Source organism: Agromyces sp. NPDC058484, from assembly GCF_042720415.1.
Taxonomy (GTDB): domain Bacteria; phylum Actinomycetota; class Actinomycetes; order Actinomycetales; family Microbacteriaceae; genus Agromyces.
The window spans coordinates 359016-413810 of sequence record NZ_JBHXMP010000001.1 but is presented as its reverse complement, the minus strand read 5'-3'; the positions used below and the strand labels follow the sequence as shown (position 1 = coordinate 413810).

Here is a 54795-nt window from a genome sequence, read left to right as displayed (position 1 = left end):
CATCTCGCTCGCGCTCGAGAAGCTGCGCCCCAGCGACGACGGCGGCGGGCGGGTCGCGGCCCTGGTCAACCCGAGCGCGCTGTGGGGTGGCGGGGCCAGTGGGGCCGTCAGGCAGAGGATCGTCGAGGCTGGCTTGCTCGAGTCAGTCACCCGGTTGCCCGATGGTCTGGCACCGAACACGTCTATCCCGCTGTACCTCGTTACCTTCACGAACAGGCCAACGGACGCGCGACGCGGCAAGGCGATGATCGCCGACTTACAGACCGAGTTCACGACCGAGCACAGGCACCGTTCAATGCCGATCGCCGCCTTCCGGGAGCTCGAGTCGGGGCTGAGGACCGGGAAGCCCGGGCCGCGCAACAGGAACATCGCCGTGCGCCAGTTCACCCAATGGGATGCTCATCTCTCACGGTTGTCCAGTGAGAGACACCGTCTGTCATGGCGTCTGACGACCTACAACGACACGCGGATCGATGCACCGCTCCTCGAATCCCGCTACGGTCTGGACTCCGGCGTGACGGTCGATGATGAGCCGCGCGCGGTCGTCAATCTGGATCCCAGCCGCTTCTTCGGGGACGACTCGCGCGACCTGGTCAACGGCATCGAGGCGCATGGCTGGCATGTGCGGCGTCTGAGCAGTCTCCTTGCAAGAGAGCCTGAATCGCTCAAGGACTCGATCGACCAGGAGCCAGCTGGGCATCTGTACGTCCCGACGACTCGAGAGGGCAAGGTGGCCGCAGAGACCTCTGCCACGGGCTCCGGCGGTCGGGTCCTCTCGATCCGGGTGGACGACGAGGCGGTCGACCCGAGCTTCTTGACCGCCTGGCTCAACTCGGAGCAGGGCGTCTCCAGTCGCCGGCGGGCCATCGAGGCCAGCAGCACGGGGACGTTCCTCAATGCGCTGAGATCGGACCCCCGGTCCTTGATGCGCTGGGCGGATGAGCTCATCGTTCCCGTGCCGGATCGCGGCACGCAGCTCGCGCTCGCGTCGGCCGACGAGCGCCTCGCTTCCTTCGAAGCGGATCTGAGCGCTCAGCGGGAGAGCGTCTGGGCATCTCCCGAGAGTGCCGAGGAAGTGGTGAACCGGATTGCCGGCGCATTCGACGACTCGCTCAGCGCGTGGCCGGATCAGCTCCCGTTTCCCGTCGCTTCGGCGCTGTGGACTGCGGAGACTGCGTCGACGCCTGGGGAGCAGCAACGCGCCTACATCCACGCCTGGGAGGCGATCGTGACTTTCCACGCGACGGTCCTGCTCTCAGCGAACCGGACCGACGCCGGGAGCAGCAGTGAAGTCGAAGAGGCGATCCGCGAGGTTCTGCAGGAGCAGCACCTCGGTATCGAGCGCGCCTCGTTCGGCACATGGGTGGTCATCATCGAGAGGGTGTCGAAAGAATTGCGCCGAGCGCTCGAGCAAGGCGACGCCGACGAGGTCGCTCGCGTCCGCCGAGCGTTCGGCGACCTGTCCCAGACTGGGATAGAGCGACTGGTCTCGAAGGACCTCGTCAAGAAGGTCAACGAGGTGAACCGCAAACGGAATCGGTGGCTCGGCCACACCGGATACACCTCCGACGAGAAGTGGAGAGCGCAGGTGGTCTCCCTCGTGTCAGACCTCAGCGAACTGCGGCAGATCCTCGGGAATGTCTGGGCGCAGTTGCTCCTCGTGCGGGCTGGAAGCTCGAAGCTTCGGCACGACGGACGCATTCAGACGGCTGAGGTCGCGGTCGGGACCCGATCCCCGTTCAAGACCAGGGACTTCCGCATCGGCGACGAAATGATCGACGGCGACTTGTACCTGGTGAGGGATAGATCACAGTCGCCGTTGCGGCTGGGTCAGTTCGTGCAGCTTCGCGCGGCTCCGCGGGACGCGCAGTACACGACCTACTTCTACAACCGGACGGAAGGTGCCAGTGTCCGCATGGTCAGCTATCAGCACGGTCCGGAGAGCGAGATCCAGGACGACGCCGAGGGCTTCCGCTCGGCGTTCGGGGGACTGGCACTCGGATGACACTGACCCTCGATGCGATCCTCCGCAGCACGGGGATCGACCCCGCGGACGCCCAGGCCATCCGCCACGCCTTCGTGCGCGAGCACGAGGACACCGGCCTGCCCGGAATCCACGCAGACTCCACCGACGACGAGATCCTCGCCTACACGAGCCAGCAATCGGCGAAGCCGCGAATCTTCCCGGTCGATCCGCCTCGGCTATGGGTCGTGTTCATCCGCGAGGGAGGAGATCGCGCTCGGCTGTGGTCGGTGCTGGAGAACCGCGGCGAAGTCTCCAACGACGGCGCTCTGAGAACTTTCGACCTGGTCGCCTCCGAGCACCTGGCCGACCTCAGGAACCGGCTCGTCATCGGTTGGAGGTCCCCCCGCACCTGGCGGCTCAACGGCCTGACAGCGGCCCAGTATCCGGTCATGGAGATCGCGGACGCTAAGCCGGTGCCCTTTCCGGGCTTCGACCAGTTGGTCCTGGATCACGGACAACTCCAGGCCGTGATGCGCGAGCACCGTTACACTTCGTGGCGCACTGCGCTCTCGTCGGTGATGGGCGTGTACCTCATCACGGATACCCGCGACGGACGTCAGTATGTCGGCAAGGCCGACGGAGTGGAGAGTATCCGGCAGCGCTGGAGCGCGTACGCGATGAACGGTCACGGGGGCAACGTGGAGCTGCGCAACGTTGACCCGACCGGCTTCCGCTTCTCGATCCTGAGGGTGTTTGACCCGGCGACCCCAACCCGGGTGATCGACGAAGCTGAGAGCCACTTCAAGTTCGCGCTCGACTCCCGCAAGCATGGTCTGAACCGCAACTGAGTCGCGTCGAACCACCCGCCGACTTGGCCGCCGTCATTGTTGCCGACGTCGACTACGGTTCGGGTCCGTTCGGACCCCAGCCGGCACCGCCAGCGCGGGCCGTGCGTACCGCGGAGGCCCAGGCGTCGGCGTCGACGAGGAGGAACTGCGCGGTCAGATCTCCCGCTTGCCGTGGCATGCTGGGAGCCTTGTCGTCCGCGTGGCTCTGCTCGCGGAGGGTGTGCTTCCTGATTGCGTTGAGCCTGCTGGCGTACGGCTCCGTGGGGAGCGCCGTCCGGTAGTGGTCGTCGCGGGCGAGCGCAGCGGTGGTGCTGGCGATTCGCTGCTCCCGGATCCTCTTTGCCTCCTGGACGTCCATCGGCCACCACTGGATGCGCTCGAGCTCGGCGATGAGCTCAGCACTGTCGGAGTACTCGCGCGGTTCGTCTGGGTCCTGCGCGATCGCGCGTCCGTACTCAAGGAGCCAGCCCGTTCTGGTACTGGTGATGCGTGTCGGCGACGTCCACGGCGTTTGCCTCGGCCCGTACAGGTGCGGCCGGCTTTGCATCGTGTCGTGGCTCCAGTCGGGCAGGCCCCCGTAGCCGACGGGGGCGGTCGGCGGCCAGAACCACTCAAGCGGTTCGCCATCGGGCACGTTCGGGTCAGCGACAGACCAGCCACGTTCCCACAGCTGCGTTGTGACGTCTGCGTTCTCCCACCTGATCGCGTTGACGAGGAAGCGGAGGTGATCGTCATCAGCGCGGCTCATCGCAGATCGCTGAAGGGATCCACGACGCTCTGCGCGCCATGTTCGGGGCATACCCACATGATCCGCACACCGAGGCCGTCAACGGCGCTGGGCTCCGGCTCGCAGTCGCCACCGCACGTCGAGCACGTCCGGTATGCCTCGTCACGAGGCACCCGGATATCCAGGCCGTCCGGTCCGTCGATGTGCTCGAAGTCCATATCGTGAGCCTACGACTGGTCGTCTCATCGGGGCAGAAGTTCTCCACAGGTACGAACGGAGCAGCCTCGGTGCTGACCGGGACAGCGTGCCGGCGCGCCAGTTCCTGAGAGCTCGGCCGGCGTGCGCATGCGGGGGAGTGGCGCACACGTTCGGGCACCTCGCTTCATCGGCGAACCGTCCGCATCGTCCACGATCCATCGCCCCGTCACAATCAAGGAGCTGCGCGCTCGTCTCGGGCTCCGGGGCCAGCCTTGTTGTCGTTGTGGCCGACTGTCGGGAGCAGCTGGGCAGTTGGGAGCGCGATGCCCGCCTGACGCAGAGCTAGACGGGCAGCGGCGAGAGCCCCGGCGTGGATGGCCTCCTGCGGGATCGGTCGGAGCGCAACCGCGGCCATGGCGGCGGCGCGGATGCCGCACGTGCACTCCGCCGTTGCAGCGGTCGCGGCTTCTGGCGCGCTGTGGGCAGGACAGTTTCGCCTCGTATCTGAGCGCATTCCATCACGCTACTGGAAGCGATCACTACCTGGAAGTCATCGCTACCCGCCATGACGCTGGATTGGTGGCAACTTCCCTCAAAGCGGCGCTGGGTGCGCAGGTGCGCGACCTCCGTCGTTCTCGGGGGATGACGCAGGAGAAGCTCGCCGAGGAGCTCGGGGTCAGCCCGCGGTACCTCGCCGGGATCGAGCGCGGCGAGCGTAACCTCACGCTCGACTCAGTCGATGTGCTCGCCGCCCAGCTGGGGGTGGCGGCCCTGGCGCTGTTGAGCCCCGAGCGATAGTCGCCCGCAGGTCGCTGGTCAGGGTGCGATCCTGGGGCGGCTCGGCCATGTGTCCGCGTCTCGAACGGGTGATCTGACGCCCACTTCCAACACTGTGGAATTCACACCGTTTTGACCGTCTGTGCTATGATTGCATAGGGAAACCTGTAACGAAAACATCCCTCCTTCACCGGGCGCGGGCAAGACCATGCTCGCCGCACGGCTCGCGGGGATCCTGCCCGATCTCGACGCGGATGCCGCGCTCGAGGCGGCCTCGATCCGGTCGTTGTCCGGCCTCTCTGTCGGTGGCGAGCTCTCCGAGCGCCCGCCCTTCGAAGCGCCCCACCACACCGCGTCCGCTGCGGCGATGGTGGGCGGCGGCACCCGGGTCATCCGCCCGGGCGCTGCGGTGCGTGCGACGCACGGCGTGCTCTTCCTCGACGAGGCGCCGGAGTTCCCATCATCGGTGCTCGACGTGCTTCGGCAGCCGCTCGAGTCCGGAACGATCGCGATCCACCGTGCGAACGCGGTCGCATCCTTCCCCGCCCGATTCCAGCTCGTGATCGCAGCGAATCCCTGTCCGTGCGGCAATGCCGGCGTCAAGGACTCGAACTGCACGTGCACGCCGATGATGCGTCGGCGATACCTCGGGCGCATCTCGGGCCCGCTCCTCGACCGCATCGATCTGCAGGTCCCGGTGTCGCGGATCACCGCCGCCGCCCTCCGTGTCGCCGACGAGCGGCCGGGCCTCTCGAGCGCCGAGGCTCGGAAGCGCGTCGTCGACGCACGCGCGGTCGCGCGGGAGCGGCTGCGCGGCACGCCGTGGCGCACGAATGCCGAGATGCCCGGCCCCTGGCTCCGTGGAGCGGGTCGACTGCACCCGGGCGGCCGCGCCACGGCGGCATTCGACTTCGCCCTCGAACGCGGGGGAATCACGATGCGCGGCTACGACCGCGTGCTGAAGACCGCGTGGACACGTGAATCACATAGGTGGAGGGTTATGACCGCCATCTCAGTATTCGGGCGGCGGCTGTGATCTCGGGGGTGACGAGACCACGGGCGCGCAGTTCGGAGATCTGGTTTAGGTCGTGCTTGCTCAACGCCTCCAAGATCACCCTCGCGGCAGGGGCCATGCGCCGGAGGTTACGAGCCACCACCTCGGACACGAGGTCGGGGCGCAGTTCAGATAGTTCCGCGGCCACCAGCAGGAGCGAGCCCTCCCGGTCTGAGAAAAGGCGTTCCACCATCTCCTCCTGCTTCGACGTGGGAACCGGCAGCTCACGAATGATGCGTACCGTGGCGGCCACGTCGTCGGGGCCAGGGCGAGCACCGAGGCCCATCACGAGCCCACCCCGCCGGACTCGGCCTCTTCAGACTGGTCCTCGTCCACGACGTGTTCAACCCCCAACCGGTCCGCTCGCACCGCCGCCAACTCGTAGGCCAGCGCCTCGACTAGCTCCTCGGTGACAACGGTGCGGAGCAGGCCCATGAACAGCGTGATGGTTTCCGGCCCCTCCGGATAATCGATCGATCCCGGGCCACCATCCCCGAGCAGCGGGGTCGTTGATGAGGGCCAGTTCCCCCAGTCACCCATCGTCCACCGACGCAGCAGCTTGGGTGTTCCGTGAGCGTCGGGGTACTTAGTGTCCAGCCGTGCCTTGAGCCACGCCCACGTCGCTACCAGCCGTCGCTCGTACTCGACCCAGCCGTTCGGTCGCTCGTGCTCGTCGTAGTTGTCCATTGCGGACCTCCTTCTCTCCAATTCCGCACAGGGCGGGTGCCTGTGCGTTTGGAGAGTGGAGGCTGCATGAGAGCGAGCTTAGGCGGCTTAGCAGCAGCAACGGAAGCCCCCAGAGATCCGGACGTTTTCCGGAGGGGCACTGGGGTTGATTTGTCCCATAGCCGTGCACAAGTACCGGAGTTGTTCTGAAATTCTTTCTGCTAACAGGTGTGGAACGATGATCTGCCTGATCAGAGCAATATCTCGTCGCGGTCTTCACGCGATTCCCACAGCTCTCCACAAAATCTCTGCACATGCCCGTCCGCGTTTCTCCGGGAATGTCCCCAGAGTTATCCACAGGCAGGGTTGCACGCCGCCGTGGTCGCCCCCAAGCTTGTGATGCCGTCAACAACGGCGAAGCGGCCCAAGGAGGTAGGAGTCCTCGGGCCGCTTCATCAGTCACTCACGCTAGGAGAAACCTTGACCAACCATACCGATCCCGGCGACGCGGTCGTCAAGACCTTCCTCGGCCTTCTGAAGAAGGACCATGAAGCCCTCGACCGTCTCGATGCCTACTACGTTCACTTGGCGTTCGACCGGGGGTTGATGGTGCACGAGATTGCAGCACAGACCGGACTCGACATCGTGCAGGTACAGAGGATTCTCGCTACGCCGCCGAGCATCTAGGCTGCTACGGATGGCGACGGACGATGGCAGCGGGGACGGCGGGCTCGAGGAAGTGGGCGTGCCCAACTGCCCCAATGACCTGTCGCCGATGGAAGCCGTCGAACGGCACGGCGCGGTGTTCTGGCGTTGCCCGGAGTGCGGACTTACCCGCTTGTAAGAAACCCGGCACGCCCTGTACGCCGTTCTCCCGCGTTCTCCCGGCTCTTCAGGTACCCACGTCCCGGGTGGGGTGCCGAGAGCGTTAGCGGGGCGTCTACGGGTGAGCGCTCGTCCGGGCAGTAGATGAGCCGGGGTGCCCGCTCCGGTGAGAAGCGAGCGCCCCGGCTCAGGTACTGGATGCTACTTGTCGCCCGCGAGGTCAAGGTAGCGGTTGCGGAGCCCCATCGTGGACATCCCCAGCGCGTCGGCGAGCTTCTGCCACGAGACACCGGCCTGACGGGCGGTCGCGATAATCCGGCGCTCCTGCTCGGCAAGCTCGGCCTTCTTCGCGACGACCTTGGCCAGTTCGGTGCGGGCCGTTGCCTGCGCCTTCTCCGTCGCCTTCTGTGCTGCCACCTGCTCGGGCGTCGGTGCCGGGGCTTCCTTCTTGGCGGGAGCCTTCTTCGCCGGGGGCTTCTTGGCGGCGGTCTTGGTGGTGGTGGTCATGATCGTTTCCCTTCGGCTGCGCCGACCGGGTGGTTCCCCGGGGCGTCGTGACCACCGATATTCCCTTCAACGACGACGATTCGACAACGACCATCTCGGCCCACGAAACTCCCCGAGCCCGCCGATGTCAGATGCTCCAACCACAATGAGGAGCATGACAAACATCCCTGACGCAGGTCGGCAGTCCGCTCACGTTCTCCTCGACGCCGTGGTGGCGTGGGACCCCGAGGGCGACGGGGACGCAAACGTCGCCGCCATGAACCTCGCTCTACAGCGCATCAACGCGGTAGATGGTGCGGTCACCGGTGACTACGACGAAGAGCGTGAGCACCTCGCACTCGACGCGTCGAACCTCCTCGGGGGCATGATCGTGAGCACCAACTGGCTGGTACACCGCCTTGCCGAGGCTCATCGCAGTTCTCCCGAGCTTGTAGTCTCCGACCTCCGTCGCTTCCTCGACGATTAGAACCGCGAAGTCTGGGCTCGGGCAACTTGTAGCAGCCCTTGTAGCACCCGGGGTGGTCAAAGTGTCCGGGGGGGTAAAACCACTACCCAAGGGAGTGGTGGTAGGGATGGGAACGTCACGATCCGAGCCCCTATTCGGGTTAAGTACCGGCTTTCGGACGCGCGTGGTTGGATCATGAGATGTCAGAATGGATCCCCCTGTTGCAGACACTCGCCTGGGTAGGGCTCATCGTGGTCATCCTCGTCCTCGGCCGACGCAACTGGGGTGGGATCATGCGGTCCATCGAGCGGCGCATAAGTCAAGGCGACGAGATGCGCTTGAAGGTCTTCGGCATTTCCGGCCTACTGAGACGCGCGGCGACGGGCCTGCCCCGCCTTGAGTCCGCCGACGATGTGGAACCGCAGGCACTGACGATCTCGGAGTCGAAGGACCTTACGGACATTCGCGAGAGGCTCGGAAAGGACCAACGAGGCGTGCATCTGGTCCATGTGGTCGCCCCATCCGACAAGCCAGGACAGCGCTACGACATCTACGCCTATCTGTACGGGTGGGGCCGTGGCAGGTTCGGAAATCCGGAGGACCTTAGCGATGTCGTCCGTGCCGAGTTCTTTCTGGGACCGGAGTTCAACCCGAGTGGCGTCGCCGTCGAGAACGACGGGAGCGGGCGCATGGGCTTTTCTACATCAGCACACGCGCCCGCCATCTGCCTCTGCAAGGTCACGTTCAACGATGGGCACGAGGCCCTGCTCTCGCGGTACCTGGACTTCGCGTCCGCCGATCTGGCTCTGGAAGCTATCGCACCGACGAGCTGAAGCTCGATACGCCTTGCGGGCGTTGCGAATGCCGATCCCTGAGCGGAACGCTTGGGCGTGAATCCCCTAAGCGTTGTTCACTAACCTACGAGCCATGACGTCCCCGTCAACAACCCGAGGACGGGTGTGAGCGACGAAGCGCACCCGCCCCCGGGGGTCTATCCGCTGCGCAGCCAGTCGCGGGAGATGGTGCCGAGTCCGGCTCGCGGTGCCCCGTTGCCACGGCTGGAGTTGCAGTGCTTATGCGACGGCTTCAGGTTCGCCGGGTCGTTCAAGTGCTCGGGGTGCGTGCTCGCCGGGTAGAAATGGTCCGCCTCGAAGGAGTACGCGGTACCCGGGAGCGCGTCGTAATCGATGGGTTGACCGCAGAGCCAGCACCGCGCGTCCTCGGCCTCGCACTGTTCCCGGAACTCGGCGCGCACCCGCTTGTAGACGTCCGTGCTCCGTGCCCATCTAGCCCGCATCTGGCACCTCCGTGGACGCCTGTACGAGGGCACCCATTTCCCCGACCATCTCGCCGACCGTGGTCTCGAAGCTGAAGTAGCTGGCGATTCGCCGCCCGTCCGCCAGCTCGCACTCCACGCGGATGGTGGGCACGTTGCCGGGGGCGTAGCCGAAGTTCAGGCGCGCGTTCCGGAACAGGGCGTCGAGGTCGCTCCACAGCAGCGGCTGGACCATCAGCGCATCCTCGCGAGACGGAGCCGTAGCTCCAGCTCGGCGGTCCGAATCTCCCGGATGTCGCGGGCGGTCTTCACGGACTCCACGAACGTCGTGGGGTTCGCGCCGACCGGGACGAAGCTGAACTCGTGCACGTTGACCGCGCGGAGCTCGTTCGCCTTCGTGCCGTCGGCAAGCGTCACCGGCCCCTCTTCCTGCGTGGTGAACGCGAAGGAGAGTTGGGTGACCCGCTTGGACAGGACGAGCCGGTGCACCTGCTCGGCTACCGGGTTGTCGAGGTCGAACGTCCCGGACACCCACCAGCCCGTCTTATCGGTGCCGTAGTCGTCGGCCCCGGCAACGAACATCGCGGGATCATCCATCCGGTGGCCGAACAGGCCGGGGATGGTGTTCCCGGACTCCCGCCAGCGTTGCAGGGTGGCGTCGAACGCATGCCGGTGCACCACATCGCCGTAGGAGTCGGGCTGGCGGGTGAACGTCGAGGGGTAGGCGCGGAAGGTGCCCGCCCTGTCCGCCTTGATCGAGCCGGGCGGGGCGAGCTTCCGGCGCATGGTCTGGGTGGTGGGCATCAGGGCACCACAGAGGCCTTCACGATAGCTCCGGGTCTGAATGCATCGAGGTGGAATCGTCCCTCGCAGCGGGCGCGGACCTGGTTCTTGGTGAACAGTCCGTCGTCGGACCACTCGACGGCGATCCGGCCATCGCTGGCGAGTTCCACTGCACCGGCACCGAGCGCCCACGCGGTGTTCGCCGGGACGTTGGCGCTCGTGATAATCGGGACCCCCCACGCCTGCCGACGACCCGCGTCCACAGGCGTGCCGTCCACACCCCAGTCGAACGCGCCGGACGTGTTGCGCGTGGTCTGCGCGGTCTCGAAATCACCGGCGTTCACGACGAACACCGATGGCTGCGCGGACACGTTTTCGAGCTTCGTGATGGCCTGCCTGAGCGCGGCCACGAGGCTGGTGCCGGTCGCGGTCTGGGTGCCGCTCTGGAGATTTAATCCCGTGAACTCTTCAGCGTTGGCACCGCCCGGGTTGCCGAGGATGATCAGCCGCTCAAGCTCATGCTGGAGCCCGTCGAGGAGTTCGGTCTCCACGAACCGGCGCAGGTTCACCGCGTCCTCGAGGAGGTACTTGTCGATGGGCTCGGAGGTGTGCGCCACCACCCGTAGCCGGGCGTCCGTGCTGGTGACCGTGTACGTGGACTGCGGCTTGGTGCCGCCCGCCGCGACCGCCGCCGCGAGGTTCGTCCGGGCCGTCTGCCGGAGATACCGGTACACGACGCCGCGCACCGTCACCGGAATCACGTCGAGCAACGAGATCGGGGCACGGTCGGACGGGGTGATGTCGGCGAGGATCGGGGTCTCGACCGTGATGCTCGACCCGGCCACGAGCGCCTTTTCCTGCAACGCCGTGAACGCTGGCGCGGCGGCCTGCTTGAGGCTGAGCCTGCCCTGCGTGATGGAGCCCGGTGCCGTGTCGATCGTCTCGGGCATGTTGTTCAGCTTGGAGAAGATGGCGTCCATCCGCTCCGAGCGGGCGATCGACTCATCGAGCGATTCGATGCCGTCGAGGAATCCCTTGACCTGCTGTTCTTCGTCGTCGGTGAGGGTGCGGTCGTTGTCCGCCTTCGCCGATGCGATGACGGCGTTGGCCTGATCAAGCAGCGCCTGACGCTGCTGGAGGAGAGTGCTCATGGTGGGCCTCCGAGGTGTGCGAATCACCCGGCACAGGGGCGCGCCGGTATGGGCTGCGCGTGATCCTCGTGCTAGCTCCTGCGCCTTGCCCCCGTCGGGGTCCTCGGCGGTGGCCGGAACGTGTCCGCTCACATCGCGGCTGCCGCTGCTCCCGCCTTAGCTCCTCGGCCGTGCCCCCGTCGGGGTCCTGGGCCTTGGCCTTGGCAGGCTGTCAGCGTGCTGCGTTGCTGCCACCCATCATACCGGAGAACACTCTCCGTTTTGAAGGGCTACGGCCTCGGCTTCCACCGGCGAACGTCCCAGTCGGCGGCGGCCTCCACCGGCACCAGCTTCCAGTCCTCAAGGTCGCCGAAGATGCCGCGAGCGGTCGGCACCCAGACCATGCCCTCGGGCGCGTCGTCGTCGTCGATGAACGTCATTCCTCGTCCTGCCGGTCGCGCTCCTCCTCCTCGGCCACCGCCACGGGGAGCGACGCCTCGATGTCGAGCAGGCGCAGCTTGATCGTCTCCTGCCATGGTGGGCCACCGGTCAGCGCCGCGAGCTGTGAGAACGCGGCCCCGAGTTCTCTGGATTGCCACGCGAGCAGATCGAGCACGTCGAATCCGCCGTCGAGGTAGCCGCGCAGAATGCGCTTGTACAGGCGTTCGTTGCCAAGGTCGGCGGCGAGGGCGAGCTGACCCCCGACGTGGCCGAGGAAGATGTCCGCGGGGTTCATGCCTGAGATGTCCATGGTTCGTTCCTTCCTGTTCGTCATCAGCGTTCTGTAGAAGTGACCCGGCTGGGTCGTGAGGTTCTACGCAAATGAGAGAAGGTGTTGGGTCCTTCGCACGCTGCGAAGGACTCCCGTTAACTTCCTGTTGTTCTTCCTGTTGTTCTTCCTGTTAACGTCGGCAATGCGCGGACGGGGGTGTCCGCAATGCGCGGACGGGGGTGTCCGCAATGCGCGGACGGGGAGGCGCGTATTGCGGACACCCCCTTGATGGTGTGAGTCACAGCGTCTCCACATCCGGCACCCATGTCTGCTGACCCTTCAGGATCACGGACATCATGGGGACCTCGCCGTTCGCGTCCTTGACTCGCTCGTCCCACCAGCGCCACGGGTGGGACTTGGGACCGAGCGGCAGGTATGAATGCGAGGTCATCCGTGAGCCGGACATAGGCTCGTAGGCCCGTTGCGTCCGGATCACGTCGCGGTCTTCGAGGTCACTCATGATGCGCTCAATGCTGCGCCGGTAGATGCCGAGTTCGCGGGACGTACGGCGCAGCGAAGCGAAGGCGTAGTGCGTGCTCTCGTTGGTCATGTCGGCCAGGTAGAGCAGCACCGCCGCCTCACCGGGCGTGTACAGCTGCCGACCCTCCGCGTCGAACTTCTCGGTGGCCTTCCACCACTTCACGGCCTCGATGCTCACGGGACCACCTCGGACGGACGCCGGAGGTAGTGCAGCGACACGATGGGACCGGGGACCGAGTCTGGCGATGACGGTGGGCGGAGAGTAGACTCCGATTCAAGATCGCCCGTCAGCATCTTGTGAGAGCCCCCGGTGGTGAGTCGGGGGCTTTCGTCTGCGGTCACGACGCTGCCCTGGTCTCGTCGGCAGACGCCTCACCCCGGGGAACCGCTTGCGCGGGCGGTCGCGGCGGATTGAACGCGGCCATGATGACGGCTCGCTGGTCATCGTCCAGCGGTGGTGCCTCGGCGACCAGCTCGGCGATGCGTACCCGCTGCTCCGGGGTAAGATGCGGCTCCTGTGCCAGCACCCGGGTGACGTGGTCTTCGAGGCGCGCGGCGCGGAGGTCGCGCATGGCCTCGACCATGATGGGCGAGTCGATGTCGTGCTCTCGGGAAAGTGCGGCGTAGCGGGCTCGGGCGGATTGCCAAGTAACCGGCATGATGCTCCTTGGGACAGGAAGTATCGCTCCCTGCGCAGGAGCCCTGACCCGACGGATGCGAAGGACGCGCGACGCCACCCGTCGGAGCGCGTCGCCAGCTACGTACCCACGATGCTACGGCTGGCTACCTGCTTTGGCTAGCTCCCGGAGCGGAACCTCACCCAACGCGGAGTCCACCAGTTGCCCGACCGTCTCGGTGAGTCGTTCGAGTCGCAACACCACGTCCTGCTTGCACCGCGGGCACACGAACCGGACACGCCCTGGGCCGTCCATGGAACGAGGGCAGTTCAACATGAACACCTGACGACCCCGGGGCCACGGGTGGCGCTCCACGACACCCTTGTCGGTGAACGGGGCGCGCTGAAGGGGGGTCGATGTTTCGACCTCGGGCAGGATGACCTCGACCTCAACCCGGATGCGCTCCAGTAGGGTTCGAGCGTGCGGCTGCTTGGCCTTCCCGTCGCAGAACACCAGGACATGTGCTGCCGCGGTCACGATCCCACCCCAGCCCTAAGCCCCAGCCCCAGCGCGTCGCTTCCACTTGATATCGACCGTGTCCTCCCGGAACGTCCGGACTCCGCGGCCCGGGGGCAGCACCTTCACGGTCATCAGAGCGTCCACCACGGTGCGTCGGGTCTCCACCGTCATCTCCTGCTCCCACACCTTGCCGGGGTCGTCGCTGAGCACGAGGGCGGCGAGCACGTCGGTTTGACCCGCTCTCGCGAGTTCCGCCTCGACCACGGCAAGCTGACCCTTCACCCGGTCCTGAGCATCCTTGTACTCAAGCCCCGTCAAGAGGTCGTCGGCGTAGTCCCGCGTCTGCTGGCCCAGCCGCTTCCGGAGGATGCCCGCATCCATCTGGAGCCCCGCCACGTCCTCGCTGGATCGCAGCAGCAGGTCGTACGCATCGTCACGTGCGACACGGGCGAGCACGACAGAGCGCACGAAGTTCTCCACCGGCTCGGCCATGCGGCTGACGTGACCGCTTGACCCGCTGCACCGGTACGCGCGCACCCCGGGCCGTGCGCTGCCACCCGCGTGCACGGTGGCCTCGCACACGCCACAGAGGGCAAGGCCCGACAGCATCGACCGACCAGTGACCGCAGGGCTGCTGCGTCGGTCCGGGTTCTCGAGGATGGCGACGGCGGCGCGCCATGTCGGCTCATCCACTACCGCATCCCACGCTGCTGGCCCGGTCTCCTCACCCAGATAGGAGGCGATGCCCGCGTAGCGCCCGTTCCTCAGCACGGCGCGCACAGCTCCCGGCGTCCATGGCGATGGTTGCCCCCCGTGTCCGCTGCGAGCTTGCCGGGGCTGGCCGGTGATGAAGCCGCGAGCGTTCCACTCCCGGGCGATACCAGCGAGCGACGCGCCTTGCAGCAGGCTGTCAAAGCCCCACCGGACCGCGTCGGCCTCGTCCGGCCGCACGGTCATCCCGTCGGCGTCGTAACCGAATGGACGCCGACCACCGGTGCGGTACCCGCGCCGCGCTCGGTCCCGGTTCGCGGACTTCTGCCGCTCGGCCTTGTGCTCCACCTCCGACGCCGAGGCGGCAGCAAGGATACGCGCCACCATCCGACCCGACGAGGTGTTCAGATCGATCTCCGAAGCGGTGACCGCGAGGAACCGGAGCGGTCGGTCCTCGGCCAGCTCGATCAGCGGCTCAAGATCACGCGGGAGACGGTACAGCCGGTCGGTGTGCCACATCACGATCGTGTGTACCTTACCCGCCTCCACGTCAGCGAGCAGTCGTTGGAACTCCGGGCGCTTTTTGCGCCGGTTCGTGGCGCTTACATCGTTGTCCACGTATTCGTGGGTCACGGTGAGGCCCCGGGTGGCGGCCAGCTCCCGGCATTCGGCGAGCTGGCGGGTCACTCCGGCGGCCTTCCCGGTGGGGTCAAGGCTGATGCGAGCGTAGGTCACGGTGGTCATAGGTCACACGGTACGCCACATCTGTTATTTGCACATCCTGGTTACCGCGTGGACACTGGCGGACCTCGATGGCGCGACTGCGCCGGGCGCCGGGCATGTCGGGCGCGCGCTGCTGTTCCGAAAGGGGATCACGCAATGAGTGTCGTGGAACGATCCGCGAGGCAATCGTCGGCCGAGTTCGCCGCCGTCAGGCCCGGCCCACCCGACCTGGAAGCGTTCGCGCGGGCGGTGCTGGGTCTCGTCGCGGAGCCCGGAGACGGTGTGCTCGGACGAACGATCAGCGCCCTCCGTGCCGTCCGCACCGCTGAGCTTCTGCTCGAACGGGTCAGTGGCGAGATGCTCTCGGACGCGGTCGGCGAGGCGGGCGGCGCGCTCGACGCGCACGAGGCTCGCACCGGCCTGGAGCGCTGGCTGCCACGGCTCGACCATGCCACGTTCGTCCGGTCGATCTCGCAGGCCGCACGCGTGGGCGCGAGGTTCGTCGTGCCGGGCGACGCCGCTTGGCCCGGGCAACTCGATGAGCTCGACGTGCATGCTCCGATCGGACTCTGGGTGCGGGGCCGCCACGACGCACTGGCACAGAGCGCGCGGTCGATCGCGCTCGTCGGCGCGCGGGCCGCGACCGGATACGGGGAGCACGTGGCCATGGCGGCATCCGCCGGGCTCGTCGATCGGGGGTTCACGATCGTCTCGGGCGGGGCCTACGGCATCGACGGCATGGCGCACCGCGCTGCGCTCGCGAGCGACGGGATGACGGTGGCCTTCCTCGCCGGCGGTGTGGACAGGTTCTATCCACTCGGTCACGAGTCGCTGCTCACGCGGATCGCCGAGACCGGCGCCGTACTCTCCGAGCTGCCGTGCGGAGCGGCGCCGACCAAGTGGAGGTGTGTTGACCGGACTAGCGCACTATGTTGCTCTCCGAGAATGCGAAGCTCGTCGTCATGGGTCAATTGCCGGGTGAGGTCGTTCCGCTCGCCGATCCGCCGTTTTGGTCCGTTCTCGACGGCGGGCGGCGTCTTGTCCCAGAGATCGGCTCGTACCTTCTCGACTTCTGGGCCTCGGGCAATTCGCCTTTGAGCTCGAGGTCGTATGCATTCGGGTTGTTGAGGTGGTATCGCCACCTGGAGTTGTCCGGCGTCACGTGGGAGCGGGCTGACCGTGGCACGGTCCGGGACTTCGTACTGGCCTGCAAGCAGCCGTCGGCGTTGTGTGCTCGCGCTCTGAGCCCGCGGACGATCAACCACAACCTCGCGGTGGTGTCGTCGTTTTACGCGTTCCACATCGGCCAGCAACGCGGTCCATTGCTGAACCCGGTACCTCAACGAGGACAGGGCCGCGGCGGCCGCTTCGCTGCACACCACAACCCGGAACATCCGTTCACGAACGATCGGCGCGCAGATCTGCGGCAGCGGGTCCCAGTGACTGCTCCGAGGTCGTTGACGGAACAGCGGATCGCAGGGCTTTTCCGGGTGCTCAATCACCCACGAGATCGTGCACTGCTCGCGTTCTACCTGAGCAGTGCGGCACGACCGTCCGAGTTGCTCAACATGGGCGTCGACGATCTCGACCCCGGTCGGCAGCAGCTGGTCGTGGTCCGGAAAGGCACAAGCGCGCGGCAGGTGGTTCCAGCCTCCTCGGGATCGTTCCTCTGGATGCGGCTCTATCAGGACACGCTGCCGCCGGAGCTGCTGCAGTCTGGACAGCCGGCGTGGTGGACGCGGCGTCGCCCGTTTCGGCCGTTGAACTACGACGCAGCTCGCGCGATGCTCCGTCGGGCGGGTGAAGCGCTCGGCGCGCATATTCGGCTGCACGACCTCCGCCACACCGCCGCCGCTCAGATGGCGCAAGACTCGTCCCTGAGCCTCCCAGATATCCAGCGGATCCTTGGGCACGCGAACCTGTCGACCACGGAGATATACGTCCGGCAACACGACGCCGACGTCCTCACCCGGGTCGCCGAGCATCTCCGAGCGCGCGAGCAGCCGCAGCTTCCCCCTTCGAAGGAGAGCCTGCGATACGACCATGACGATCTGATCGAGTTGATGGGAGACGACCCTTGGTAAAGGACTTACCCGTCCTCGACGCCCTCGAGAACGCGCTCGTGGCGGACACGCGCTCTGCGGATGGGCCCGCTGTGTTCCGGGCACCTTCCCGCCCGGATATCACCGCTGGCGAGGTTCTCGAGGCAGCGAAGCGGCTGCGGCAGGAGGACAAGCACGGCGGCCGGAACTATCGGCCGCTGACAGAGCTGTTCCTCGGCCGTCTCCTGGATCTGCCCGGTGACAGCTGGCAGGAGCGTTGGGACGCGAGCGGCGCTGGAACCATGCTGGAGCCCGACGCTTGGACAGAGGCATTCCCCGGTCTCTCAGAGGCCGCCCGAGCCGCGGGCACCGGGCCGGGAATGGGGGTTACGGTCCTGCTGCACCTGGACGCGTTCCGACCTACCACGCAGTTCCTCGCACACAATAGCCGCATCCGCCTCGGCGGGTTCCTGCCATGGACCTCGACAGGGCTGGAGGAAGCCCATGCCCGTCATCACGCGGGAAAGACGAGTGTTCCCTCGGACGGTAGACGAGCGCTCCTCGTCGTCCAAGCTGCAACCGGGAAGCACCTCGAGGAGATCACCGCCGACGACTTGGTCCGCTTCACGAGGGTGGTCAACGACAAGCGTGGTCGAGCAAGCGCCGCGGTGGCATGGGCACTGCTGAAGGACCTCGGCATCGCGCCATCGGACGCTCCGAGCTTGCGGCAACTCGCTCACCCCGGGCGCCGCGACGTTGCCCAGATCGTCGAGTTCTACGGAATCGAGCCGGCCCCGGTTGCCGAAATGTTCATCCGCTACCTCCGAACCCGGGAAGCATCCCTGGACCACTCCAGCCTGCGCAGCCTGTCCTACGAGTTGCTGCGGAAATTCTGGCGCCCGATCCGCGAGCAGAACCCCAGCCAGGAGGACCTCCACATCAATCCGGAGCTCGGACGGCGCTGGAAACAGCACATCGCACACGAATTCGCCGACCGTCACCGCGCGATGTTCGCCGTCCGTGGGCTCTACCTGGACATCGCCGCCTGGGCGACCCACGACGCATACTGGGCCCGCTGGGCCGCACCGTCGTTCCTGACCACCAACGACACCGCCGGCGCCATGAAGCAGAAGAGACGAGTTCAGTCCGAGATCCACCAGCGCATTCGCCACCTCACCCCAGAGGTTCCCCGTCTGATCGGAAGCGTCGACCAGGATAAGGACCGACAGCAAGCATTGCTCGCTATCGCCGAAAGCACGCCGCCGGGCGACACCTTCGAGTTCGACGGAGTGTGCTATCACCGTCTGCCGCGGCCGTTGCCCGGGTATGCGATGAGCTCCATCCCGATCCGCAATGAGACCACCGGCGCGGTCATCGCCCAGGCTAGGGCGGAAGACACCGCGTTCTGGGCATGGGCCAGTATCCACGTCCTCCACGAGACCGGGATCCGCATGGAAGAACTGCTCGAGCTCACGGCGACGGCGCTGTTCACCTACCAACCGACGAATAACGAGCGGATGCTGTTGTTGCAGATCGTTCCCTCGAAGTCGGACCGCGAACGAGTGCTGCTGGTCTCACCCGAGCTCGCACACGTCCTCGCCACTATCCGGCAGCGTGTCCGCGGCGACGAGCACCAAGTCCCGCTCGCGGTCCGGTACGACGACGCCGAGAAGACGTTCAGCCCACCCCTGCCGTTCCTCTTCCAACGGCGGCTGCGAACCCACAACCGTGTGTTCTCCCACTCGACGATCCGCACCTTCCTCATCTACGCCCTCAAGATCTCCGGCGTCGGTGACGAGAAGACCAAGCTCACCGCCCACGACTTCCGCCGCATCTTCGCGACCGACGCGCTACGCACCGGGCTGCCCGTCCACATTCTCTCCAAGGTCATGGGTCACCTGAACATCGCGACCACCCAGGGATACGCCGCCGTTTTCGATGACGAGGTCGCGCGACACTTCCGCGAGTTCGTTGACCGCCGTCGAACTCTCCGGCCCGTCGAGGACTATCGGGAACCGACGTCGGCAGAGCTTGAGGAGTTCCAGGCGCACTTCGCGAAACGGAAGGTCGAATATGGCTCATGCTCACGCGGCTACGGCACACCTTGCGCCCACGAGCACGCCTGCATCCGCTGCCCGATGCTCCGCCCCGATCCCGAGCAGCGCCGCCGCCTCGAGGCCCTCCGCGGCAACCTCGTCGAGCGGCAGGCAGAGGCCCGCCGCATGGGGTGGATGGGCGAGCTCGAGGGCATCGAGATCAGTCTGCGTGCGGCCGATGAAAAGCTCAGCCAGATGAGCACCATCGTTCGACTCACGCTCGAGCGGCGCCGGGCCGACAAACCGGGGACCGGCGCGGGCTGACGCGGGCACTACGGCGTCGCTGAGCATCAGCTGCTCTACTGCCTCAACGAGTTCACGTTCCGGGTCGAGTGTTGCAGGGTCAGGTGACTCGGCTCTGGTCGTGGGCGAGTTTGGCGCGGATCCCGGAGTGCATTGATACGAAGGTTGGGACGTTCTTCCCGGTGAGGGTGGCGAGGTTGCTGACGAGGTGGTCGATGTCCTCCATCACATGCCTGGGTGAGGTGTTCTGCCTGGGGGTGACGCTGACGTGCATGACCGGACGCTTCTTGACGTTATTCGCGGTGACGCTGGCGAAGAGGATCTCGTCTCTGGTGCCGAGGGAGTGCTGGAGGGCGTCTGAGGCGAAGGCCTCCTGAACGGTGACGCGTCCGAGCGGGTTCTCTTGCCCGGTCGAGCGGAGCACGGTCCGCGATCGACGCCCGCCGATGCCGGTGAGTGCGACGATCAGGAGCACGATCAGCAGCAGGATAAGCGCGAGTACAGCGAGGCCGATCCAGCTCAAGGCACCGAGCCCGATCTTGGTCGTTTCCAGGGCTTGGTCGATCCAGTTTTCAGCTGCCTCCCCGGCGCCGGTCCAGTATTCCGCGGCGGCGGGCCAGACGATCAGGATGATGGCTGCGCCGCCGAGGGCGAGAAAAACGATGCCGACGAGCAGGAGGATGATCCGGTTCGCGGCCCGGTTGGTGTTGTTCATCGGTCCCACTCGCTCTCTTCGGATCGTTTGATGCGGACCCGGGTCTTGACTCGCGGGGCGAGTTGGTAGGAGTCCATCTCGGTGTCGGCGAGTTGTTGGACGCGGTCGCGTTGGAGCGGGACTCCGGGGCCTGGTGTCACGGTGACATCGACGGTGCGGTGCGCGACGCCGACGGTGATGTTCTCGCGGGGGATGCCGGTTTCTTCGGTGAGGTGTTGAGCGAGGGCTGCCGCGATGACGCCGTTGTCGATGACCACGGCCCGGCTCGGGTAGGTCATCTCGTGTTTCGGGAGCCGGCCCGGCGCCACAGCGAGCCCGATTAGCACGAGCCCGATCACCGCGAGGGCGATGCCGCCTACGACGACGAGCCAGCCCGGTTGCGCGGTCGGCAGTCCGACCAGCCAGGCGAACCCGGCCAAGGGCCCCAGCAGCAGCGCGGGCTGCGCGGCAAGGTACAGCACGATCTCCGCGCCGAGGTAGATCAGCACGATCAGCAGCACGACGACGGCGATGATCATCGCGATCGTTCGGGGGGAGTGTGTCTCACGGCGCACGACGCGGCGGAACGCGGGGGTGCTCATCTCACTCTCCTCTTCTCGGCGATCACCGCGCCGGTCACGGTGACGTTCACCCGCATCACATCCCGGCCGAGCAGGTGCGAGATGCGGTCGCGGAGCTGCTGCTGGATCGCAGCGACACGGTCCAGGACCGGCATACCCGACTGGATGGCCGCGGTGTCATCGAGGTCAGGGATCGGGAGCGGGCTGGCGATCCGCACAGCGATGCCGTGACCGAACTGGCCGACGTCGACGGACACGTCGCCGCGGTCCACTCCGATGACGGTGGCCGCGGCTTCCTGGGTCACTTTGACCAAGACGCGTTCTCGGATATCGATGCGGCCGGGGTGGAGGGGTTCATCGACGGCGGCCTGCACAGCCTCGCCGTCGATGAGTCCGGCCTGGGTGGCGACCATTACGAGGTACGCCGCCCACTGAATGCGGTCGCGAGACCGCGGACGTCGAGCTTGCCTGACACGATGCGCCCCAGCACGGCACCGATCCCCATGAACAGGGCCACCAGGAGGAACCCCCAGAACCCGAACAGGATGATCGAGACGGCAAGGATCGCACCGATCAGCGCACCGGAGACGGTCGGAGTCATGAGACGCGCGACTCCTCTTCGCTGTCGTCGCTGGGCAGGTGCACGTCGTTGACTTCGACGTTGACCTCGACGACCTCGAGCCCGACGAGCTTGCTGATCGCTCCGCTGACCGCGGCCCGCACGTTCGAGGCCACGTCCTGCACGGGCGCGGGGTACTCGACGACGATCGTGATGTCGGCGGCGGCCTGGGTCTCGCCGACTTCGACGTTCACACCCTGCGCGTAGTCGGTGGCGCTCACCGCTTCGCGGATCGCGCCCATCATCCGGGCGCCGCCTCCGCCGAGCGCGTACACGCCCGACACCTCACGTGCCGCGATGCCGGCGACCTTGGCGACCACGCCGTCAGCGATGGTCGTCGTCCCGGCCGTGGACGTGTCCGCGGGCGGGCGGGAACCGAACGAGCGGTCAACGCGCGACGTGCTCGCAGCCTTCGGCGGCGTCTGGCTCGGCGGCGTCTGAGACTGAGGCTGCGGCGTCTGGGTCGGCGGCGTCCCGGCCGGCGTGGCGGGCGTGGTGGTCATGTCTTCGGTGGCCATGGGGAGTCCTCTTATCCGTTCGCGAAGTGGAACGCAACCACCTAGCGGTTTCGCGTCCGAGCGATACGTTCGCTCTATAACTAAGAGGCGTCTCGGGGTGAATTCGTCACAAAGAAGTTCGACGGAGGACGTTTCGCGGGAGGTGATCATGTCGGTGATCCATGCAGCTGCCATCGATGCGCCACGTCTGCAGGTGGTCGCCGACGAGATCCTCGTCGAGCGTGCGATCGACGACGACACGGCCGCGTTCGCAGCGCTCGTGCACCGTCACGCCCCGTTGATGCGCGCCCACGCACGCCGGATGCTCGGCGACTCCAGTGACGCGGACGACGTGGTCCAGGACGCGTTCGTGATCGCCTGGCAACAACTGCCGAATCTGCGCGACCGGGCGATGGTGAAGTCCTGGCTGATGAAGATCACCAGCCGTTGCGCGCTCTCGCACCTCAAACGACGACCGCCCACCCTCCCGCTGCCCGTCGTCGAACCCGCACTTCCCGACACCATGCAGCCGGAGAACCTCGCGGTCCGCACCGCGCACCTGAGCGCGCTGTCCGTCGCTCTTGACAAGCTGCCCGAGGATCAACGAAACTGCTGGCTGCTCAGAGAGGTTGCGGAACTCAGTTACGCCGAGGTTGCGAAAGAGATGAATCTGACACCGGCATCCGTACGCGGAAAGCTCGCCCGCGCACGGGTCAGCCTCACCATCCAGCTGGAGGGATGGCGATGACCGAGATCACGCTCGAACGCCTGGACTGCGGGAAGACCGTCGACGAGCTCAGCGACTACCTCTCCCGCGACCGAATCCCGTACGACCCGGACATCGAGACCTGCCCGGAATGCCTCAACGCGCTCGACGCCCTCACCCGCGTCGCCCAACTTTCGCGCGACCTGATCCTTGAAGACGCCCGCACCCTACCCCCGCCTCCTGACACCTGGTTTGACGAGATCATGGCCAGCATCTCCCACGAGATGCGCTCCGGCCGAGACCTCCCGATTCAGCACCCCGACCCGCGCGTGCAGATCAGCGTCACCGAAGGAGCCGTCCGCGCGTTGCTGCGCACCATCGGCGACACGATCCCCGGAGTCATCGTCGGCAAGTGCGAACTCATAGGTGACGCCGAACAGCCCGGCGCCCCCATCGAAGTCCACCTCAGCGTCAGTGTCGCCTGGGGTCAGCACATCCCCGAACTGTCCGAACAACTCCATCAATCCGTGAGATCGGCACTGCGACAGCACACCGAGCTGAATGTCACCGCGACCCACATCGACATCACCGACGTCCACGGCTACGTCACCGCAAGCGCGCCAGCATGACCGAAATGGCCGCCGCTCCCGCCTTCGACAGCGACGAAGCGCTCACCGCAACTGTCCTCGCCGTGCCCGGCGTCGACGCGGTCTTCGCGCCAAGCCGCCTCCCCGCAGCTGTCCCCCTTGTCGCCGCCGCCCTCGTCGGACAAAACCCGCACCTCATCAACAGAGTGAGCTCCACCGAACAAGACGGCGTCACGGTCATCACCGCTCGGATCGCCACACAACAAGCGATCCCCACGCCAGAGACCGCCCGTAGCGTTGCGGACACGCTCCGCGCCCGGACTCACGGCACCAATTCGACGATCAGAATCCAAGTCTCACGCATCATCTGAAGGAGTGCCCGCCGCAAGGGTTAGAAGCAACCCAGAGCATCCCCACGTAAGCCACATCATCAGTGCTTGTAGACACCAACATTGGGAACACCACCAACCGTGATGCGCTCAAGGGCATCGTCGCCCGAGTGGGGTTCATGACGATCGGTCGACACGATTGCGAGTACCACGATCTCTTGATCGTCGGAGAGCAGGTAGAGGTCGAAGTCACCGACGCGCTGCCTCCATATGCCTTGTTCAAGGGTCGGGAGCTGTCCGATGCTCGAGCTGAGAAGACCATAGGAGAACGTGGAGTTCTCGAGCGGACGGAGATCATCGCGCGCTCGACGAGAGAGCACCCCAAGCCCAGGTACCTGCAAGCGTTCCGGCGATCGCCGGAAGTCAGCAAGCGCGGCCGCAGCGATCTCAGTTCGATCCATGCTCACCCGCTCTCGTTTCGCTTTCGTGTCAGCGTGGATCGATCGACTTGAACATCCGCGGTGTCGCGCCCTTCGCCCGTGGCGGACGCTGACTGCTTCCACTCCTGGGGACCCTACGCTCTTTGCCAACCGCGTTCTATGGGTCGGCGCAGTCGACACAGACGGCGTCGGTACCCGATTGGTCTGCCAGCCGGTGCAGGTCGATGAGGAGGAAGCAGCGGCTGCAGGTGAACTCAGATGGTTGGGGTGGCACGATTACCACGTCGGGGGTGGGCTCGGAGATCTCATCGAAGCCGCTGTCCCAGTCCTTGAGGTCGTCGCTTTCGATTTCGACCGAGTTGCCGACGGCCGACAGGATGGACAGTTCGGTCAGTGGTTGCTCCGCGTTGTCGGTGCGCGGCACGTCGTAGTCGGTGGTCATGATCTTCACTCCTGAGGGTGGATGAGATCCCTTCGTGAACAAGTCCTTATTCGTGAGGATCGGTCTGAACGAATGGGTGTGCAGGGACAATCGTCCAAGAACAGCAACTGACTTGGCAGCTGGCGGTCCCGACGTGATGACCGGCGCCGAGGGCAGGATGGTCTGCTGCCCTCGGCGCCGTCTTCCCAGAAGATGCGGCGTTATCCCCCGGCCAGCATCTTCGGGTCCACTCCGAGCTGCCGCAGCATCCCGGCGTCCTGGTCGGTGTCGACCTGGTCGGGGAGATCGGACTCGGCCTGCCTGGCCTTCTCGTCGTCTCCACGGTTCTTCAAGAAGTCGATGACCTGCTGCTTCTGAATCTGCACGTTTTTGCTCCTTCGCGTTGGGTGTTTCTTCTGATGCCAGACGAACCATTGCCGGCCCGCCTGATGCAGCCTGTTGGCTGCAGTCCTATTCGCCGAGGCCTTCCCGATCGACCTTGCGGTGGAATCGCATCCCGGCCATGCCGCCGAGGATCGCCCCGCCCAAGGCCACCACCGCGACAACGATGATGGAGATGACAGCCGCCATGGTCGCCTGGTCCTCGGGGAATGGCAGGGTCGGCATCGCGCCCGTGGGAAGTGAGAGGTTCTGCCCGGCGATGAGCCCGACCACGGTCAAGATGACCGCGATGACAACCGCCCAGATCCACACGGCGACGCCCTGTAGCACGCCGCTGAATCTGGCCATCCGCCCGGCGACGTAGCCGCCGCAGTAGTACGCGATGAACCAGATCACCAGCAGAATGATGACCCCCCAGATCCCGGCCGCTTGCAGGTTCTGCCCGGCATCGGCTGCCGCCTCGTCGACGCCGCCGGTCATCGCGCCGACCAGCGCAGCGATAGCGGCAGCGAGGGCGATCAGGAGCACCGTGGCACCGGTAGCGGTCAGCCACCCGAAGAACGCTGAACCGATCTTGATTCCGCCATAGCGTTCCTTCTCCCGCTCGACGACGCTTTCCCGGTCGTATCGGTCTCGCGAGTCGGTGTGTTCCGCGACGACCGGCTCGCTCTCGACCCGCTCTACCCGGGGTTCGTGCCGTCTCCCCGGATCACTGGGGCCAGTTGCTGAACTCATGTCGCCCTCCTTCTCCTCGGCGCTCTCAGGCCGGGTAGCCGCGGCCACGGTTTGGCGGGGGACCCGCGCGCGCAGGTCCCTACATGGGGCGTGAGCCCGAAGGGCGTGCCCGGTACTGCGGTTCCGGCGGGGCATCCAGCTTGTGCTGCGCCTTCTCCTTGGCCTCCTGAGCCTGTTCCTTGATGCTCGGAGCGTTCTTGGCTTCCTCCTTGATCTTCGGAGCCTCTTCCTCGGCCTTGCTGAGGTACTGCTCGACCCGGCCCTGCATGGGCTTGATCAGCGCACCGCCGACCCCGACGATCAGGATGCCGGCGATCGTGGCGAGTACCGCGATCAGGATCGGCATGGTGACCGTCACCGCGATCCGCATCTGGTTGAGGGCGGCGATGACACCCAGACCGATGATGAAGAAGCTGGCCAGGTTCGCGAGCGTCTTGCCGTAGGACAGGCCACCCAGGGAGTTCTTGATGAGTTCACGCACCGCCGCGGCGATGGCGAAGGTGATTACGAGGATGATGATCGCGACGAAGATCAACGGCAGGTAGGCGATGATCGCGGTCAGGATGTCGCTGATCGGGTTCGGGCCGAAGACGCCGAACGCCATCTGGAGCACGAACAGCATCAGGAAGTAGAAGACGATCTTGCCCACGATCGCGGACGCGTCGTACTTGCTCTTCGCGAGGGCCTTCTTGATGCCGCCGCGTTCGACCGCACGGTCGAAGCCGACCTTCTCCAACACCTTGTCGATGATCTTGGAGATCACCTTCGCGATGATCCACCCGATGAGGAGGATCACCAGGAACAGCAACAATTGCGGTAGGAACGTCGCCAGATTCTCAAGCGCCGTCGAAAGACCGTTCTGGATGGCTTCCATGTCGATTCTCCTAAGAACGTGGTGCGATGGATGAGACGCGGGCGCGCCTCAGGGCGGGTCGCGTCTGCCGGTGCGGCAGCGGACCCGTGTAGCCCGGCTCATCGAGCCAGGCGCACGAGGTCGTCGTGCTCGCTGCCGCGAGAGTCTCCTGCCACACAGAGCCAGAAGCCGCTCGCGGAGGAGAGGGTGAATACGCCTTCTTCATGTCTTCGCTCCACATCTGGTTGAACTCGAATGAGCTCCAGCGATGTGCGCTCCGAGGTCCGGGGAAACGACCACCTATCGATACGAACGGTACGGTGACCTGCACCCCCTGTCGCGGGGTTGCGCGACAGCGAAACGACGTGTAAAAGGTGGCCCGCTTGTTCAGTCAGCGAGTTGCACACTCATGCGGACTCGGCCCTACCTCACCCTGAACAGATGCCCAGATCCCGAGTTGGCGACCCGCGCGATCGCGGCTCACGAGGACCATCCGCCTCTTGCTCGAGCCGACGCCCACGCACGTCGCCCGGAGGTGACAGCTTCCGAGTCGCGGGGTCACGTGCATCCGGCCCGGCTGCTACTTCGCGGCGTCGTCACCGAACGGCATCCACATAAGCTGAGGCCCATGGACGATGCAGTCCAAGCGAACTGCGAGGTGCTCGCCGGCCGTATCGGGAATGAGCTCAAGCGGGATCTCGCACATCTCGCACCTCGGGGCCGCTTCATCGTCTTCGAAGCCCATGACAAGAGTCTGACGCATGCTCCAGTCCGGTAGAGGCCCCGGACGACAGATTCGAGAGAATTGCTGCTATGAGTGAGTATCCGCGGTTCGACTTCGACCAGGTGGACTTCATCACCGCTGACACCCACTTCGGTCACCAACGCATCATCGAGCTCGCCGATCGGCCGTTCGGGTCCGTCGACGAGATGAATGACGAGATGACCCGGCGTTGGAACGACATCGTCGGCCCCGATGACGTAGTGCTCCATCTGGGCGATGTCGCACTGGGGCCAATCGAGGAGTCGATGGCGATGACTCGGAAGCTCAACGGGCGTCGCTTCCTGATCCCAGGCAACCACGACCGGGTCTCGTCGGCGACCCAGACCAAGGCAGCGATCGAACGATTCAGGCCCCTGTACGAGGCGGCAGGCTGGGAGATCCTTCCAGAGATCGTGGAAGGCACACGCTCCGGGCACCGCCTTTTGGCATGCCACTACCCCTATTGGGGCGACTCACAGGAGGTGGAGCGTCACCGCGCCCACCGGCCCCGAAACGACGAAGAGCTCCCGCTGTTGCACGGCCATACCCACGCCCGCGATCACGGTCCAGGCGGGCTCGAATTCCATGTCGGCGTCGACGCGCACGGCTTCGCGCCGATACCGTTCGCGAGGATCGACGAGTGGATCACGACGATTCATCCCGGCCTCACACGCCTGAATACCGCCATCCGGGATGCTCGCGAGATCGTCACCTCTTACGAGAATGTGCCATGGCCTGAAATGGACGCACTGTATTACACCCAGGGATACAACGACCTTCGGGCCGTGCTCGGAGAGCTGCTCGACGCACTGGACGCACCAGAACCCGACTCCCACCACGACGAAGCGCTGCCGGACGGCGACTGACAATCAAACGAGACTGACGGATTCGGGGAGTCGGGTGCCTGGGCTGGGCGATCGAATCGAGCGTGAATGAGTCGGCGCCGGCCACCAAGCCCAGGCCACCAAGCTTGCAATAAGCCTTAGTTCGGAGAAGGTTCTTGCAACGCAATCGATTGATCGCCGCATCCGCCGACGCCACCGTCGTGCTCGAGGCCGGCGTTCGCTCCGGCTCGCTCAACACGGCCGGGCATGCCGCGGCGCTCGGCAGGCCGCTCGGCGCGGTGCCCGGGCCCGTCACGAGCCCCGCATCGGCCGGATGCCATCGCCTCCTTCGAGAATATGACGCCGTGTGCGTCGTCGACGCCGACCAGATGGCCGAACTGGCCGGCGGGGGCCGGGTCGCCGATGCCGGCGCGGGCCGGGTCGATTCCGGCGCGGCCGGCGTGGCCACTGCCGATTCCGGCGTCACCACGACCGAGCCCGCGCCCGACCTGCTGCGTGTGACCGACGCCCTGAGCACGCGGAGCCCGCGCGGCATCGACGACATCGTGCGGCGCACAGGGATGTCAGTGCATGAGGTCATGGGCGTGCTCGGCGTGCTCGAGGTGAACGACGCGGCAATGCGACACTCCGATGGGTGGGTTCGGCGTCGTTCGTCGTGACGCGCGCCGGGGTCGCCGGAGCGTCGGCAGCACGCCCTAGGCTGGCGTGGCGAGGAGGTATCGATGGAGGAGTTGCGGCTCGGCAGGTATCCGGCGGCGAAGCAGGTGATCGCCCAGGTCAGCGACACGCACCTGCTCGAGGGCGGCGCACCTCTCGGCGGCGTCGCCGACACGGTCTCGGCGCTCGACCGCACGATCGCGCAACTCACGCGGCTCGGCCAGCGCCTCGACGCGATCGTCGTGACCGGCGACGTCACCGATCTCGGAGAGCCCGATGCCTATCGGCTCGTACGCGAGGCATTCGAGCCGCTCGCCACGGCCACCGGTGCCGCCGTCGTGTGGGTCATGGGCAACCACGATGAGCGGGCGGCGTTCCGTACCGGACTCCTCGATGAGGCCGCACCCGCAGAAGGACCGGTGCATCACGTCGCCGAGATCCGCGGACTGCGCGTCGTCGCCCTCGACACGAGCGTGCCGGGCTACCACCACGGTGCGCTCGACGCGGCATCCCTCGCCTGGCTCGACGAGGTGCTCGCCGAACCGGCCGCCGAAGGCACGATCCTCGCGATGCACCATGCACCCATCGCGACCCCGCTCTCGCTCATGGATGTGCTCGAACTGCGAGGACAAGACGAACTCGCCGACGTCGTGCGCGCTCGGGACGTGCGGCTGATCCTCGGCGGCCATCTGCACTACGCCACGAACGGGATGTTCGCGGGCATCCCGGTGTCCGTCGCGGGCGCGACGGCGTACACGATGGATGTCTCCGCGCCCTCGGGCGAACTCGTCGGCATCGACGGCGGCCGATCGTTCACGCTCGTGCACGTCTACGACGACTCGATCGTCACCTCGGTCGTGCCCGTCGGGCCGTTCTCCACCGTGACGAGCTTCGGCGAGGAGTTCCTCGCGGAGCTCGCGAACCTGCCGCCCGAGGCGCGGCTCGAGCGGTTCTCGCGCAAGCAACCCCCCGCACCGTGATCCATCGATGTGCGGCGCGCGGGCGAACGGGAGGTCACGCGGGCATCCGCCCGGGCATGCTGGTGGCGTGAACCTCGATCAACTGGTCGACGACTACCTCGTGCACATTCGCACCGAGCGAGGGTACTCCGAGCACACCGTCGCCGCCTACCGCTCCGACCTCGTCGAACTCGTCGACTTCGCGAGCCGACGCGGCGTCGTCTCCGTCGCCGGGATCGAGCTCGTCCTCCTCCGGGACTGGCTGTGGGAGACGACCGAACGGGGGCTCGCCCGGTCGAGCATTGCACGGCGCGCGGCATCCGCTCGCGGCTGGACCGCCTGGCTCCGCCGTCGCGGACTCCTCGCAGCCGACCCCGGCGCCAGGCTCAAGGCACCGCGCGCACTGCGCACCCTGCCCCGGGTCATCACCGAGACGGCGCTCGCCGACGCACTCGCGGCGCTCGCCGATCGCGCGGTGGGCGGCGACCCGGTCGCGGTTCGCGACGCCGCCATCGCCGAGCTGCTCTACGCCTCGGCGCTGCGCGTGTCGGAGCTCGTGGGCCTCGACCTGCCAGACGTCGACCGCCGGCGTCGCACCGTGCGGGTCATCGGCAAGGGCGCGAAGGAACGCGTCGTCCCCTACGGAGCGCCCGCCGCCCGTGCCCTCGACCGCTATCTGGATGTCGCCCGGCCCGCGATCCTCGCGGCGGCCACACCGAACGGAACTCCGACGGCAGACGTCGGCACCGCCGTGTTCCTCGGCGTTCGCGGTGCACGCCTCGGCGTCCGTAGCGTGCATCGCCAGATCGCGGCGCTGCTCTCGTCGATCCCCGGGGCAGGACCGAGCGGCCCGCACGCGCTGCGCCACAGCGCGGCCACGCACCTCCTCGACGGCGGCGCCGACCTGCGCGCCGTTCAGGAGTTCCTCGGGCATGCGAGCCTCGGCACCACGCAGATCTACACCCACGTGTCGGCGGAGCGACTCAAACAGAGCTACCGCACCGCGCACCCGCGCGCCTGACATCGCGCGCGGCCGCCGGGGCCGCGACGACCGGCCCGATCAGGCGACGCCTACCGCAGGGGCAGGAGCACCGCCCGCGGCAGGCCGCCGAGGAACAGGAACGGCGACACGTACTCGCCGTCGATCCGCACGCCGAAGTGCACGCATCCGGCCGCGCAATGGCCGCCGGATGCCACGTCGGCGATCGTGCCGCCTGCGGAGACCGGTGTGCCCTTCGCCACGAGCGCCTCGACCGGCTCGATCGCACTCACCACGCCGCCGCCGTGGTCGATCGCCACGACGCCGCGACCGGCCACCTGCCCCGCGAAGCTGACGACCCCTGCAGCCGGCGCGACGACGCCCGCGCCTGGCTCCACCACGAGATCGATGCCCCGATGACCGGCGGCGTACGGCGACGGGGGCGCGCGGAACGGCGCGACGACACGGATGGGCGGCGCCACCGGCCACCGCCACTGCTCGATGCGCAGCGGGCCTCCGGGACCCTCCGAGACAGGCGCGGCCCCGACCACCTGCGCGGCGGCGGGTGCGATCGTCACGAATGCGGCGCTCGTCGACAGCAGCACAGCGGATGCCGCGAGCAGACGGAATGCCCGAACGCGGTGGCCTCGGGGACACGGCCGGCGGGCAGCGCCGGCGGGTGGGCGGACGGTCATGGTCCGATGCTCGGCGACCGCGAGGCATCCGATGCGGAATGCCGGCAAGAGGGGGAGAGGCGGCCCCGGTTTCCGGTTGGGGAGGACCAGTGCCGATGGTAGAGTATCGAGAGCGCCTCGGTCCGCCGGGGCGACTACGCGTGCCATTTCGGCCGACGACTCCACTCAGTCCTGCTCCTCGGAGCGGGCGGAGCCGTGCCGGGCACCAGGGCTCCCGGCCGCCGGTCGGAGCGACAACTGAGAACAAAGGAGTACGGCTCATGGCCGTCGTCACCATCCGCCAGCTGCTCGACAGCGGCGTGCACTTCGGGCACCAGACCCGCCGTTGGAACCCGAAGATGAAGCGCTTCATCTTCACCGAGCGTTCCGGCATCTACATCATCGACCTGCAGCAGTCGCTCGCCTACATCGACAAGGCGTACGACTTCGTCAAGGAGACGGTTGCCCACGGCGGCACGATCCTCTTCGTCGGCACGAAGAAGCAGGCCCAGGAGTCGATCGCCGAGCAGGCGACCCGCGTCGGCCAGCCCTTCGTCAACCAGCGTTGGCTCGGCGGACTCCTCACCAACTTCACCACGGTCTCCAAGCGCCTCGCGCGCATGAAGGAGCTCGAGGAGCTCGACTTCGAGGGCACCACGAGCGGCTTCACCAAGAAGGAGCTCCTCATCAAGAAGCGCGAGCTCGACAAGCTGCACAAGTCGCTCGGCGGCATCCGCAACCTGTCGAAGACGCCGTCGGCCCTCTGGGTGGTCGACACCAAGAAGGAGCACCTCGCGATCGACGAGGCGAAGAAGCTCGGCATCCCCGTCATCGGCATCCTCGACACCAACTGCGACCCCGACGAGGTGCAGTACCCGATCCCGGGCAACGACGACGCGATCCGCTCGGTGAGCCTGCTCACCCGCATCATCGCGGACGCCGCCGCCGAGGGCCTCATCGAGCGTCACCAGAAGCCCGAGGCCGAGGGCAACGTCTCGGCCGTCGAGCCGCTCGCCGAGTGGGAGCAGGAACTCCTCCAGGCGCAGACCCCCGAGCAGTCCTCGCCCGAGACCGCGAAGGTCGACGAGGCCACCGCCGAGGCCGAAGAGGTCGCCGAGGGCGTCGAGGCCGTTTCGGCGGACGCCACCGCCGAGGCCGCGACCGAGTCCGAGGCCGACGCCCAGGCCGCTGCCGCCGCCGAGCCCGCCGACACCAAGTAAGACCACTCCACCACCAGACCACGAGTCCAGGAGACTTCAGATATGGCCAACTTCACCCTCGAAGACGTCAAGACCCTGCGCGAACGCCTCGGCACCGGCATGGTCGACACGAAGAACGCGCTGGTCGAGGCAGACGGTGACATCGACAAGGCGGTGGAGATCCTCCGCCTGAAGGGTGCGAAGGGCAACGCCAAGCGCGCCGATCGTTCCACGGCCGAGGGCCTCGTCGCCGCCGTCGACAACGCCGACGGCACCGCCACGCTCATCGAGCTCGCGTGCGAGACCGACTTCGTCGCGAAGGGCGACAAGTTCGTCGCTCTCGCCGACCGCGTGCTCGCCGCCGCCGCCGCGGCTCGTGCCGACTCGGTCGAAGCGGCCCTCGCCGCCCCGGCCGACCCTTCGACGGGCTCAGGGCAGGCGACGGTCGCCGACGTGATCAACGAGGAGGCGGCGATCCTCGGCGAGAAGGTCGAACTCCGTCGCATCCGCCTCGTCAAGGGCGGGGAGTTCTCGATCTACCTGCACAAGACGTCGAAGGACCTCCCGCCGCAGGTCGGCGTCGTGCTCGGCTACGCGGGCGATGACGCTGAGACGGCGCGCAGCGTCGCCCAGCACATCTCGTTCGCGAACCCCGAGTTCCTCGCCCGCGAGGACGTCCCGGCCGAATCGGTCGAGAAGGAGCGCACGATCGTCGAGCAGATCACCCGCGAGGAGGGCAAGCCCGAAGCCGCCCTCCCGAAGATCATCGAGGGACGCCTCGGCGCGTACTTCAAGCAGGTCGCACTGCTCGAGCAGCCGTACGCGAAGGACGACAAGGTCTCGGTCGGCAAGGTCGTCGCCGACGCGGGCCTCACGGTGAGCGACTTCGCTCGTTTCAAGGTCGGCGCGTAGGTGCCGCATGGGAGTCCGGATCGCATGAGCGATCCGGACTCCTTTGCTGTGTCCGGCGACATCACGACCCCGAGCGAGTCGATGGGGCAGGATGCCGCGAACCGGCACTGCGCCGGAGTCCGCGAACCAGTAGTTTTGACACCCAGAGGGAAGGAGCGGTCCGGATGACGGAACGCAAGCGCAGGGTCATGCTGAAGCTGTCGGGCGAGGCCTTCGGAGGCGGTGCGCTCGGGGTCAATCCCGATGTCGTGAGCGCGCTCGCCAAGGAGATCGCGGATGCCGCGGCCACGGTCGAGATCGCCATCGTCGTCGGCGGCGGCAACTTCTTCCGAGGGGCCGAACTGTCGCAGCGCGGCATGGACCGTGGGCGCGCCGACTACATGGGCATGCTCGGCACGGTGATGAACTCCCTCGCACTGCAGGACTTCCTCGAGCAGGCCGGCGCCGAGACCCGGGTCCAGTCGGCGATCGAGATGACGCAGGTCGCGGAGCCGTACATCCCCCGCCGCGCAGAGCGCCACCTCGAGAAGGGGCGCGTCGTCATCTTCGGTGCTGGTGCCGGGCTCCCGTACTTCTCGACCGACACGGTCGCGGCGCAGCGTGCGCTCGAGATCGACGCCGATGTGGTGCTCGTGGCGAAGAACGGCGTCGACGGCGTCTACTCCGACGATCCCCGCACCAACCCCGAGGCGCACAAGATCGACCGCATCAGCTACCTCGAGGCGCTCCAGCGAGGGCTCAAGGTGGTCGACTCCACGGCGTTCAGCCTCTGCATGGACAACGGGATGCCGATGCAGGTCTTCGGCATGGAGCCGGGCGGCAACGTCACGGCAGCGATCCTGGGGTCCGACCTCGGCACGGTCGTGAGCAACGGCGTGCCGGCACCCACTCGATAGACTGTCCCGAGGATCGAACCAGAAGGAGCCCCCGTGATCGCGGATGTACTTTCCGATGCCACCGCACGCATGCACAAGGCCGTCGACGTCGCGAAAGACGACTTCGCGACCGTGCGCACGGGGCGGGCGAACCCCCAGCTCTTCCAGAAGATCATGGTGAGCTACTACGGCACGCCGACGCCGCTCGCCCAGCTCGCGTCGTTGCAGAACCCCGAGGCGCGCACCCTCGTCGTCACGCCCTACGACAAGGGGGCGTTGAAAGACATCGAGCACGCCATCCGCGACACGCCGAACCTCGGAGCGAATCCCACCAACGACGGCAACATCATCCGCGTCACCCTTCCCGAGCTCACCGAGGAGCGTCGCAAGGAGTTCGTGAAGATCGTTCGCTCGAAGGCGGAGGACGCCAAGGTGTCGGTACGCAACATCCGTCGCAAGGCGAAGGACGACCTCGACGCGCTGAAGGGCGAGGTCGGCGACGACGAGGTCTCGCGCGCCGAGAAGGAGCTCGAGCAGATCACCAAGTCCAACGTCGACTCGATCGACGATGCGCTGAAGCGCAAGGAAGCGGAACTCCTCGAGGTCTGAGGGAGCAGGATGTCGGGCGTCCCAGGGGAGGACCAGTCGGACGCCGGGCGGCAGGACCGGACCTCGCGCGATGAGTTCCGCTCGCAGGTGCAGGCGCGGAAGGCCGACCTCGAGCGTCAGTTCGAGGCATCGAAGGCGCAGTTCGACCAGGCGCAGGAGAAGATCAAGGCCCGCACCGGCCGCAACCTGATCCTCGCGATCATCATCGGCCTTGCCTTCGGCGGCGCACTGCTGCTGAGCCTCCTCGTCATCAAAGAGCTGTTCATGCTGTTCGCCGTCGTGCTCGCAGGATTCGCCGCGTACGAGCTGACGCAGGCGCTGCGGAAGGGCGACTACGACGTCCCGTGGATCCCCACCCTGGCGGTCGCCGTGATCGCGGTGCCGATCGCCTACTACGGCGGAGCCGGCGGCCAGCTCATCGCAGTGCTCGGCGGCATCCTGCTCGTGAGCGCCTGGCGACTCGTCGAACAGGCCGTGCCGGCGCGGCGGAGCAGCGGCACGCGCCTCGTTCGCGACCTCGCAGCCGGCGCCTTCGTGCAGGGCTACGTGACCTTCCTCGCCACGTTCACGGTCGTGCTGACGGCGGCGGAGGGCGGACAGTGGTGGACGCTGGCGTTCATCGTGATCGCGGTCGCGGCCGACGTGGGCGCGTACGCGTTCGGGCTCATGTTCGGAAAGCACAAGATGGCGCCGGTCATCAGCCCGAAGAAGACATGGGAGGGGTTCGCAGGCGGGGCGGCCGCGAGTCTCGTCGCCGGCGTACTGCTCGCGACGCTCATGCTCGGCAACACGTGGTGGTTCGGCCTGATCTTCGGCACGGCGATCTTCCTCACGGCGACCCTCGGCGACCTCGTCGAGTCCCTCGTCAAGCGCGACCTCGGCATCAAGGACATGAGCTCGTGGCTCCCCGGCCACGGCGGATTCCTGGATCGGCTCGACTCGATCCTGCCGTCCGCGGCGGTCGCATTCCTCGCCTTCCAGATCTTCGGCTGAACAGATCTTCGGGCGAGCGTCGGCGATAATGGTCCGGTGGACTCCACCTTTCCCCGCGCACGCAAGCCTCAACCGGGATACAACACCGCCCAGGTCGAGGAGTTCCTGCAGTTGGCACGTCGCGCCTACGACGGCACGGCGCGGCCGGGCGACCCGCCGCTGACGTCCGAGCGTATTCGGCTGACCGCGTTCGCGATGCAGAAAGGCGGCTATTCGACAGCACACGTCGATTCCGCGCTCGAACGCCTCGAAGACGCGTTCGCTGCCGAGGAACGCCAGGTCGCCGCGAGGCTGCACGGGAGCGAGGCCTGGCTCAGCGAGGCGCGCACGACCGCCCAGGTGATCTCCAACCGGCTCGCGCGTCCTGAGGGTCATCGCTTCGACCGCGTGAGCCCGCTCGCCCTCGGCTACCGGGTGGGCGAAGTCGACCGTTTCGCCGAGAAGCTCACGCGATACTTCCGCGACGGCTGGCCGATCTCGATCGACGACGTGCGCACCGTCGTGTTCACCACGCAGCGCGGGGGGTACCGGGAATCGCAGGTCGATCTCGTGCTCGACGCCGTCGTCGACGTCATGCTCGCCGTCCGGTGAGGTCCGGTACGTCCGGGTCGCGGCGGCTCCGATACACTCGACGAATCGTGGGCAGACATACTGGATCGGGCGAGGCGGTCGCTGCGCGCACCTCGTCGGCGCGCACGAGCCGGCCGGGCGGATTCAAGCAAGCAGCGACCGTGGTCTTCGCGTTCGTCGCCTCGGTCGGCTTCATCGCGGTGAACCTCGTCGATCCATTCACCGGTGCGACGGCGTCTTCCGGTTTCTCGCCCGAGGGCGGTCGATTCGGCGGCGCGGAGGTGCAGGCCTTCGACGTCGCCGGCGAGTACACGATCGGCGTCTCGAAGGAGGGCTACGTCGTCGAGGAGAAGCCCGAGATCGAGCTCGCGCCGGCGTCGACCGGAAGCGGCTGGGCACCTCCGGCGATCACGCCCGACCCGGGATCGGCGCAGGCGTACGCCGCCGACGCCGTTGCGGCGCGGGGCTGGGGCTCGACCGAGTTCGACTGCCTCGTCGCGCTGTGGAGCAAGGAGTCGGGCTGGCGGGTGAACGCCTACAACGCCTCGAGCGGCGCCTACGGCATTCCGCAGGCCCTGCCGGGCTCGAAGATGGCGACCGCCGGAGCCGACTGGGAGACGAACCCGGCGACGCAGATCGAATGGGGCCTCGGGTACGTCCAGGGCCGTTACGACACGCCCTGCGGGGCGTGGGCGCACTCCCAGGACGTCGGCTGGTACTGAGCCGGCGGACGCGCCGCCGCAGCTCCGCACCGGTCTTCGGCGGGCGATCCGGATGCTGCGGCGAACGTAGACTGGGAACCATGGCCCGCTCGAACCGATCACGGAGCGGGGCGGCGCGAGCCCGTGAGCCGCATCCCGAACTCGACGTCGACCGCATGATGAGCGGATGGCGCCGCACCGAGGCCCGCGGCGGCCGCGAATGGAACGTCCAGCCGGTTTCCGAGGCGCAGGCCGTGAAGTCCTACGTGTGCCCGGGTTGCGGCCTGGACCTGTCGCCGGGCGTCGCGCACCTCGTGATCTGGCGCGCCGACGGCGTGCTGGGAGATGCCGCCGACCTCGCCTCGCGACGCCATTGGCATATCCACTGCTGGAAGATCGGCACCCCGTGAACCACGACGACGCGAACCCGCTCGAGATCCGCGCCGGCATCGAGCTCCCGGCGATCCGCGAAGAGATCGAGCTGCACACCGCCGACGGGCTCACGCTCGTCGGCGAGCTCGCGACTCCCGTCGGGCGGCCCCCCGTCGCGACGCTCGTGACGCTGCATCCGCTGCCGACCGCCGGCGGCTTCATGGACTCGCACATCCTCCGCAAGGCGGCCGCTCGGCTTCCCGCACTCGCCGATCTGGCCGTGCTGCGGTTCAACACCCGGGGCACCACATCTCCGCGCGGCACCAGCGAGGGCTCGTTCGGCGAAGGCGTCGCAGAGCGAGCGGATGTCGCGGCGGCGATGGCATTCGTCGAGCAGCGCGGTCTTCCGAATCCGTGGCTCGTCGGCTGGTCGTTCGGCACCGAGCTCGCGTTGAAGTACGGGCTCGAGCACGGCATCGCCGGCGCTGTGCTGCTCTCGCCGCCACTGCACCGCACGAGCGACGAGGAGCTCGAACGATGGAACGCGTCGCGCGCGCCCATCGTCGCCCTGATCCCCGAACATGACGACTATCTGAAGCCCGCGGCCGCCGCCGAGCGGTTCGCGGTTCTGCCTCGGCTCCGCCGGGTCGACGTGTCCGGCGGCAAGCACCTCTGGGTCGGCGAGTCCCAGACCCGCCGCGTGCTCGAGGAGATCGTCGCGGCGGTCAATCCCTCGGCGTTGCCGCTGCCCACCACGTGGCCCGCGGCATCCGTCTGAGGCTCAGAGCTCGTTCTGCCGCGGTATGACGACCTGCTTGATGATGAGCAGGATGGACGCCGCCACCGGGATCGCGATCAGCGCCCCGAGGATGCCGAGGAGCGACCCGCCTGCCAGGGCGGCGATGACGACGACCGCGCCCGGCACCTTCACCGCCCTGGTCATGATGCGAGGGCTCAGGAGGTATGCCTCGACCTGCATGTAGATGAGGTAGTAGATCGCGGCGACCAGGGCCGTGAGCGGCGAGCCGAGGCCGGGGATGAGGCACACGAGCACGATGATGATCGAGCCGGTGAGGGTGCCGACCAGCGGGACGAGCGAGAACAGGAACGCGAGGAACGCGAGCACCGCCGGGAACGGCGCCTGGATGATCGACAGGAAGATGAAGCTGGCCACGCCGTTGCACGCGGCGAGGCCCGCCTGGCCGAGTACGTAACGGCCGACGGACTGCGTGATCTGCTCGGTGAGGTCGGCGAACCGGGCCCGCTTCGAGGCCGGCACCAACTGGTACGTCGCACGCTTCATGGCGTTCAGCGACGCCGCGAAGTACAGCGTCAGGATGAACACGATGAGGACGGCGAAGACGCCCGTTCCGATCGCGATGGCGACCTGCAGGACACCGCCGGCGAGTTCGCTCAATCGGTCGGGATTCGTGAAGAAGTCGGTCAGACTGGTTTGGATCTGCTGGCTGATCTCCTGGACCTTGAACTGCGGGAACTGTTCCTCGAGGGATTCGAGCCACTCCTGCGAACTCACTCGGGCGACGATGACGGGGATCTGCTCGACGAACTGGCTCACCTGCTCGACGATGATCGGCACGACGGCGAGCACGAGTGCGGCCACGAGCAGGCCGACCGCCGTCATGACGATGATGATCGCCGCCCACCGCGGCAATCCCCGGCGCTCGAGCCAGCTGATCGCCGGATCGAGGCCGAGGGCGAGGAAGAGGGCCGCCCCGATGTAGGTGATGATCGTCGAGATCGTCGCGATGGAGGCGAGGATGAGCAGGCCCACGCCGACCCCGAGCGTTCCCACCAGTCCGATGCGGAACGCGTTCTGGATCTTCATGGGCAGGCGCGCTCGGCCTAGCCGCGGCTCTGGGCTGCCACCTGCTCGGCCTGCGTGAGCACGCCGCGCAGGCTCTCGAAGTACCCCGCGACGGCGTCGCGTTCGATCTTGATCTGCGACAGGCGGTCTTCGGCGTCGGCGACGAGTGCGCGGGTGCGCTCCTCGGCGTCGGCGATGAGCTTGCGTGCCTGGTCGTGCGCGGCGGCGATGCGCTCGCGCGCCTCTTCGTCGGCCTTGTCGCGGACATCGGCGATCTCGCTGCGGATCTGTGTCTCGAGGCGGTCGGCCTCGGCACGACTCTCGGAGGTGCGGGCGACCGCGTCGGCGAGCTCGGTGTTGGCGTCGTCGAGGAGCTTCTGGGTCTGCGCGACCGCATCCTGATGCGTGGTGAGCAGCTCCTGCTCGGCCTCGTCGCGCTTCGTGGTGAGTTCGGCCTCGAGGTCGAGGCGGGCCTTCTCGATCTCCCGTCGCATGCGGTTGACCTCATGCGTGGTCTTCTTGCGCATCGCGGTGAGCTGGTTGTCGAGGTCGATGCGTGCCTGCTCGGATTCGGCATCGAAGTCGGCCCGAGCCTGCTCCTGCTCGAGGGCGAGGTCGGCGCGCATCTGGTCGAGGTCGGCGGCGTGCTTGGCGCGGATGCGCTCGAGCTCGTGCTGGAGCTTCAGCCGAGCGGTCTCGGTCTCGCGGTCGCGATCGACCTTCGCCTGCTCCTTCTGCCGGCTCAGCTCGGCACGGCCGGCCGCGAGTTCGCGGTCGAGGTCGGTGCGCTCCTGCTCCAGCTCGTTGACGAGTGCGGCACGGCGCTCGGCGATCTCGGCGTCGATCGCGGCGCGCGCCTCTGCGGACTGGCGCTCGATGTCGAGCCTCGACTGCTCGGACTCCGCGGCGAGGTCGATGCGGGCCTGTTCGGTCTCCTTGGCGAGTTCGGCACGTGCTCGGTCGAGCTCGATCGCGACCTCGGCACGGGTCTGCTCGGTCTCCTCGGTGAGGCCGGCGGCGGTGGCGCGTGCCTCGGTCGCCTCGGAGTTCGCGGCCACGAGGATCTCGGAGGCCTTTCGCTCGGCGGCGGCGACTGCCGCCGTGGATTCCCGCTTCGCGGTCGAGCGCAGCTCGGCCGCCTCGGTGGCGACCGCGCCGCGGATGGCGGCCGCGTCGCGGGCGGCCTCCTGGCGGAGCTGCTCACTCGCCTCGTGAGCGCGGGAGACCATGTCGTCGGCCTCACCGCGGGCGTTCTCGAGCACCCGGTTCGCCTGGGCGCGGACTTCGGTGAGCGTGCGCTCGGCGAGTTCGTGCGCATCGGACCGCATGAGGTGCGCCTCGTCCTCAGCGGCACGGCGGAGCTTCTCGGCGTCGATGTCGGCCTGGGCGATGAGGCGCGTCGACTGCTCCTCGGCGACGCGAAGCGTGTTCTCGAGCTTCGTCCCGAGCCCGGAGAAGGTCGGGCTGCCGACCTCCTCGAGTTCCGCAGTCAGTTCCCCGATGCGGGCATGGAGACGCTTCGTCTCCTTCGCCTGCTCGGCGAGCTGGGTGTTCGCATTGATGATGTCGCGACGGAGCCCGTTGATGCTCCTGTCGACCTCGTCCTTGTCGTATCCGCGGAACACCTGCGTGAACTCGGTCTCTTCGACGGGCAATTCTTCCTCCGGGCTCGGTTCCGCTTCGTGGGGGCTCGTGCGGGATGTGTCGATTGTACGGGCACGCGGCATCCGTCGGGCGCAGCGTCTCATAGGCTGTGGTGAGGAGACTCCCAGACACCACCGGTAGTGTGGAATGTCCGTGTTTCGAGCCGCAACATGCGGCGCCGGAGGTTTGTTCGTGCGTTTCGCCCTCGCCATCGTGGCTTTCATCGCCGCGGCCGTGATGATCGGGTTCGGCATCGCCCAACGCACCGTCTACCTCGAGCCCGGTCGTGTCTCGCTGTCGGCGCAGGTCGAAGACGATGCGGCCTACGCGGTCATCGAAGCCGGCGCGCTCGGCGCGCATCCCGGCAAGCAGATGCTGACGGTCTCGGGTTCCGAGACGGTGTTCGTGGCGTACGGGCGCACGTCCGATGTCGAGGCCTGGCTCGGCACGGCTCCCTACGTCACCGTCGACTACGACGAGGAGACCGAGGAGCTCACGAGCGAGGTCGTCGCGACCGGGTCCGTCGACGACGACGACCCGGCATCGGATGCGCCGACCGGCGTCGTTCCGCCCGCGACCGCCGAGGGCGACGCGGTCGTGACGGCGGATCCGAGCGCGTCACCCGTCGGATCCGACCTCTGGCTCGACGAGTTCACGGGAGAGCGATCGGTCACGACGACGATCGACGTGCCCGAGGGCATCTCCGTCCTCCTCGCGAGCGACGGCACGGCTCCCGCACCGTCCGACGTCGAGATCGCGTGGCCGCTCGACAACTCGACTCCGTGGGCGGGGCCGTTGATCGCCGGCGGCGCCCTGGTCTTCGTCGCGGGGCTCGTACTGCTCTTCTCGGGTTTCCGGCACCACCGACGTTCGCGCGGACCACGGCGGAACCTGCCGATGGGTCCTCGCGGAAAGCTTCGAGGCGCGCCGAAGCCGTCGTCGACCCGTCGCAGCCAGGTGACGGGTGGCGGCCGACGAGCCGTCGGACGCGCGAAGCGTGTCGCACTCGTTCCGCTCCTCCTGATCCCGGCCGTGGCGCTCACCGCCTGCTCGGCCGACTACTGGCCGCGATTCGACCAGGCGCCGGCGACGACCGCGCCGGCGACATCCACGCCGCTGCCGACGGATCGTCCCGAGGGCGACGACGAGGGCATGGAGCCCGCCGTGACGGTTCCCCAGATGGAGCGCATCATGCGCCGCATCGCGGTATTCACGAACGAGGCCGACACGGCGCTCGACGCGACCGCGATCGCCGAGCGGCTGGACGGTCCTGCGCTCGCAGCCCGGAAGGCGAGCTACGCGATCCGAACGACGCTGCCCGACCAGCCGGCACCGGTGGCCATCCCCGCCTCGCCCCTGACGCTCACCCTTCCGCAGCAGGTCGACGGCTGGCCGGCCAGCGGGCGAACGGTGCTCACGATCGCGAAGAACGAAGATCCCACCGTCGCCCCCACGGCACTCGTGCTCCAGCAGGCCACGCCGCGCGACAATTACAAGATCGTCTACGCGATGTCGCTCGCGCCCGACGCCGACGTGCCCGAGGTCGCGCCCGCGTCGATCGGCGCGCCGCTCATCTCGCCCGAGTTCAAGGGGCTCGTGCTCGAGCCCGGCCAGGTCGCGGCCGCCTACGCCGACGTGCTCCTGAAGGGCGATGCGTCGGAGTTCGCCACCGTCTTCGATGCGGAGGGCGACGTGCTGCGGGAGCAGCTCGGGGTCACCGGCCAGCAGGCGATGAACGACGGGCTCGCTGCGACCATCGACGCCACGTTCTCGAATGTCGTCGGCGACGGCCCGACCGTCGCGCTCGCCACGAACGACTCCGGCGCCCTCGTCAGCGTCTCGATCGAGCAGACCGAAAAGGTCACGCCCAACGACGGCGGCACGATCGGCTTCGGGGCGGGCGCTCCCGGTGCCGCGCTCTCGGGATTCACGGAGAAGAGCGCGAAGGGCGTGCAGCGCGTGATCGGCGTGCAGCTGTTGTTCTACGTGCCGAGCGTCGGCACGGACGAGCAGATCCGTCTCCTCGGCTGGTCCGAGAGCCTGATCGGAGCATCGGAGGTACAGTGACCGACCCCACCACCCCGCCGAGCGGTCTGCGCGGCGCGATCGATCTCTCTGCGCTCGTGCAGCGGCCGCAGCAGGAGCAACCGGCCGAGCGCTCCGCGAACGGCGATCGAGTCGTGTTCCAGACGGATGACGCGGCCTTCGCCGGGGCGCTGGAGCTCTCGCGCACCGTCCCGGTCGTCGTCGTGCTGTGGGCGTCGTGGAGCGAGCAGTCCGCGGAGCTCGTGGCCACGCTCGAGCGGCTGGTCCGGGCGCGGGAGGGGCGGCTCGTGCTTGCCGTCGCCGACGCCGAGCGCAGCCCCCAGCTCGTGCAGGCGTTCCAGGCGCAGTCCATCCCCACCGTCGTCGCCGTCGTCGCCGGCCAGCCGGTACCGCTGTTCGCGGGCGTACAGCCCGACGACGTGATCGGGCAGGTCCTCGACCAGCTGCTCGAGCTCGGTGCCCAGCACGGCGTCACGGGCCGCGTCGAGACCGGCGATGCGGAAGCGGGCGACGGCCCCGCCGAAGCGGTCGAGGAGCCCCTGCCGCCGCTGCACCAGGAGGCGTACGACGCGATCGAGCGCGGCGACTTCGAGGCTGCGGCATCCGCCTACCGCACTGCGATCGCGCAGGATCCGCGCGACTCGCTCGCGGTGGCCGGGCTCGCCCAGGCGAACCTGCTGGGGCGCCTTCAGGGCAAGACCCTCGACGCGATCCGCAACGCCGCAGCATCCGCCCCCGACGACCTCGACGCCCAGCTCGACGTGGCCGACCTCGACCTCTCGGGCGGCCATGTCGACGACGCGTTCGACCGGCTGCTGTCGCTGTTCCCGAAGCTCGACGCCGACAGAAAGAAGCGCGTGCGTGAGCGCCTCGTCGAGCAGTTCGAGGTCGTCGGCACCGCAGACCCGCGCGTCGCCGCGGCCCGTCGCCGGCTCACGAACCTGCTGTACTGACGCTCACTTCTCGAGGGTGAACCACAACGCGCCGAGCGGCGGCAGCGTGAACACGCCCGACGCCGGCCGACCCGACCACGGCGTGTCGGTCGCATCGACCCCGCCGAGGTTGCCGACGCCCGAGCCGCCGAACTCCGTGGCATCCGAGTTCAGCACTTCGCGCCACCGACCTGCGGCAGGAAGCCCGAGCCGGAAGCCCTCGTGCGGGTTGCCCGAGAAGTTGACGACGCAGAGGAGGGGGCGCCGTTCGCGGTCGTAGCGGAGGAACGCGATGACGTTCTCGGCTGCGGCGCCCCCCTCGACCCATTCGAAGCCGGCCGCGTCGTCGTCGAGCTGCCACAGCTGCGTCGAAGACCGATAGGTGCGGTTCAGCGCGCCGACGAACTCGGCGAGCCGGCGGTGGGTCGGCTGGTCGAGGATCCACCAGTCGAGGCCGCGTTCCTCGCTCCACTCCGAAAGCTGCCCGAACTCCTGGCCCATGAACAGCAGCTGCTTGCCGGGGTGGGCCCACATGTACGACAGGTAGGCGCGCACGTTCGCGAGCTGCTGCCAGTGGTCGCCCGGCATCTTGCGGATCAGCGAGCCCTTGCCGTGCACGACCTCGTCGTGGCTGATCGGCAGCACGAAGTGCTCGCTGAACGCGTAGAGGAACGAGAACGTGAGGTCGTTGTGGTGGTGCGAGCGGTACATCGGGTCCTTCTGGATGTACTGCAGGGTGTCGTGCATCCAGCCCATGTTCCACTTGAACCCGAAGCCGAGGCCGCCGCTCGACGTCGGGGCCGTCACCCCCGGCCACGAGGTCGACTCCTCGGCGATCATGACGATGCCGGGATTGCGCTTGTACGCCGTGGCCGTGGCCTCCTGCAGGAACCCGATCGCCTCGAGGTGCTCGCGACCGCCATGGATGTTCGGCTCCCACTGGCCGTCCTCGCGGGAGTAGTCGAGATAGAGCATCGACGCGACGGCGTCGACCCGGAGGCCGTCGACGTGCATCTCCTCGAGCCAGAACAACGCGTTCGCGACGAGGAAGTTGCGCACGCGGGGGTTGCCGTAGTCGAAGACGTACGTGCCCCAGTCGAGCTGCTCGCCGCGGCGCGGGTCGGCATGCTCGTACAGCGGCTCGCCGTCGAAGCGGGCGAGCGCCCAGTCGTCCTTCGGGAAGTGCCCGGGCACCCAGTCCATGAGCACGCCGATGCCGGCCTGGTGCAGGCGGTCGATGAGGTACTTCAGGTCGTCGGGGGAGCCGAAGCGACTGGTCACGGCGTAGTATCCGGTCACCTGGTAGCCCCACGAGCCGCCGAACGGATGCTCCGCCAGGGGCATGAATTCGACGTGGGTGTAGCCCAGCCAGTCGAGGTACTCGATGAGCTCGTCGGCGACCTCCCGGTAGCCGCGGCCGGGCCGCCACGAGCCGAGGTGCAGCTCGTAGACGCTCATCGGCCGCTCGTGCGGGTTCGTGGACGCGCGCCGCGACATCCACTCGTCGTCGCCCCACGCGTGCGAGCTCTCGCTCACGACCGACGCGGTGGCCGGCGCCACCTCGGCCTGACGGGCCATCGGGTCGGACTTCATGACCCAGTCGCCCGAGCCGGTGAGGATCTCGAACTTGTAGGCGGTGCCGGGCCCCTGGCCGGGGATGAACAGCTCCCAGACGCCGGCGGCACCCATGCTGCGCATGGCGTGGCCCGTGCCGTCCCATCGGTTGAAGTCGCCGACGACGCGCACGGCGCGGGCACGTGGCGCCCACACGGTGAATGCGGTGCCGCGCACGCCGCCGCCCGTGCCCCAGTGCTCGCGGTGATGGGCGCCGAGCACGCGCCAGAGCTGCTCGTGCCGGCCCTCGCCGATGAGGTGCAGGTCGAGCTCCCCGATCGTCGGCGCGAACAGGTAGGGGTCGTCGACGGTCCACTCGTCGTCGCCGTAGCGGGCGCGGATGCGGTAGCCGACCGGGCCGAACTCGCCCGATCCCGCCCAGATGCCGTGCCCGATGTGCTGCAGCCGAAGCACGTCGCCGCCGTCGAGCAGCGCCTCGACGGCGTCGGCGAGCGGTCGCCGGGTGCGGATGACGGTGTGCACGCGTGCGGGTGTCGCGCCGCCCGGCACCTCGAACCCGTGCTGGCCGAGCACCGAGTGCGGGTCGGAGTGGCGTCCTTCGGCGACGGCGGCGAGCACGTCGTCGGCGACGACCGGGCCGGTGGGCGGCATCCGCTCAGCCATGCGAGCCTCGCACGACGTGCAGGATGTGCGCGGGCCGCGTGAAGGCGTCGAGCCGCACGTAGTTGGTGTCGCCCCAGTCCCACCGGTCGCCCGTGACGAGGTCTTCCACCTCGAAGCGGGTGCCGGGGGTCAGGCCGATCGCGGTGAGGTCGAGGTGCACGGTGGTCTCCCTGACGGAGTGCGGGTCGACGTTCGCGACGACGATGATCGTGTCGTCGACGCCGGTGGGCGTGAAACGGCCGGCGAGGTGCTTCGAGTACACGAGCACGGAGTCGTCGTCGCTTGCATGGAAGCGGATGTTGCGGAGTTGCCCGAGCGCCGGATGCGCCGCGCGGATGCCGTTGAGGATGCCGAGGTACAGCGCGAGCGAACGGCCCTCCTTCTCGGCGCCGGCGAAGTCACGCGGCTTGTACTCGTACTTCTCGTTGTCGATGGCCTCCTCGGCGCCGGGGCGTGCGACCGACTCGAAGAGCTCGAAGCCCGAATAGACGCCCCAGAGCGGAACGGCCGTCGCCGCGATCGTGGCGCGCACCGTGAACGCTGCCGGCCCGCCGAACTGCAGGTACTCGGTGAGGATGTCGGGCGTGTTCACGAACAGGTTCGGCCGCATGAAGTCGGCGGTCTCCTGCGACACCGATGTCAGGAATTCCTCGAGCTCCTGCTTGGTGTTCCGCCATGTGAAGTACGAGTACGACTGCTGGAACCCGACCATGGCGAGCGCCTGCATCATCGCGGGCCTGGTGAACGCCTCGGCGAGGAAGACGACATCGGGGTCGTCCGCATTCACCATGGCGATCAGTCGCTCCCAGAACGCGAGCGGCTTGGTGTGCGGGTTGTCGACGCGGAAGATCTTCACCCCCTGCTTCATCCAGTGCCGCACGACGCGCAGCACCTCGTCGAAGATGCCCTCGGGATCGTCGTCGAAGTTCACCGGGTAGATGTCCTGGTACTTCTTCGGCGGGTTCTCCGCGTAGCGGATCGTGCCGTCCGGCAGTTGCGTGAACCACTCCGGATGCTCCGTCACCCACGGGTGGTCGGGGGAGGCCTGCAGGGCGAGGTCGAGGGCGACTTCGATGCCGAGCGCCTTCGCGCGGCGCACGAACGCCCGGAAGTCGGCGAGCTTGCCGAGATCGGGGTGGATGGCGTCGTGCCCGCCTGCCGTTCCATCGGCGAGCGGACCGCCGATCGCCCACGGCGAGCCCGGGTCCTGCGGTCCGGGGTTCAGCGTGTTGTTCGGCCCCTTGCGGTTGGTGACGCCGATCGGATGTATCGGCGGCAGGTAGACGATGTCGAAGCCCATCGCCGCGACCCCGTCGAGGCGCTTCGATGCCGACCGGAACGTGCCGCTCTTCCATCGGCCGTCCTTCAGCCTGCGCGCGCCCTCGGAGCGCGGGAAGAACTCGTACCAGGCACCGACGCCGGTGCGGCGGCGCTCGACGAGGATCTCGTGCTCGGGGGAGTCGGTCGCAAGCTTCGCGAGCGGTCGGGGCTCGAACTCGGCGAGGGCCGGGTCGTCGATGAGGGTGCGACGATCGGCGACGGATGCCCCGGGATCGCGCAACGCCGTCGCAAGTGCCTTGAGGCGCCTGCGGGCCGTGGTCGGGCGGGACTTCTCGGCGACGGCCCGGTCGACCAGGCGCGCGCCGATCTCGAACATCAGCTCGGCATCGACGCCCGCGTCGACCTTGAGTGCGGCGTCGTGTCGCCACGTGGCGACCTCGTCGTCGAAGCCGGTGACATGCCACCGCCAGACGCCCTGCTCGTCGAGGAGCGCCAGCGCCTCCCACCGGTCGGTGCCGGGCGCCAGCGGCGACATCCGCTCTCGTCGCGTCGCTCCCGACGGGCTCGTGAGCACGAGCATCGCACCCACCTGGTCGTGCCCCTCGCGGAACACCGTGGCCCGGAACGGCACCACCTCGCCCGCGTAGGCCTTCGGCCGCCATCGGTGGTCGGGGAGGGCAGGCGTGACCCGGGTCACCGGGATCCGGCCGGCCAGCACTTCGTTGGTCGTCACGTTCCGACCGTAGCGCGGATCCGGGCCGGTGGTTGCGCAGCGGCGCAGGCGCATCGAAACGGTCGCGACCTGCCGTTCACACGTTCGTCACGCGCTCGCCCTAGGGTGGAGCGAGTGAAGCCGATCCGCAAGTTCACCGTCCGCGCCGTCGTCCCCGGTCCGCTCTCCTCTCTGGAAGAGCTCGCGGGCAACCTCCGGTGGTCGTGGCACGAGCCGACCAGGCGCCTGTTCGAGCACATCGATCCCGAGCTCTGGCGCAGCTCGCAGCGCGACCCGGTCGCGTTCCTCGGCGAGGTCGATCCGGCGAGGCTCGAGACGCTCGCCGCCGACGCCGGGTACGTCGAGTGGGCCGAGCGTGAGCGCGCCGGCCTTCGCGAGTACCTCACCGAACCGCGCTGGTTCCAGTCGCTCGGCACGGATGCCCCGCGCACGATCGCGTACTTCTCGCCCGAGTTCGGCATCACGGCGGCGCTGCCGCAGTATTCGGGCGGGCTCGGCATCCTCGCGGGCGATCACCTGAAAGCGGCATCCGACCTCGGCGTGCCGCTCGTCGGCGTGGGACTCTTCTACAAGGCCGGGTACTTCTCGCAGTCGATCTCGCCCGACGGCTGGCAACTGGAGCGCTATCCGGTGCTCGACCCCGACGGTCTCCCGCTCTCGGTGCTGCGCCGACCCGACGGGTCGCCCGTGCAGGTGACGCTCGCGCTGCCCGACGACCGCACGCTCGACGCGCGTGTGTGGAAGGCCTCGGTGGGGCGCATCCCGCTGCTGCTGCTCGACACCGACATCCCGGCGAACACCGACGATCTGCGCCTGGTCACCGACCGGCTCTACGGCGGCGGCGGCGAACACCGCCTGCTGCAGGAGCTCCTGCTCGGCATCGGCGGCGCCCGAGCCGTGCGCGCGTTCACCGAGCTCACCGCGGGCCCGTCACCCGACGTGTTCCACATGAACGAGGGCCACGCCGGATTCCTCGGGCTCGAGCGCATCTCGACCTACGTCGGCGAGGGGCTCTCCTTCGCCGAGGCCCTGCAGCTGGTGCGCGCGGGCACCGTGTTCACCACGCACACGCCGGTGCCGGCGGGCATCGACCGCTTCGACCGCACCCTCGTCGAGCGCTACCTCTCGACCGCGCTGCTGCCGGGCATCGACCCGGCCGACGCGCTCGCGCTCGGCGTCGAACCGGGCGCCGACCCCGCCACCGGCGCATTCAACATGGCCGTCATGGGCCTGCGACTCGCGCGGCACGCGAACGGCGTCTCGAAGCTGCACGGCGAGGTGAGCCGGCGCATGTTCGGCGACCTGTGGCCCGGCTTCGACGCCGACGAGGTGCCGATCACCTCGATCACGAACGGCGTGCACGCGCCGACCTGGACGGATCCCGCGCTCCTCGCGCTCGCGGAGTCGACGCTCGGCACCGATGACACCGAGCACGCGGACTGGCTGAGTCCGGTCCTCTCCGACGGCGAGTTCTGGTCGGTCAAGCGACGGATGCGCCTGCAGCTCGTCGAGAGCGCACGCCGCCGTCTCGCCGCGGCATGGGCGGAGCAGCATCCGGGATCGGCGGTGCCGAAATGGGTGAACCACGTGCTCGACCCCGACACGCTCACCGTCGGGTTCGCCCGCCGCGTGCCGACGTACAAGCGGCTCACGCTCATGCTGTCGGACCCCGAGCGGTTGAAGGCGATCCTCACCGACCCCGAGCGCCCGGTGCAGTTCGTGATCGCGGGCAAGTCGCATCCGGCCGACGAGGAGGGCAAGCGGCTCATCCAGCAGCTCGTGCAGTTCGCGCAGCAGCTCGAGCTGCGCGAGCGCATCGTGTTCCTGCCCGACTACGACATGGGCATGGCCGAGATCCTCTACCCGGGTTGCGACGTGTGGCTGAACAACCCCCTGCGTCCGCTGGAGGCGTGCGGCACCTCGGGCATGAAGGCCGCCATGAACGGCGCCCTGAACCTCTCGATCCTCGACGGCTGGTGGTCCGAGTACGCCGGCGACGATTACGGCTGGGTCATCCCGTCGGCGGATGCCGCGGGCGATGCCGGCGAGCGCGACGCCCTCGAGGCCGCCGCCCTCTACGACCTGCTCGAGCACCACGTCGCGACGAGGTACTACGAGCGCGACGGCGACGGGGTGCCCGTGGAGTGGGTGCGGCGGGTGCGGCAGACCCTCGCGACCCTCGCCCCCGAGCTCGGCGCCGACCGCATGGTGAAGCAGTACGTCGAGGAGCTCTACCGGCCCGCCGCCGAGCATGCCGCCCAGGTCATCGCCGGCGAGGCGCGCGGAGCCCGCGACCTCGCGGCGTGGGGCGCGCGCGTGCGCGACGCGTGGCCGGGCGTGCACGTGACGCACGTCGAGTCGGGCGGTGTCGAGTCGCCGCACGTCGGCGACGAGCTCCACCTTCGCGCGTACGTCGACCTCGACGGACTCGATCCCGACGACGTGGCGGTGGAGGTCGCCTACGGCCGCAGCCGCAGCCGCAGCGACGACGCGATCGACGAGGCGCGCCGTGCGGAGCTGTCGGCCGCCGACGAGCTGCCGGATGCCTCGCGGCCGAGCCTCCGGCTCTACACCGGCACGGTCGTGCTCGATCGGGCGGGCGCGTTCGGGTACACGGTGCGCGCGGTGCCGCGGCATCCGCTGCTCCTGTCGCCCGCCGAACTCGGCCTGGTCGCCGTTGCCGGCTGAGGCTCAGCGTTCGCGGGCGATGGGAGCGTACCGCCCGGCGGTGACGGCGACGAGGTCGTCGGGCGCCAACTCGAGGTCGAGTCCGCGGCGGCCGCCTGACACGTAGATCGTCTCGCAGAGGATCGCGGACTCGTCGAGCACGGTGGGCAGGGGGGTCTTCTGCCCGATCGGGCTGATGCCGCCGACCACGTACCCGGTCTTGCGCTCTGCGAGCCTGGGGTCGGCCATCTCGGCGCGCTTGCCGCCGAGCGCCTGTGCGAGCGCCTTGAGGTCGAGCTGCAGGGCGACCGGCACGATCCCCACCGCGAGCGCGCCGTCGACGCTCGCGAGCAGCGTCTTGAAGACACGTTCGGCCTCGAGTCCGAGCTTCTCGGCGGCCTCGAGCCCATATGCGGCGGCCCGGGGGTCGTGCTCGTACACGTGCGCGGTGAACGCGATGCCGGCGCGGGCGAGCGCGACGGTCGCCCGGGTCCCGGACGAGGCATCCGTGCGCTTCGCCATCATTCGCTCGCGTGCGCCCGGAACAGCCGCATCGACGGGCCGGCCATCGTGATGCGGTCGCCGGGGGCGTGCTCGGTCGCGGCATCCGTCGGCGCCTCGTCGGCGGAATCCCAGAGCAGCGTGTACCCGGTGACCCCCGCGTGCTCGGCGAGCACCACCTCCGCGTCGGATTCGTGCGCGTGCACCACCATCAGGATGCGGTTCACGGCCTCGCTGTCGGGCGTCGAGGCGGCGAGGTACTGCAGCGTGCGTTCGGCGGGCGAGTTCCAGTCGTCCTGGTCCATCGTCTCGCCGTCGGCATTGAACCAGTCCATCTGGGACGAGTTCGGGACATCCTCGCCATGGCGGTCGTAGCGAGTCGGCCGAAGTGCGGCGTTCTCGGCACGCAGCCGGAGGAGGTGCTTCGCCGTCGCGAGCAGGTCTGGAGCCGAACGAGGCCGGCTCCGGGCGTCCCACGCGAGCCAGGTCAGCTCGGAGTCGTGGCAGTACGCGTTGTTGTTGCCGCGCTGGCTGCGGCCGAACTCGTCGCCGGCGGTGAGCATCGGCACGCCCGCCGAGAGCAGCAGGGTGCCGAGGAGGTTCCGGATGCTCCGCCGCCGGGCCGCCCGAACCACGGGGTCGGCCGCCTCGCCCTCGACGCCGTGGTTGTAGGAGTTGTTGTCGTTCGCGCCGTCGCGGTTCTGCTCGCCGTTGCCGAGGTTGTGCTTCGAATCGAACGCCGTGAGGTCGGCCAGGGTGAAGCCGTCGTGGGCGGTGACGAAGTTGAGGCTCGCGAGCGGCCCGCGTTCGGCCGCGAACGTGTTCGACGAACCCGCGAGCCGGGTCGCGAACCGGCCGATGCCGCTTCCCGCCGTGCCGGTCTCACGCTCGCGGCGCAGGTCGCCGAGCCAGAAGTCGCGCATGCGGTCGCGGTAGTGGTCGTTCCACTCGCTGAAGCCGGCGGGGAAATTGCCGGTCTGCCAGCCGCCGGGGCCGACATCCCACGGCTCGGCGATGAGCTTCGCAGCGCCGATCACGGGGTCGGCGAGCATCGCCTCGAGCAGCGGATGCTCCGGCGTGAAGCCGCCGTGGTCGTTGCGGCCGAGTGTCGCCGCGAGGTCGAGGCGGAACCCGTCGACCTGCAGTTCCTCGGCGAAGTAGCGCATCGAGTCGAGCACGAGTCGCCGGGGCGCCGCTCGGCCGAAGTCGACCGTGTTGCCGCATCCGGTGGTGTCGACATAGCGGCCGTGCGCATCGTGCCGGTAGTACGAGGCGTTGTCGATCCCGCGGAACGAGTGCGTGGGGCCTTCGCGTCCCTCCTCGGCGGTGTGGTTGTAGACCACGTCGAGCACGACCTCGAGACCCGCCTCGTGCAGGCGGCGCACCATGCCGGCGAACTCGCGGCGCACCGCGTGCGCCCCCTCGGCCTGGGCCGCCGCCGACGCGTAGGGCGCGTGCGCCGCGAAGAACGCGAGCGTGTTGTAGCCCCAGTAGTTGAGGCGCCCCTGCCGCACCAGCCGCTGTTCCGACACGAAGGCGTGCACCGGCAGGAGTTCCACGGTGGTCACACCGAGCCCGGTGAGGTACGCGAGCGACGCGTCGTGCGCGAGGCCCGCGTAGGTGCCGCGCAGCGGCTCGGGGATCGCCGTGTTGCGCTTCGAGAACCCCCGCACGTGCGCCTCGTAGACCACGGTGCGATCGAGCGGCACGTTCGGTTTCGTCGTGCCGCTCCAGTCGAAGCCGGATGCCTCGAGCGAGTCGAGTGCGACACCGCGCCACGAGCCGTCGGGGGCGGCCGCGAGCCCGCGGGCGTACGGATCGAGCAGCGTGTGCGCCGGGTTGAACGCGTGGTCGAATCCTGCGGGGCCGTCGATGCGGAGCCCGTAGCGGGCGCCCGGCACGAGCGCGGCGGATGCCCCCTGCCACACACCGTGATCGTCGCGCACGAGCGGCGTGCGCGAGGTCGCCCACGCGAGGTCGCCGGCGGCGAACACCTCGAGGTCGACGGATGTCGCGTGCTCCGACCAGACGCGGATCGTGCCGCCGCCCGTGCCGGCGCGGACGCCGAGATCGTTCAGGGGATCGGGCGCGGACATGCGATCTACAGTAGTTCGTAGCGCACCCGCCGCCCGCGGCGCGCGCGTCCGCGCCGCGCACGGCGCCCCGAACGGGGGAGGAGGCACTGCCATGGTCTACCTCGACCATGCCGCGACGACCCCGATGCGTCCCGAGGCGATCGAAGCGCTCATTGCGGCGCTCGCCGTGGTCGGCAACCCCTCGTCGATCCACAGCGCCGGCCAGCGGGCGAAGCGCCTCCTCGAGGAGTCGCGCGAACGCATCGCGGCGACGCTCGGTGCCGACGGCATCGAGGTCGTATTCACCGGCAACGGCACCGAGGCGGTGAACCTCGCGATCAAGGGGCTGTGGTGGAGCAGGCAGGCGACAGCGCCGAGCGGGGAGAGCCTGCGCCCGCGCATCCTCATCCCCGGCGGAGAGCACCACGCCACGCTCGACACGGTCGAGTGGCTGGCGGCGCACGAGGGCGCGATCGTCGAGGAGCTGCCGGTCGACGACGTCGGCCGTGTGCGCCTCGACGCGCTCGAGACCGCGCTCGGCCGCGACGCGGCATCCGTCGCCCTCGTCTCGATGCTCTGGGCCAGCAACGAGGTCGGCACGATCCAGCCCGTCGCCGAGGTCGCCGGGCTCACGGCGCGCGCCGGCGTGCCCCTGCACGTCGACGCGATCGCCGCCTACGGCCAGGTGCCGATCGACTTCCATGGCCTTCGCAGGGCGACGGATGCCCCGCGCGGGGCCGGACTCGTCGCCCTCAGCGTCTCGGCGCACAAGCTCGGCGGGCCCGCGGGCATCGGCGCGCTCGTGCTCGACCGCTCCGCGACGGTCGAGCCCCTCATCCACGGCGGCGGACAGCAGCGCAAGGTGCGTTCCGGCACGCAGGACGTGGCGGCGGCGGCATCGTTCGCGGCCGCGGCATCCGCCGTGCACGACCGCCTCGACTCGGATGCCGAGCGGATGTCCGCGCTTCGCGACCGACTCATCGCGGGTGTGCTCGCCACGGTGCCCTCGGCGCGCCTCTCCGGGGATCCCGACGCCGCAGGCCGCCTGCCCGGCAACGTGCACTTCTCGTTCGCCGGATGCGAGGGCGACTCGCTGCTCTTCCTCCTGGACGCGGCAGGCGTGGCCGTGTCGACCGGATCGGCGTGCCAGGCGGGTGTGCCGGAGCCGTCGCACGTGCTGATGGCGATGGGGCGATCGGAGGCCGACGCGCGCGGGGCGTTGCGCATCACGCTCGGCCACGAGTCGACCGACGCCGACGTCGACGCGTTCCTCGCCGCCCTGCCCGCGGCGCACACGCGTGCGGCCGCGGCCGGGCTCGCGGCGCGTGCCACCTCCTTCGACCGCTGATCACCGCCCCGAGGCATCCGTCGTTCGGGCTGGGCCGCTCGCTCGCTCTCGCTCCGGGGGTGGGGTTCGGCCCAACAAACCCTATAAGCTCCAAGGGGACCCACCGCAAACACCCCCCCCGCCAGCCA

General features: G+C 68.1%; 62 protein-coding genes and 1 pseudogene (1 of these 63 cut by a window edge). 31 read left to right on the top strand and 32 right to left on the bottom strand.

Translation table 11 applies throughout. The annotated features are described in order from the left end of the window. Both ACFWN7_RS02020 and ACFWN7_RS02015 read left to right on the top strand, forming a co-directional pair. A protein-coding gene (locus tag ACFWN7_RS02020) for a class I SAM-dependent DNA methyltransferase (protein WP_376937001.1) crosses the window boundary here: on the top strand, positions 1 to 2005 show its 3' portion. The gene continues 518 nt to the left of window position 1, outside the view; only the last 2005 of its 2523 coding nucleotides appear in the window; the start codon falls outside the window, past its left edge; its stop codon occupies positions 2003 to 2005. Continuing rightward, complete coding sequence (locus tag ACFWN7_RS02015; RefSeq protein WP_376937000.1) at positions 2002 to 2814, top strand: GIY-YIG nuclease family protein; 813 nt, start codon at positions 2002 to 2004, stop codon at positions 2812 to 2814. The genes ACFWN7_RS02020 and ACFWN7_RS02015 overlap by 4 nt, the downstream gene beginning before the upstream one ends. A 52-nt stretch (positions 2815 to 2866) precedes the next feature. Here ACFWN7_RS02015 and ACFWN7_RS02010 read toward each other — a convergent pair whose 3' ends face one another. Further along, positions 2867 to 3562, bottom strand: coding sequence for a hypothetical protein (locus ACFWN7_RS02010; protein WP_376936999.1), 696 nt, complete (start codon positions 3560 to 3562; stop codon positions 2867 to 2869). Further along, positions 3559 to 3759, bottom strand: coding sequence for a hypothetical protein (locus ACFWN7_RS02005; RefSeq protein ID WP_376936998.1), 201 nt, complete (start codon positions 3757 to 3759; stop codon positions 3559 to 3561). The genes ACFWN7_RS02010 and ACFWN7_RS02005 overlap by 4 nt, the downstream gene beginning before the upstream one ends. A 559-nt stretch (positions 3760 to 4318) precedes the next feature. Here ACFWN7_RS02005 and ACFWN7_RS02000 point away from each other — a divergent pair. Together ACFWN7_RS02000 and ACFWN7_RS01995 are read left to right on the top strand one after the other, a co-directional pair. Continuing rightward, a complete protein-coding gene (locus tag ACFWN7_RS02000; protein WP_376936997.1) occupies positions 4319 to 4537 on the top strand; it encodes a helix-turn-helix domain-containing protein in 219 nt (72 codons plus the stop codon). A gap of 169 nt (positions 4538 to 4706) precedes the next feature. Beyond that, a pseudogene (locus ACFWN7_RS01995) lies at positions 4707 to 5552 on the top strand (ATP-binding protein); the annotation flags it as partial. Positions 5553 to 5855: 303 nt separating this feature from the next. Here ACFWN7_RS01995 and ACFWN7_RS01990 read toward each other — a convergent pair. Further along, positions 5856 to 6257: a hypothetical protein gene (locus ACFWN7_RS01990; RefSeq protein ID WP_376936996.1), complete on the bottom strand. Its 402-nt coding sequence runs from the start codon at positions 6255 to 6257 to the stop codon at positions 5856 to 5858. A gap of 459 nt (positions 6258 to 6716) precedes the next feature. Between ACFWN7_RS01990 and ACFWN7_RS01985 the strand changes: the two genes are divergently transcribed. Then, complete coding sequence (locus ACFWN7_RS01985; protein ID WP_376936995.1) at positions 6717 to 6923, top strand: hypothetical protein; 207 nt, start codon at positions 6717 to 6719, stop codon at positions 6921 to 6923. 10 nt (positions 6924 to 6933) lie between these two features. Beyond that, a complete protein-coding gene (locus ACFWN7_RS01980) occupies positions 6934 to 7080 on the top strand; it encodes a zf-TFIIB domain-containing protein (RefSeq protein WP_376936994.1) in 147 nt (48 codons plus the stop codon). A 182-nt stretch (positions 7081 to 7262) separates the two neighbouring features. Here ACFWN7_RS01980 and ACFWN7_RS01975 read toward each other — a convergent pair whose 3' ends face one another. Beyond that, positions 7263 to 7568 (bottom strand): hypothetical protein, encoded by a 306-nt coding sequence (locus tag ACFWN7_RS01975; protein WP_376936993.1) that lies wholly within the window; start codon positions 7566 to 7568, stop codon positions 7263 to 7265. Between the two features lie 154 nt (positions 7569 to 7722). Here ACFWN7_RS01975 and ACFWN7_RS01970 point away from each other — a divergent pair, with 154 nt between their 5' ends. Together ACFWN7_RS01970 and ACFWN7_RS01965 are read left to right on the top strand one after the other, a co-directional pair. Next, positions 7723 to 8034 carry a hypothetical protein gene (locus ACFWN7_RS01970; protein WP_376936992.1) on the top strand — a complete coding sequence of 104 codons (312 nt, stop codon included), beginning with the start codon at positions 7723 to 7725 and terminating at the stop codon, positions 8032 to 8034. 179 nt (positions 8035 to 8213) lie between these two features. Continuing rightward, a complete protein-coding gene (locus ACFWN7_RS01965; RefSeq protein ID WP_376936991.1) occupies positions 8214 to 8846 on the top strand; it encodes a pYEATS domain-containing protein in 633 nt (210 codons plus the stop codon). A gap of 158 nt (positions 8847 to 9004) precedes the next feature. Here ACFWN7_RS01965 and ACFWN7_RS01960 read toward each other — a convergent pair whose 3' ends face one another. The 10 genes from ACFWN7_RS01960 to ACFWN7_RS01915 form a co-directional block, all read right to left on the bottom strand. Next, entirely contained in the window at positions 9005 to 9310 is a 306-nt protein-coding gene (locus tag ACFWN7_RS01960; protein WP_376936989.1) for an HNH endonuclease, read from the bottom strand. Then, a complete protein-coding gene (locus ACFWN7_RS01955) occupies positions 9300 to 9524 on the bottom strand; it encodes a hypothetical protein (protein WP_376936988.1) in 225 nt (74 codons plus the stop codon). The genes ACFWN7_RS01960 and ACFWN7_RS01955 overlap by 11 nt, the downstream gene beginning before the upstream one ends. Then, positions 9524 to 10093 (bottom strand): HK97 family phage prohead protease, encoded by a 570-nt coding sequence (locus tag ACFWN7_RS01950; RefSeq protein ID WP_376936987.1) that lies wholly within the window; start codon positions 10091 to 10093, stop codon positions 9524 to 9526. The genes ACFWN7_RS01955 and ACFWN7_RS01950 overlap by 1 nt, the downstream gene beginning before the upstream one ends. Then, positions 10093 to 11223 carry a phage major capsid protein gene (locus ACFWN7_RS01945; protein WP_376936985.1) on the bottom strand — a complete coding sequence of 377 codons (1131 nt, stop codon included), beginning with the start codon at positions 11221 to 11223 and terminating at the stop codon, positions 10093 to 10095. The genes ACFWN7_RS01950 and ACFWN7_RS01945 overlap by 1 nt, the downstream gene beginning before the upstream one ends. Positions 11224 to 11492: 269 nt before the next feature. Beyond that, positions 11493 to 11642, bottom strand: coding sequence for a hypothetical protein (locus ACFWN7_RS01940; protein WP_376936983.1), 150 nt, complete (start codon positions 11640 to 11642; stop codon positions 11493 to 11495). After that, positions 11639 to 11953: a hypothetical protein gene (locus ACFWN7_RS01935; RefSeq protein WP_376936982.1), complete on the bottom strand. Its 315-nt coding sequence runs from the start codon at positions 11951 to 11953 to the stop codon at positions 11639 to 11641. The genes ACFWN7_RS01940 and ACFWN7_RS01935 overlap by 4 nt, the downstream gene beginning before the upstream one ends. A 259-nt stretch (positions 11954 to 12212) precedes the next feature. After that, positions 12213 to 12632, bottom strand: a complete 420-nt coding sequence (locus ACFWN7_RS01930) for a hypothetical protein (RefSeq protein ID WP_376936981.1) — start codon at positions 12630 to 12632, stop codon at positions 12213 to 12215. Between the two features lie 160 nt (positions 12633 to 12792). Next, positions 12793 to 13038, bottom strand: a complete 246-nt coding sequence (locus ACFWN7_RS01925) for a hypothetical protein (protein ID WP_376936980.1) — start codon at positions 13036 to 13038, stop codon at positions 12793 to 12795. A gap of 189 nt (positions 13039 to 13227) precedes the next feature. Further along, positions 13228 to 13608 (bottom strand): hypothetical protein, encoded by a 381-nt coding sequence (locus ACFWN7_RS01920; protein WP_376936979.1) that lies wholly within the window; start codon positions 13606 to 13608, stop codon positions 13228 to 13230. Between the two features lie 15 nt (positions 13609 to 13623). Continuing rightward, positions 13624 to 15045 (bottom strand): recombinase family protein, encoded by a 1422-nt coding sequence (locus ACFWN7_RS01915; protein WP_376936978.1) that lies wholly within the window; start codon positions 15043 to 15045, stop codon positions 13624 to 13626. Positions 15046 to 15180: 135 nt separating this feature from the next. Between ACFWN7_RS01915 and ACFWN7_RS01910 the strand changes: the two genes are divergently transcribed. Genes ACFWN7_RS01910 through ACFWN7_RS01900 form a run of 3 tightly spaced genes read left to right on the top strand, consistent with a single transcriptional unit; the run spans position 15181 to position 19426 of the window. Beyond that, positions 15181 to 16122, top strand: coding sequence for a DNA-processing protein DprA (locus ACFWN7_RS01910; protein WP_376936977.1), 942 nt, complete (start codon positions 15181 to 15183; stop codon positions 16120 to 16122). Further along, positions 16119 to 17108 (top strand): tyrosine-type recombinase/integrase, encoded by a 990-nt coding sequence (locus ACFWN7_RS01905; protein WP_376937101.1) that lies wholly within the window; start codon positions 16119 to 16121, stop codon positions 17106 to 17108. The genes ACFWN7_RS01910 and ACFWN7_RS01905 overlap by 4 nt, the downstream gene beginning before the upstream one ends. Further along, positions 17102 to 19426 (top strand): tyrosine-type recombinase/integrase, encoded by a 2325-nt coding sequence (locus ACFWN7_RS01900; protein ID WP_376936976.1) that lies wholly within the window; start codon positions 17102 to 17104, stop codon positions 19424 to 19426. Before ACFWN7_RS01905 ends, ACFWN7_RS01900 begins: the two co-directional genes overlap by 7 nt. 79 nt (positions 19427 to 19505) lie before the next feature. Here the strand turns inward: ACFWN7_RS01900 and ACFWN7_RS01895 are convergent, their stop codons facing one another. Genes ACFWN7_RS01895 through ACFWN7_RS01875 form a run of 5 tightly spaced genes read right to left on the bottom strand, consistent with a single transcriptional unit; the run spans position 19506 to position 21817 of the window. Then, complete coding sequence (locus ACFWN7_RS01895) at positions 19506 to 20120, bottom strand: hypothetical protein (RefSeq protein WP_376936974.1); 615 nt, start codon at positions 20118 to 20120, stop codon at positions 19506 to 19508. Continuing rightward, on the bottom strand, positions 20117 to 20701 hold the full coding sequence (locus ACFWN7_RS01890; RefSeq protein WP_376936973.1) for a DUF6286 domain-containing protein: 585 nt from the start codon (positions 20699 to 20701) through the stop codon (positions 20117 to 20119). Before ACFWN7_RS01890 ends, ACFWN7_RS01895 begins: the two co-directional genes overlap by 4 nt. Beyond that, positions 20698 to 21093: a hypothetical protein gene (locus ACFWN7_RS01885; RefSeq protein ID WP_376936972.1), complete on the bottom strand. Its 396-nt coding sequence runs from the start codon at positions 21091 to 21093 to the stop codon at positions 20698 to 20700. Before ACFWN7_RS01885 ends, ACFWN7_RS01890 begins: the two co-directional genes overlap by 4 nt. Further along, on the bottom strand, positions 21093 to 21281 hold the full coding sequence (locus ACFWN7_RS01880) for a DUF2273 domain-containing protein (protein WP_376936971.1): 189 nt from the start codon (positions 21279 to 21281) through the stop codon (positions 21093 to 21095). The genes ACFWN7_RS01885 and ACFWN7_RS01880 overlap by 1 nt, the downstream gene beginning before the upstream one ends. Further along, positions 21278 to 21817 (bottom strand): Asp23/Gls24 family envelope stress response protein, encoded by a 540-nt coding sequence (locus tag ACFWN7_RS01875; protein WP_376936970.1) that lies wholly within the window; start codon positions 21815 to 21817, stop codon positions 21278 to 21280. Before ACFWN7_RS01875 ends, ACFWN7_RS01880 begins: the two co-directional genes overlap by 4 nt. A 148-nt stretch (positions 21818 to 21965) precedes the next feature. On the opposite strand from ACFWN7_RS01875, the gene ACFWN7_RS01870 reads away from it, so the two are divergent. From ACFWN7_RS01870 to ACFWN7_RS01860, 3 genes are read left to right on the top strand one after another with little or no spacing between them, the layout of a single operon-like run. Further along, a complete protein-coding gene (locus ACFWN7_RS01870) occupies positions 21966 to 22544 on the top strand; it encodes an RNA polymerase sigma factor (RefSeq protein WP_376937100.1) in 579 nt (192 codons plus the stop codon). After that, positions 22541 to 23131 (top strand): Asp23/Gls24 family envelope stress response protein, encoded by a 591-nt coding sequence (locus tag ACFWN7_RS01865; protein ID WP_376936969.1) that lies wholly within the window; start codon positions 22541 to 22543, stop codon positions 23129 to 23131. The genes ACFWN7_RS01870 and ACFWN7_RS01865 overlap by 4 nt, the downstream gene beginning before the upstream one ends. Beyond that, on the top strand, positions 23128 to 23460 hold the full coding sequence (locus tag ACFWN7_RS01860) for a hypothetical protein (RefSeq protein ID WP_376936967.1): 333 nt from the start codon (positions 23128 to 23130) through the stop codon (positions 23458 to 23460). Before ACFWN7_RS01865 ends, ACFWN7_RS01860 begins: the two co-directional genes overlap by 4 nt. A 59-nt stretch (positions 23461 to 23519) precedes the next feature. On the opposite strand, the gene ACFWN7_RS01855 is transcribed toward ACFWN7_RS01860, so the two are convergent. The 6 genes from ACFWN7_RS01855 to ACFWN7_RS01830 all read right to left on the bottom strand — a co-directional run bounded on the left by ACFWN7_RS01855 (position 23520) and on the right by ACFWN7_RS01830 (position 27014). Then, positions 23520 to 23879, bottom strand: coding sequence for a hypothetical protein (locus ACFWN7_RS01855; RefSeq protein ID WP_376936966.1), 360 nt, complete (start codon positions 23877 to 23879; stop codon positions 23520 to 23522). Positions 23880 to 24015: 136 nt separating this feature from the next. After that, a complete protein-coding gene (locus ACFWN7_RS01850) occupies positions 24016 to 24300 on the bottom strand; it encodes a DUF4193 family protein (RefSeq protein ID WP_376936965.1) in 285 nt (94 codons plus the stop codon). A gap of 200 nt (positions 24301 to 24500) precedes the next feature. After that, positions 24501 to 24665: a hypothetical protein gene (locus ACFWN7_RS01845; RefSeq protein WP_376936964.1), complete on the bottom strand. Its 165-nt coding sequence runs from the start codon at positions 24663 to 24665 to the stop codon at positions 24501 to 24503. 85 nt (positions 24666 to 24750) lie between these two features. Beyond that, entirely contained in the window at positions 24751 to 25416 is a 666-nt protein-coding gene (locus ACFWN7_RS01840) for a hypothetical protein (RefSeq protein ID WP_376936963.1), read from the bottom strand. Between the two features lie 79 nt (positions 25417 to 25495). Further along, positions 25496 to 26290 carry a hypothetical protein gene (locus tag ACFWN7_RS01835; protein ID WP_376936962.1) on the bottom strand — a complete coding sequence of 265 codons (795 nt, stop codon included), beginning with the start codon at positions 26288 to 26290 and terminating at the stop codon, positions 25496 to 25498. A 559-nt stretch (positions 26291 to 26849) separates the two neighbouring features. Continuing rightward, complete coding sequence (locus tag ACFWN7_RS01830; protein ID WP_376936961.1) at positions 26850 to 27014, bottom strand: hypothetical protein; 165 nt, start codon at positions 27012 to 27014, stop codon at positions 26850 to 26852. A gap of 68 nt (positions 27015 to 27082) precedes the next feature. On the opposite strand from ACFWN7_RS01830, the gene ACFWN7_RS01825 reads away from it, so the two are divergent. From ACFWN7_RS01825 to ACFWN7_RS01810, 4 genes are all read left to right on the top strand, one after another. Further along, positions 27083 to 27898, top strand: a complete 816-nt coding sequence (locus ACFWN7_RS01825; protein WP_376936960.1) for a metallophosphoesterase — start codon at positions 27083 to 27085, stop codon at positions 27896 to 27898. A 134-nt stretch (positions 27899 to 28032) separates the two neighbouring features. Next, positions 28033 to 28536, top strand: a complete 504-nt coding sequence (locus ACFWN7_RS01820) for a DNA-processing protein DprA (RefSeq protein ID WP_376936959.1) — start codon at positions 28033 to 28035, stop codon at positions 28534 to 28536. A 63-nt stretch (positions 28537 to 28599) separates the two neighbouring features. Then, positions 28600 to 29514 carry a phosphodiesterase gene (locus ACFWN7_RS01815; protein WP_376936958.1) on the top strand — a complete coding sequence of 305 codons (915 nt, stop codon included), beginning with the start codon at positions 28600 to 28602 and terminating at the stop codon, positions 29512 to 29514. Between the two features lie 67 nt (positions 29515 to 29581). Next, positions 29582 to 30514: a tyrosine recombinase XerC gene (locus ACFWN7_RS01810; RefSeq protein WP_376936957.1), complete on the top strand. Its 933-nt coding sequence runs from the start codon at positions 29582 to 29584 to the stop codon at positions 30512 to 30514. A gap of 50 nt (positions 30515 to 30564) precedes the next feature. Here ACFWN7_RS01810 and ACFWN7_RS01805 read toward each other — a convergent pair whose 3' ends face one another. Continuing rightward, positions 30565 to 31167, bottom strand: coding sequence for a murein hydrolase activator EnvC family protein (locus ACFWN7_RS01805; protein WP_376936956.1), 603 nt, complete (start codon positions 31165 to 31167; stop codon positions 30565 to 30567). Between the two features lie 260 nt (positions 31168 to 31427). On the opposite strand from ACFWN7_RS01805, the gene rpsB reads away from it, so the two are divergent. From rpsB to ACFWN7_RS01760, 9 genes are all read left to right on the top strand, one after another. Next, entirely contained in the window at positions 31428 to 32366 is a 939-nt protein-coding gene (gene rpsB, locus ACFWN7_RS01800; protein ID WP_376936955.1) for a 30S ribosomal protein S2, read from the top strand. A gap of 42 nt (positions 32367 to 32408) precedes the next feature. Beyond that, positions 32409 to 33257 carry a translation elongation factor Ts gene (gene tsf / locus ACFWN7_RS01795; protein WP_376936954.1) on the top strand — a complete coding sequence of 283 codons (849 nt, stop codon included), beginning with the start codon at positions 32409 to 32411 and terminating at the stop codon, positions 33255 to 33257. A 164-nt stretch (positions 33258 to 33421) separates the two neighbouring features. After that, positions 33422 to 34153, top strand: coding sequence for a UMP kinase (pyrH, locus tag ACFWN7_RS01790; RefSeq protein WP_376936953.1), 732 nt, complete (start codon positions 33422 to 33424; stop codon positions 34151 to 34153). 33 nt (positions 34154 to 34186) lie between these two features. Then, positions 34187 to 34741: a ribosome recycling factor gene (frr, locus tag ACFWN7_RS01785; protein WP_376936952.1), complete on the top strand. Its 555-nt coding sequence runs from the start codon at positions 34187 to 34189 to the stop codon at positions 34739 to 34741. 9 nt (positions 34742 to 34750) lie between these two features. Next, the gene (locus tag ACFWN7_RS01780; RefSeq protein WP_376936951.1) at positions 34751 to 35734 is read left to right on the top strand and encodes a phosphatidate cytidylyltransferase; all 984 of its coding nucleotides are present in this window, start codon (positions 34751 to 34753) and stop codon (positions 35732 to 35734) included. 36 nt (positions 35735 to 35770) lie between these two features. Continuing rightward, positions 35771 to 36325, top strand: coding sequence for a DivIVA domain-containing protein (locus ACFWN7_RS01775; protein WP_376936950.1), 555 nt, complete (start codon positions 35771 to 35773; stop codon positions 36323 to 36325). Between the two features lie 47 nt (positions 36326 to 36372). Next, positions 36373 to 37026: a lytic transglycosylase domain-containing protein gene (locus ACFWN7_RS01770; protein WP_376936949.1), complete on the top strand. Its 654-nt coding sequence runs from the start codon at positions 36373 to 36375 to the stop codon at positions 37024 to 37026. Between the two features lie 80 nt (positions 37027 to 37106). Then, positions 37107 to 37415, top strand: coding sequence for a hypothetical protein (locus ACFWN7_RS01765; protein WP_376936948.1), 309 nt, complete (start codon positions 37107 to 37109; stop codon positions 37413 to 37415). Next, complete coding sequence (locus tag ACFWN7_RS01760; protein WP_376936947.1) at positions 37412 to 38155, top strand: alpha/beta hydrolase; 744 nt, start codon at positions 37412 to 37414, stop codon at positions 38153 to 38155. The genes ACFWN7_RS01765 and ACFWN7_RS01760 overlap by 4 nt, the downstream gene beginning before the upstream one ends. 3 nt (positions 38156 to 38158) lie before the next feature. On the opposite strand, the gene ACFWN7_RS01755 is transcribed toward ACFWN7_RS01760, so the two are convergent. After that, the gene (locus ACFWN7_RS01755) at positions 38159 to 39223 is read right to left on the bottom strand and encodes an AI-2E family transporter (protein ID WP_376936946.1); all 1065 of its coding nucleotides are present in this window, start codon (positions 39221 to 39223) and stop codon (positions 38159 to 38161) included. 17 nt (positions 39224 to 39240) lie between these two features. Beyond that, on the bottom strand, positions 39241 to 40857 hold the full coding sequence (locus tag ACFWN7_RS01750; RefSeq protein ID WP_376936945.1) for a DivIVA domain-containing protein: 1617 nt from the start codon (positions 40855 to 40857) through the stop codon (positions 39241 to 39243). Between the two features lie 181 nt (positions 40858 to 41038). Here ACFWN7_RS01750 and ACFWN7_RS01745 point away from each other — a divergent pair, with 181 nt between their 5' ends. Continuing rightward, on the top strand, positions 41039 to 42913 hold the full coding sequence (locus ACFWN7_RS01745) for a hypothetical protein (protein WP_376936943.1): 1875 nt from the start codon (positions 41039 to 41041) through the stop codon (positions 42911 to 42913). Then, the gene (locus ACFWN7_RS01740; RefSeq protein WP_376936941.1) at positions 42910 to 43845 is read left to right on the top strand and encodes a tetratricopeptide repeat protein; all 936 of its coding nucleotides are present in this window, start codon (positions 42910 to 42912) and stop codon (positions 43843 to 43845) included. Before ACFWN7_RS01745 ends, ACFWN7_RS01740 begins: the two co-directional genes overlap by 4 nt. A gap of 3 nt (positions 43846 to 43848) precedes the next feature. On the opposite strand, the gene glgB is transcribed toward ACFWN7_RS01740, so the two are convergent. Beyond that, a complete protein-coding gene (glgB, locus tag ACFWN7_RS01735; RefSeq protein ID WP_376936940.1) occupies positions 43849 to 46062 on the bottom strand; it encodes a 1,4-alpha-glucan branching protein GlgB in 2214 nt (737 codons plus the stop codon). After that, positions 46055 to 48130, bottom strand: coding sequence for an alpha-1,4-glucan--maltose-1-phosphate maltosyltransferase (locus tag ACFWN7_RS01730; RefSeq protein WP_376936938.1), 2076 nt, complete (start codon positions 48128 to 48130; stop codon positions 46055 to 46057). The genes glgB and ACFWN7_RS01730 overlap by 8 nt, the downstream gene beginning before the upstream one ends. Positions 48131 to 48190: 60 nt before the next feature. Between ACFWN7_RS01730 and glgP the strand changes: the two genes are divergently transcribed. Further along, positions 48191 to 50764, top strand: a complete 2574-nt coding sequence (gene glgP / locus ACFWN7_RS01725; protein WP_376936936.1) for an alpha-glucan family phosphorylase — start codon at positions 48191 to 48193, stop codon at positions 50762 to 50764. 3 nt (positions 50765 to 50767) lie between these two features. Here glgP and ybaK read toward each other — a convergent pair whose 3' ends face one another. Together ybaK and glgX are read right to left on the bottom strand one after the other, a co-directional pair. After that, positions 50768 to 51265, bottom strand: coding sequence for a Cys-tRNA(Pro) deacylase (gene ybaK, locus ACFWN7_RS01720; RefSeq protein WP_376937099.1), 498 nt, complete (start codon positions 51263 to 51265; stop codon positions 50768 to 50770). Continuing rightward, a complete protein-coding gene (gene glgX, locus ACFWN7_RS01715) occupies positions 51265 to 53340 on the bottom strand; it encodes a glycogen debranching protein GlgX (RefSeq protein ID WP_376936935.1) in 2076 nt (691 codons plus the stop codon). Before glgX ends, ybaK begins: the two co-directional genes overlap by 1 nt. Positions 53341 to 53431: 91 nt before the next feature. Between glgX and ACFWN7_RS01710 the strand changes: the two genes are divergently transcribed. Beyond that, complete coding sequence (locus ACFWN7_RS01710) at positions 53432 to 54667, top strand: cysteine desulfurase family protein (RefSeq protein ID WP_376936934.1); 1236 nt, start codon at positions 53432 to 53434, stop codon at positions 54665 to 54667. The last annotated feature ends 128 nt before the right edge of the window (positions 54668 to 54795 follow it).

Coding starts and splice junctions, on each gene's coding strand:
- ACFWN7_RS01950 (WP_376936987.1), bottom strand. CDS start 10,093: ATGCCCACCACCCAGACCATGCGCCGGAAGCTCGCCCCGCCCGGCTCG.
- ACFWN7_RS01945 (WP_376936985.1), bottom strand. CDS start 11,223: ATGAGCACTCTCCTCCAGCAGCGTCAGGCGCTGCTTGATCAGGCCAAC.
- ACFWN7_RS01870 (WP_376937100.1), top strand. CDS start 21,966: ATGTCGGTGATCCATGCAGCTGCCATCGATGCGCCACGTCTGCAGGTG.
- ACFWN7_RS01855 (WP_376936966.1), bottom strand. CDS start 23,879: ATGGATCGAACTGAGATCGCTGCGGCCGCGCTTGCTGACTTCCGGCGA.
- ACFWN7_RS01970 (WP_376936992.1), top strand. CDS start 7,723: ATGACAAACATCCCTGACGCAGGTCGGCAGTCCGCTCACGTTCTCCTC.
- ACFWN7_RS01980 (WP_376936994.1), top strand. CDS start 6,934: ATGGCGACGGACGATGGCAGCGGGGACGGCGGGCTCGAGGAAGTGGGC.
- glgX (WP_376936935.1), bottom strand. CDS start 53,340: ATGTCCGCGCCCGATCCCCTGAACGATCTCGGCGTCCGCGCCGGCACG.
- ACFWN7_RS02010 (WP_376936999.1), bottom strand. CDS start 3,562: ATGAGCCGCGCTGATGACGATCACCTCCGCTTCCTCGTCAACGCGATC.
- ACFWN7_RS01815 (WP_376936958.1), top strand. CDS start 28,600: ATGGAGGAGTTGCGGCTCGGCAGGTATCCGGCGGCGAAGCAGGTGATC.
- ACFWN7_RS01915 (WP_376936978.1), bottom strand. CDS start 15,045: ATGACCACCGTGACCTACGCTCGCATCAGCCTTGACCCCACCGGGAAG.
- ACFWN7_RS01935 (WP_376936982.1), bottom strand. CDS start 11,953: ATGGACATCTCAGGCATGAACCCCGCGGACATCTTCCTCGGCCACGTC.
- pyrH (WP_376936953.1), top strand. CDS start 33,422: ATGACGGAACGCAAGCGCAGGGTCATGCTGAAGCTGTCGGGCGAGGCC.
- ACFWN7_RS01710 (WP_376936934.1), top strand. CDS start 53,432: ATGGTCTACCTCGACCATGCCGCGACGACCCCGATGCGTCCCGAGGCG.
- ACFWN7_RS01990 (WP_376936996.1), bottom strand. CDS start 6,257: ATGGACAACTACGACGAGCACGAGCGACCGAACGGCTGGGTCGAGTAC.
- ACFWN7_RS01780 (WP_376936951.1), top strand. CDS start 34,751: ATGTCGGGCGTCCCAGGGGAGGACCAGTCGGACGCCGGGCGGCAGGAC.
- ACFWN7_RS02005 (WP_376936998.1), bottom strand. CDS start 3,759: ATGGACTTCGAGCACATCGACGGACCGGACGGCCTGGATATCCGGGTG.
- glgB (WP_376936940.1), bottom strand. CDS start 46,062: ATGGCTGAGCGGATGCCGCCCACCGGCCCGGTCGTCGCCGACGACGTG.
- ACFWN7_RS01765 (WP_376936948.1), top strand. CDS start 37,107: ATGGCCCGCTCGAACCGATCACGGAGCGGGGCGGCGCGAGCCCGTGAG.
- ACFWN7_RS01955 (WP_376936988.1), bottom strand. CDS start 9,524: ATGGTCCAGCCGCTGCTGTGGAGCGACCTCGACGCCCTGTTCCGGAAC.
- ACFWN7_RS02015 (WP_376937000.1), top strand. CDS start 2,002: ATGACACTGACCCTCGATGCGATCCTCCGCAGCACGGGGATCGACCCC.
- ACFWN7_RS01890 (WP_376936973.1), bottom strand. CDS start 20,701: ATGAGCACCCCCGCGTTCCGCCGCGTCGTGCGCCGTGAGACACACTCC.
- ACFWN7_RS01910 (WP_376936977.1), top strand. CDS start 15,181: ATGAGTGTCGTGGAACGATCCGCGAGGCAATCGTCGGCCGAGTTCGCC.
- ACFWN7_RS01830 (WP_376936961.1), bottom strand. CDS start 27,014: ATGGGCTTCGAAGACGATGAAGCGGCCCCGAGGTGCGAGATGTGCGAG.
- ACFWN7_RS01835 (WP_376936962.1), bottom strand. CDS start 26,290: ATGGAAGCCATCCAGAACGGTCTTTCGACGGCGCTTGAGAATCTGGCG.
- ACFWN7_RS01860 (WP_376936967.1), top strand. CDS start 23,128: ATGACCGAAATGGCCGCCGCTCCCGCCTTCGACAGCGACGAAGCGCTC.
- ACFWN7_RS01850 (WP_376936965.1), bottom strand. CDS start 24,300: ATGACCACCGACTACGACGTGCCGCGCACCGACAACGCGGAGCAACCA.
- ACFWN7_RS01960 (WP_376936989.1), bottom strand. CDS start 9,310: ATGCGGGCTAGATGGGCACGGAGCACGGACGTCTACAAGCGGGTGCGC.
- ACFWN7_RS01940 (WP_376936983.1), bottom strand. CDS start 11,642: ATGACGTTCATCGACGACGACGACGCGCCCGAGGGCATGGTCTGGGTG.
- ACFWN7_RS01825 (WP_376936960.1), top strand. CDS start 27,083: ATGAGTGAGTATCCGCGGTTCGACTTCGACCAGGTGGACTTCATCACC.
- ACFWN7_RS01885 (WP_376936972.1), bottom strand. CDS start 21,093: ATGGTCGCCACCCAGGCCGGACTCATCGACGGCGAGGCTGTGCAGGCC.
- ACFWN7_RS01805 (WP_376936956.1), bottom strand. CDS start 31,167: ATGACCGTCCGCCCACCCGCCGGCGCTGCCCGCCGGCCGTGTCCCCGA.
- ACFWN7_RS01975 (WP_376936993.1), bottom strand. CDS start 7,568: ATGACCACCACCACCAAGACCGCCGCCAAGAAGCCCCCGGCGAAGAAG.
- ACFWN7_RS01840 (WP_376936963.1), bottom strand. CDS start 25,416: ATGAGTTCAGCAACTGGCCCCAGTGATCCGGGGAGACGGCACGAACCC.
- ybaK (WP_376937099.1), bottom strand. CDS start 51,265: ATGGCGAAGCGCACGGATGCCTCGTCCGGGACCCGGGCGACCGTCGCG.
- ACFWN7_RS01895 (WP_376936974.1), bottom strand. CDS start 20,120: ATGAACAACACCAACCGGGCCGCGAACCGGATCATCCTCCTGCTCGTC.
- ACFWN7_RS01875 (WP_376936970.1), bottom strand. CDS start 21,817: ATGGCCACCGAAGACATGACCACCACGCCCGCCACGCCGGCCGGGACG.
- ACFWN7_RS01880 (WP_376936971.1), bottom strand. CDS start 21,281: ATGACTCCGACCGTCTCCGGTGCGCTGATCGGTGCGATCCTTGCCGTC.
- rpsB (WP_376936955.1), top strand. CDS start 31,428: ATGGCCGTCGTCACCATCCGCCAGCTGCTCGACAGCGGCGTGCACTTC.
- ACFWN7_RS01965 (WP_376936991.1), top strand. CDS start 8,214: ATGTCAGAATGGATCCCCCTGTTGCAGACACTCGCCTGGGTAGGGCTC.
- tsf (WP_376936954.1), top strand. CDS start 32,409: ATGGCCAACTTCACCCTCGAAGACGTCAAGACCCTGCGCGAACGCCTC.
- ACFWN7_RS01865 (WP_376936969.1), top strand. CDS start 22,541: ATGACCGAGATCACGCTCGAACGCCTGGACTGCGGGAAGACCGTCGAC.
- ACFWN7_RS01755 (WP_376936946.1), bottom strand. CDS start 39,223: ATGAAGATCCAGAACGCGTTCCGCATCGGACTGGTGGGAACGCTCGGG.
- ACFWN7_RS01730 (WP_376936938.1), bottom strand. CDS start 48,130: ATGCGCCTGCGCCGCTGCGCAACCACCGGCCCGGATCCGCGCTACGGT.
- ACFWN7_RS01925 (WP_376936980.1), bottom strand. CDS start 13,038: ATGGTCGAGGCCATGCGCGACCTCCGCGCCGCGCGCCTCGAAGACCAC.